At 62.8% G+C, this 56,663-nt stretch carries 58 protein-coding genes and 3 tRNA genes (1 of these 61 running past the window's edge); 34 read left to right on the top strand and 27 right to left on the bottom strand.

Annotated elements, in window-relative coordinates; translation table 11 throughout:
• The 3 genes in view from ASG84_RS15825 to ASG84_RS15815 are tightly spaced (at most 59 nt apart) and all read left to right on the top strand, a layout consistent with a single transcriptional unit that may run on beyond the window.
• Positions 1-362 carry the 3' end of an aromatic ring-hydroxylating oxygenase subunit alpha gene (locus ASG84_RS15825; protein ID WP_200936600.1) on the top strand. It extends 790 nt beyond the left edge of the window, so only the last 362 of its 1,152 coding nucleotides appear in the window; its start codon lies off the left edge, out of view; its stop codon occupies positions 360-362.
• A gap of 42 nt (positions 363-404) precedes the next feature.
• A complete protein-coding gene (locus ASG84_RS15820; RefSeq protein ID WP_082521023.1) occupies positions 405-1,097 on the top strand; it encodes a GntR family transcriptional regulator in 693 nt (230 codons plus the stop codon).
• 59 nt (positions 1,098-1,156) lie between these two features.
• Entirely contained in the window at positions 1,157-1,960 is an 804-nt protein-coding gene (locus ASG84_RS15815; protein ID WP_057477996.1) for an IclR family transcriptional regulator, read from the top strand.
• Here the strand turns inward: ASG84_RS15815 and ASG84_RS15810 are convergent.
• Both ASG84_RS15810 and ASG84_RS15805 read right to left on the bottom strand, forming a co-directional pair.
• Positions 1,930-2,805 (bottom strand): bifunctional methylenetetrahydrofolate dehydrogenase/methenyltetrahydrofolate cyclohydrolase, encoded by an 876-nt coding sequence (locus ASG84_RS15810; RefSeq protein ID WP_057477995.1) that lies wholly within the window; start codon positions 2,803-2,805, stop codon positions 1,930-1,932. The two genes, ASG84_RS15815 and ASG84_RS15810, sit on opposite strands and share 31 nt — an antisense overlap.
• A 167-nt stretch (positions 2,806-2,972) precedes the next feature.
• Entirely contained in the window at positions 2,973-4,013 is a 1,041-nt protein-coding gene (locus ASG84_RS15805) for an Lrp/AsnC family transcriptional regulator (protein ID WP_057477994.1), read from the bottom strand.
• 128 nt (positions 4,014-4,141) lie between these two features.
• Between ASG84_RS15805 and ASG84_RS15800 the strand changes: the two genes are divergently transcribed.
• The gene (locus ASG84_RS15800) at positions 4,142-5,368 is read left to right on the top strand and encodes a M20 metallopeptidase family protein (RefSeq protein WP_057477993.1); all 1,227 of its coding nucleotides are present in this window, start codon (positions 4,142-4,144) and stop codon (positions 5,366-5,368) included.
• Entirely contained in the window at positions 5,365-6,714 is a 1,350-nt protein-coding gene (locus tag ASG84_RS15795; protein ID WP_057477992.1) for an MFS transporter, read from the top strand. Before ASG84_RS15800 ends, ASG84_RS15795 begins: the two co-directional genes overlap by 4 nt.
• On the opposite strand, the gene ASG84_RS15790 is transcribed toward ASG84_RS15795, so the two are convergent.
• Entirely contained in the window at positions 6,693-8,069 is a 1,377-nt protein-coding gene (locus tag ASG84_RS15790; protein WP_057477991.1) for a cytochrome P450, read from the bottom strand. The genes ASG84_RS15795 and ASG84_RS15790 overlap by 22 nt on opposite strands.
• Before the next feature lie 117 nt (positions 8,070-8,186).
• On the opposite strand from ASG84_RS15790, the gene ASG84_RS15785 reads away from it, so the two are divergent.
• Positions 8,187-8,492: a hypothetical protein gene (locus tag ASG84_RS15785; RefSeq protein ID WP_057477990.1), complete on the top strand. Its 306-nt coding sequence runs from the start codon at positions 8,187-8,189 to the stop codon at positions 8,490-8,492.
• A gap of 30 nt (positions 8,493-8,522) precedes the next feature.
• Here ASG84_RS15785 and ASG84_RS15780 read toward each other — a convergent pair whose 3' ends face one another.
• Positions 8,523-9,320 carry an endonuclease/exonuclease/phosphatase family protein gene (locus ASG84_RS15780; RefSeq protein WP_057477989.1) on the bottom strand — a complete coding sequence of 266 codons (798 nt, stop codon included), beginning with the start codon at positions 9,318-9,320 and terminating at the stop codon, positions 8,523-8,525.
• A gap of 148 nt (positions 9,321-9,468) precedes the next feature.
• Here ASG84_RS15780 and ASG84_RS15775 point away from each other — a divergent pair, with 148 nt between their 5' ends.
• Complete coding sequence (locus tag ASG84_RS15775) at positions 9,469-9,888, top strand: nuclear transport factor 2 family protein (RefSeq protein ID WP_057477988.1); 420 nt, start codon at positions 9,469-9,471, stop codon at positions 9,886-9,888.
• A gap of 19 nt (positions 9,889-9,907) precedes the next feature.
• On the opposite strand, the gene ASG84_RS15770 is transcribed toward ASG84_RS15775, so the two are convergent.
• Positions 9,908-10,570 (bottom strand): IclR family transcriptional regulator, encoded by a 663-nt coding sequence (locus ASG84_RS15770; RefSeq protein ID WP_200936604.1) that lies wholly within the window; start codon positions 10,568-10,570, stop codon positions 9,908-9,910.
• A 217-nt stretch (positions 10,571-10,787) separates the two neighbouring features.
• Between ASG84_RS15770 and ASG84_RS15765 the strand changes: the two genes are divergently transcribed.
• From ASG84_RS15765 to ASG84_RS15740, 6 genes are all read left to right on the top strand, one after another.
• Positions 10,788-11,612 carry an SDR family NAD(P)-dependent oxidoreductase gene (locus ASG84_RS15765; protein WP_442970963.1) on the top strand — a complete coding sequence of 275 codons (825 nt, stop codon included), beginning with the start codon at positions 10,788-10,790 and terminating at the stop codon, positions 11,610-11,612.
• Entirely contained in the window at positions 11,605-13,041 is a 1,437-nt protein-coding gene (locus ASG84_RS15760; protein ID WP_057478006.1) for an FAD-dependent oxidoreductase, read from the top strand. Before ASG84_RS15765 ends, ASG84_RS15760 begins: the two co-directional genes overlap by 8 nt.
• 24 nt (positions 13,042-13,065) lie before the next feature.
• Positions 13,066-14,397 carry an MFS transporter gene (locus ASG84_RS15755; protein ID WP_057477986.1) on the top strand — a complete coding sequence of 444 codons (1,332 nt, stop codon included), beginning with the start codon at positions 13,066-13,068 and terminating at the stop codon, positions 14,395-14,397.
• Between the two features lie 11 nt (positions 14,398-14,408).
• Entirely contained in the window at positions 14,409-15,191 is a 783-nt protein-coding gene (locus ASG84_RS15750) for an SDR family NAD(P)-dependent oxidoreductase (protein WP_057477985.1), read from the top strand.
• Positions 15,191-15,697, top strand: a complete 507-nt coding sequence (locus tag ASG84_RS15745) for a nuclear transport factor 2 family protein (RefSeq protein WP_057477984.1) — start codon at positions 15,191-15,193, stop codon at positions 15,695-15,697. The genes ASG84_RS15750 and ASG84_RS15745 overlap by 1 nt, the downstream gene beginning before the upstream one ends.
• A 111-nt stretch (positions 15,698-15,808) precedes the next feature.
• Positions 15,809-16,087, top strand: a complete 279-nt coding sequence (locus ASG84_RS15740) for a hypothetical protein (protein WP_327213078.1) — start codon at positions 15,809-15,811, stop codon at positions 16,085-16,087.
• Positions 16,088-16,116: 29 nt separating this feature from the next.
• Here ASG84_RS15740 and ASG84_RS15735 read toward each other — a convergent pair whose 3' ends face one another.
• Positions 16,117-16,719 (bottom strand): hypothetical protein, encoded by a 603-nt coding sequence (locus ASG84_RS15735; RefSeq protein ID WP_156399550.1) that lies wholly within the window; start codon positions 16,717-16,719, stop codon positions 16,117-16,119.
• A gap of 186 nt (positions 16,720-16,905) precedes the next feature.
• Between ASG84_RS15735 and ASG84_RS15730 the strand changes: the two genes are divergently transcribed.
• Entirely contained in the window at positions 16,906-18,111 is a 1,206-nt protein-coding gene (locus tag ASG84_RS15730; protein ID WP_057477981.1) for an MFS transporter, read from the top strand.
• Here the strand turns inward: ASG84_RS15730 and ASG84_RS28225 are convergent.
• From ASG84_RS28225 to ASG84_RS15700, 5 genes are all read right to left on the bottom strand, one after another.
• The gene (locus ASG84_RS28225; protein ID WP_235581686.1) at positions 18,091-18,969 is read right to left on the bottom strand and encodes an AraC family transcriptional regulator; all 879 of its coding nucleotides are present in this window, start codon (positions 18,967-18,969) and stop codon (positions 18,091-18,093) included. The genes ASG84_RS15730 and ASG84_RS28225 overlap by 21 nt on opposite strands.
• Before the next feature lie 596 nt (positions 18,970-19,565).
• Positions 19,566-20,516 (bottom strand): hypothetical protein, encoded by a 951-nt coding sequence (locus tag ASG84_RS15720; RefSeq protein WP_057477980.1) that lies wholly within the window; start codon positions 20,514-20,516, stop codon positions 19,566-19,568.
• Between the two features lie 148 nt (positions 20,517-20,664).
• The gene (locus ASG84_RS15715; RefSeq protein ID WP_082521021.1) at positions 20,665-21,423 is read right to left on the bottom strand and encodes a DUF2510 domain-containing protein; all 759 of its coding nucleotides are present in this window, start codon (positions 21,421-21,423) and stop codon (positions 20,665-20,667) included.
• Positions 21,424-22,248: 825 nt separating this feature from the next.
• Positions 22,249-23,226 carry a hypothetical protein gene (locus ASG84_RS15705; RefSeq protein WP_057477977.1) on the bottom strand — a complete coding sequence of 326 codons (978 nt, stop codon included), beginning with the start codon at positions 23,224-23,226 and terminating at the stop codon, positions 22,249-22,251.
• A 716-nt stretch (positions 23,227-23,942) separates the two neighbouring features.
• Positions 23,943-24,692 (bottom strand): TIGR04255 family protein, encoded by a 750-nt coding sequence (locus ASG84_RS15700; RefSeq protein WP_162248345.1) that lies wholly within the window; start codon positions 24,690-24,692, stop codon positions 23,943-23,945.
• A 905-nt stretch (positions 24,693-25,597) separates the two neighbouring features.
• Between ASG84_RS15700 and ASG84_RS15695 the strand changes: the two genes are divergently transcribed.
• Positions 25,598-26,434 carry a hypothetical protein gene (locus ASG84_RS15695; protein ID WP_235581685.1) on the top strand — a complete coding sequence of 279 codons (837 nt, stop codon included), beginning with the start codon at positions 25,598-25,600 and terminating at the stop codon, positions 26,432-26,434.
• Here ASG84_RS15695 and ASG84_RS28770 read toward each other — a convergent pair.
• From ASG84_RS28770 to ASG84_RS15680, 4 genes are all read right to left on the bottom strand, one after another.
• Positions 26,410-26,613, bottom strand: a complete 204-nt coding sequence (locus tag ASG84_RS28770; protein WP_162248344.1) for a hypothetical protein — start codon at positions 26,611-26,613, stop codon at positions 26,410-26,412. The genes ASG84_RS15695 and ASG84_RS28770 overlap by 25 nt on opposite strands.
• Before the next feature lie 316 nt (positions 26,614-26,929).
• Positions 26,930-27,002 (bottom strand) — tRNA-Arg (locus ASG84_RS15690).
• 51 nt (positions 27,003-27,053) lie between these two features.
• A tRNA-Ser gene (locus ASG84_RS15685) sits at positions 27,054-27,143 on the bottom strand.
• 123 nt (positions 27,144-27,266) lie between these two features.
• Positions 27,267-28,031, bottom strand: a complete 765-nt coding sequence (locus ASG84_RS15680; protein WP_057477974.1) for a dienelactone hydrolase family protein — start codon at positions 28,029-28,031, stop codon at positions 27,267-27,269.
• 94 nt (positions 28,032-28,125) lie between these two features.
• Here ASG84_RS15680 and hisC point away from each other — a divergent pair, with 94 nt between their 5' ends.
• Positions 28,126-29,181, top strand: coding sequence for a histidinol-phosphate transaminase (hisC, locus tag ASG84_RS15675; RefSeq protein ID WP_057478004.1), 1,056 nt, complete (start codon positions 28,126-28,128; stop codon positions 29,179-29,181).
• Here the strand turns inward: hisC and ASG84_RS15670 are convergent.
• Both ASG84_RS15670 and ASG84_RS15665 read right to left on the bottom strand, forming a co-directional pair.
• Positions 29,170-30,216 carry an alpha/beta hydrolase gene (locus ASG84_RS15670; RefSeq protein WP_057478003.1) on the bottom strand — a complete coding sequence of 349 codons (1,047 nt, stop codon included), beginning with the start codon at positions 30,214-30,216 and terminating at the stop codon, positions 29,170-29,172. The two genes, hisC and ASG84_RS15670, sit on opposite strands and share 12 nt — an antisense overlap.
• A gap of 292 nt (positions 30,217-30,508) precedes the next feature.
• A complete protein-coding gene (locus ASG84_RS15665) occupies positions 30,509-30,712 on the bottom strand; it encodes a DUF3072 domain-containing protein (protein ID WP_057478002.1) in 204 nt (67 codons plus the stop codon).
• Positions 30,713-30,873: 161 nt separating this feature from the next.
• Here ASG84_RS15665 and ASG84_RS15660 point away from each other — a divergent pair, with 161 nt between their 5' ends.
• Positions 30,874-31,230: an excalibur calcium-binding domain-containing protein gene (locus ASG84_RS15660; RefSeq protein ID WP_057477973.1), complete on the top strand. Its 357-nt coding sequence runs from the start codon at positions 30,874-30,876 to the stop codon at positions 31,228-31,230.
• A 78-nt stretch (positions 31,231-31,308) separates the two neighbouring features.
• Positions 31,309-32,232, top strand: coding sequence for a pseudouridine synthase (locus tag ASG84_RS15655; protein WP_235581684.1), 924 nt, complete (start codon positions 31,309-31,311; stop codon positions 32,230-32,232).
• 17 nt (positions 32,233-32,249) lie between these two features.
• On the opposite strand, the gene ASG84_RS15650 is transcribed toward ASG84_RS15655, so the two are convergent.
• The 3 genes from ASG84_RS15650 to ASG84_RS15640 all read right to left on the bottom strand — a co-directional run bounded on the left by ASG84_RS15650 (position 32,250) and on the right by ASG84_RS15640 (position 33,929).
• Positions 32,250-33,062 (bottom strand): formate/nitrite transporter family protein, encoded by an 813-nt coding sequence (locus ASG84_RS15650; protein WP_057477971.1) that lies wholly within the window; start codon positions 33,060-33,062, stop codon positions 32,250-32,252.
• A gap of 219 nt (positions 33,063-33,281) precedes the next feature.
• A tRNA-Ser gene (locus ASG84_RS15645) sits at positions 33,282-33,371 on the bottom strand.
• A gap of 45 nt (positions 33,372-33,416) precedes the next feature.
• Positions 33,417-33,929, bottom strand: a complete 513-nt coding sequence (locus ASG84_RS15640; protein ID WP_082521020.1) for a MarR family transcriptional regulator — start codon at positions 33,927-33,929, stop codon at positions 33,417-33,419.
• 77 nt (positions 33,930-34,006) lie between these two features.
• On the opposite strand from ASG84_RS15640, the gene mgrA reads away from it, so the two are divergent.
• Positions 34,007-35,041, top strand: a complete 1,035-nt coding sequence (mgrA, locus tag ASG84_RS15635) for an L-glyceraldehyde 3-phosphate reductase (protein ID WP_057477969.1) — start codon at positions 34,007-34,009, stop codon at positions 35,039-35,041.
• A 114-nt stretch (positions 35,042-35,155) separates the two neighbouring features.
• Entirely contained in the window at positions 35,156-36,145 is a 990-nt protein-coding gene (locus tag ASG84_RS15630; protein WP_057477968.1) for an NAD(P)H-quinone oxidoreductase, read from the top strand.
• Positions 36,146-36,173: 28 nt separating this feature from the next.
• On the opposite strand, the gene ASG84_RS15625 is transcribed toward ASG84_RS15630, so the two are convergent.
• A complete protein-coding gene (locus tag ASG84_RS15625; protein ID WP_057477967.1) occupies positions 36,174-37,379 on the bottom strand; it encodes a cysteine desulfurase-like protein in 1,206 nt (401 codons plus the stop codon).
• A 216-nt stretch (positions 37,380-37,595) separates the two neighbouring features.
• Between ASG84_RS15625 and ASG84_RS15620 the strand changes: the two genes are divergently transcribed.
• The 5 genes from ASG84_RS15620 to ASG84_RS15600 all read left to right on the top strand — a co-directional run bounded on the left by ASG84_RS15620 (position 37,596) and on the right by ASG84_RS15600 (position 41,723).
• Positions 37,596-38,177, top strand: coding sequence for a bacterial proteasome activator family protein (locus tag ASG84_RS15620; RefSeq protein ID WP_057477966.1), 582 nt, complete (start codon positions 37,596-37,598; stop codon positions 38,175-38,177).
• A gap of 94 nt (positions 38,178-38,271) precedes the next feature.
• Entirely contained in the window at positions 38,272-39,108 is an 837-nt protein-coding gene (gene wzm / locus ASG84_RS15615; RefSeq protein ID WP_200936603.1) for a galactan export ABC transporter permease subunit Wzm/RfbD, read from the top strand.
• Positions 39,109-39,118: 10 nt separating this feature from the next.
• Positions 39,119-39,925 (top strand): galactan export ABC transporter ATP-binding subunit Wzt/RfbE, encoded by an 807-nt coding sequence (wzt, locus tag ASG84_RS15610; RefSeq protein ID WP_057477965.1) that lies wholly within the window; start codon positions 39,119-39,121, stop codon positions 39,923-39,925.
• Complete coding sequence (glfT1, locus tag ASG84_RS15605) at positions 39,918-40,820, top strand: galactofuranosyltransferase GlfT1 (protein ID WP_057477964.1); 903 nt, start codon at positions 39,918-39,920, stop codon at positions 40,818-40,820. The genes wzt and glfT1 overlap by 8 nt, the downstream gene beginning before the upstream one ends.
• A gap of 39 nt (positions 40,821-40,859) precedes the next feature.
• Positions 40,860-41,723 carry a TylF/MycF/NovP-related O-methyltransferase gene (locus ASG84_RS15600; protein ID WP_057477963.1) on the top strand — a complete coding sequence of 288 codons (864 nt, stop codon included), beginning with the start codon at positions 40,860-40,862 and terminating at the stop codon, positions 41,721-41,723.
• Between the two features lie 14 nt (positions 41,724-41,737).
• Here the strand turns inward: ASG84_RS15600 and ASG84_RS15595 are convergent, their stop codons facing one another.
• The 4 genes from ASG84_RS15595 to ASG84_RS15580 all read right to left on the bottom strand — a co-directional run bounded on the left by ASG84_RS15595 (position 41,738) and on the right by ASG84_RS15580 (position 46,639).
• Positions 41,738-43,255 carry a glycosyltransferase family 39 protein gene (locus ASG84_RS15595; protein ID WP_057478000.1) on the bottom strand — a complete coding sequence of 506 codons (1,518 nt, stop codon included), beginning with the start codon at positions 43,253-43,255 and terminating at the stop codon, positions 41,738-41,740.
• 164 nt (positions 43,256-43,419) lie between these two features.
• Positions 43,420-44,253 carry an alpha/beta fold hydrolase gene (locus ASG84_RS15590; RefSeq protein WP_057477962.1) on the bottom strand — a complete coding sequence of 278 codons (834 nt, stop codon included), beginning with the start codon at positions 44,251-44,253 and terminating at the stop codon, positions 43,420-43,422.
• Positions 44,250-44,855, bottom strand: coding sequence for a TetR/AcrR family transcriptional regulator (locus tag ASG84_RS15585; protein ID WP_057477961.1), 606 nt, complete (start codon positions 44,853-44,855; stop codon positions 44,250-44,252). Before ASG84_RS15585 ends, ASG84_RS15590 begins: the two co-directional genes overlap by 4 nt.
• Positions 44,852-46,639: an N-acyl-D-amino-acid deacylase family protein gene (locus ASG84_RS15580; protein WP_057477960.1), complete on the bottom strand. Its 1,788-nt coding sequence runs from the start codon at positions 46,637-46,639 to the stop codon at positions 44,852-44,854. The genes ASG84_RS15585 and ASG84_RS15580 overlap by 4 nt, the downstream gene beginning before the upstream one ends.
• Positions 46,640-46,803: 164 nt before the next feature.
• Between ASG84_RS15580 and ASG84_RS15575 the strand changes: the two genes are divergently transcribed.
• From ASG84_RS15575 to ASG84_RS15555, 5 genes are read left to right on the top strand one after another with little or no spacing between them, the layout of a single operon-like run.
• Entirely contained in the window at positions 46,804-49,056 is a 2,253-nt protein-coding gene (locus ASG84_RS15575; RefSeq protein ID WP_057477959.1) for a hypothetical protein, read from the top strand.
• Between the two features lie 14 nt (positions 49,057-49,070).
• Entirely contained in the window at positions 49,071-50,123 is a 1,053-nt protein-coding gene (locus ASG84_RS15570; protein WP_200936602.1) for a glycosyltransferase, read from the top strand.
• Entirely contained in the window at positions 50,120-51,061 is a 942-nt protein-coding gene (locus tag ASG84_RS15565; RefSeq protein WP_057477958.1) for an NAD-dependent epimerase/dehydratase family protein, read from the top strand. Before ASG84_RS15570 ends, ASG84_RS15565 begins: the two co-directional genes overlap by 4 nt.
• Positions 51,058-51,525: a GtrA family protein gene (locus tag ASG84_RS15560; RefSeq protein WP_057477957.1), complete on the top strand. Its 468-nt coding sequence runs from the start codon at positions 51,058-51,060 to the stop codon at positions 51,523-51,525. The genes ASG84_RS15565 and ASG84_RS15560 overlap by 4 nt, the downstream gene beginning before the upstream one ends.
• A complete protein-coding gene (locus tag ASG84_RS15555) occupies positions 51,522-52,358 on the top strand; it encodes a glycosyltransferase family 2 protein (RefSeq protein ID WP_057477956.1) in 837 nt (278 codons plus the stop codon). The genes ASG84_RS15560 and ASG84_RS15555 overlap by 4 nt, the downstream gene beginning before the upstream one ends.
• On the opposite strand, the gene rfbB is transcribed toward ASG84_RS15555, so the two are convergent.
• On the bottom strand, positions 52,355-53,359 hold the full coding sequence (rfbB, locus tag ASG84_RS15550; RefSeq protein WP_057477955.1) for a dTDP-glucose 4,6-dehydratase: 1,005 nt from the start codon (positions 53,357-53,359) through the stop codon (positions 52,355-52,357). The two genes, ASG84_RS15555 and rfbB, sit on opposite strands and share 4 nt — an antisense overlap.
• A 190-nt stretch (positions 53,360-53,549) precedes the next feature.
• Here rfbB and ASG84_RS28220 point away from each other — a divergent pair, with 190 nt between their 5' ends.
• From ASG84_RS28220 to ASG84_RS15535, 3 genes are read left to right on the top strand one after another with little or no spacing between them, the layout of a single operon-like run.
• Entirely contained in the window at positions 53,550-54,335 is a 786-nt protein-coding gene (locus ASG84_RS28220) for a hypothetical protein (RefSeq protein WP_235581683.1), read from the top strand.
• A complete protein-coding gene (locus ASG84_RS15540; protein ID WP_057477954.1) occupies positions 54,332-55,543 on the top strand; it encodes a WXG100 family type VII secretion target in 1,212 nt (403 codons plus the stop codon). Before ASG84_RS28220 ends, ASG84_RS15540 begins: the two co-directional genes overlap by 4 nt.
• Complete coding sequence (locus tag ASG84_RS15535; protein ID WP_156399545.1) at positions 55,540-55,914, top strand: hypothetical protein; 375 nt, start codon at positions 55,540-55,542, stop codon at positions 55,912-55,914. The genes ASG84_RS15540 and ASG84_RS15535 overlap by 4 nt, the downstream gene beginning before the upstream one ends.
• An 18-nt stretch (positions 55,915-55,932) precedes the next feature.
• Here ASG84_RS15535 and ASG84_RS15530 read toward each other — a convergent pair whose 3' ends face one another.
• Positions 55,933-56,451 (bottom strand): maleylpyruvate isomerase N-terminal domain-containing protein, encoded by a 519-nt coding sequence (locus ASG84_RS15530; RefSeq protein ID WP_057477952.1) that lies wholly within the window; start codon positions 56,449-56,451, stop codon positions 55,933-55,935.
• Positions 56,452-56,583: 132 nt separating this feature from the next.
• On the opposite strand from ASG84_RS15530, the gene ASG84_RS27470 reads away from it, so the two are divergent.
• On the top strand, positions 56,584-56,663 hold an 80-nt coding region (locus tag ASG84_RS27470; RefSeq protein WP_143546339.1), incomplete at its 3' end, for a sugar phosphate nucleotidyltransferase.

The raw sequence follows: 56,663 nt of genomic DNA, 5'->3' as shown, positions 1-56,663 counted from the left end.
ACGCGATTCCCGGCATCTCACCCGATCAGGACCGTCGCTACTACGCCATCACCGTCCGGCCGCAGGTGTTCGTCAACCTCGTCCCGGATCACGTGATCATCCACCGGATGTATCCGCTCGCCGCCGATCACACTCTGGTCGAATGCGATTGGCTGTATCTGCCCGGTGTCCTTGCTTCGGGACGGGATCTGCAGAAATCGGTCGAGCTGTTCCACCGCGTCAACCTGCAGGACTTCGAGGCGTGTGAGCGATGCCAACCTGCCATGAGTTCGCGCAAGTACCGCGACGGCGGAGTGTTGGTGGGCAGCGAACACCACATCGGCATCTTCCACGACTGGCTGAAAGACCGCATCGAGTCCTGACCGAAACTTGCCCCGCTCTCGGTGCCGATAGGATCGGTGACCATGAGTGTCGAGGTCGCGTCGTCCAGCACCCCCGGCTCGTCGGGGGTGCCGGGCGAACCGGGGGCGACCATGGCGGACGTCGCCTACTCGGCAATCCGCGACAAGCTCATCATGCTGGCCATCAAGCCGGGTGAAGCCGTCGTCGAATCGGCGTTGTCCGCCGAGCTGGGCGTCGGACGCACTCCGGTGCGGGAAGCGCTGAAGCGGCTCGAATACGAGCGTCTGGTCATCTCACACGCCCGCCGTGGCACCTTCGCAACCTCTATCGACGTCGCCGACCTGGGCGACATCTCCGAGATTCGTCAGCGCCTCGAACCGTTGGCCGCGTCCAAGGCCGCCACCGCGGCAACGGCGACCCAACGCCAAGTTCTGTTGGGCATGGCCGACCGCACCGAGGGGTTCGAGGCGACACCGCCGAGCCAGCACGACTTGATCAACTGGGACGCCGAGGTACACCGCACCGTATATCGGCTGGCGGCGAACCCGGTTCTCGAAGATGCCTTGATTCGCTACAACAATTTGGCCACACGGATCTTCTGGTTGTTCATGGATCGACTGCCCCCGCTCGCCGATCACGTGGGTACCCACACCGTGCTGCTCCGAGCGATCGCGGCCGGAGATGCCGAGGACGCAGCAGTGATTGCCCGCGCCCATGTGACCGAGTTCGACGACGCGGTTCGCGCCGTCATCTAGGCGTCCGTGCCCGAGGGGCGTCCCACCAGGTAGGTGTCCGGTTCCGTATAGTCCAGAGAGTGTCCAGCGACGATTCGACCCGTGCCTCGGAGGGTGGCGTCCAATCTGTCGACCGCGCTTTTCGGGTGCTCGAGGTCGTGGCCCGGCTCGGGGAAGCCGGCGTCAGCGCCATCGCCACCGAGATCGGTGTGCACAAGTCCACGGTATCGAGGCTGCTCGCGTCGCTCGAAGAACACGACATGGTGATGCAGACGCACAATCGCGGTAAATACCGGCTCAGCCTCGGAGTGCTGCGACTCGCCGCCGCCGTACCCGAACGCCTGGAGATCACCGAGTACGGCCATGCCGTCTGCGAACGCCTGGCCGGCAAGCTCGGTGAGACAGTGAATATCGCTGTGCTGCGGGCCAATACGGCCATCCATCTGGATCAGGCTCGCGGTCCCAGTTCGGTCGGCACTCACAACTGGATCGGGGAACAGACTCCCCTGCACGCCACCGCAAGCGGCAAGGTGTTGCTCGCCGCACTGGACACCGACACCCGTAGGGCGGTCGTCGATTCGCTCGACCTCAGCCGCTACACCGAGCACACCCTCACCACCAAGGCCGGTCTGACGGCCGAACTCGACGCCGCTGCATCTCTCGGGTATGCAGTGGTCGTCGAAGAGTACGAGACCGGACTCAATGCCATCGCAGCTCCGGTTCTCGACTACACCGGCAAAACGACGGCGGCGCTGAGCGTCTCCGGTCCGGTGTATCGCTTCGACGAAACTCGAATGCGAGCCATAGTCCCGGACGTGCTCGCCGCTACCGCCGAGATCAGCGAGAAGATGGGCTACCGCGAGTCCTTCATTCCCTCTGCCTGAGCGACTTCGGCACACTCCACCACGTTCGTCAGCAACATGGCCCGCGTCATCGGACCGACGCCACCTGTTGCACCACTGAGCCGCCCCGCGATCTGCTCGACGCCGGGGTGCACGTCACCGAGAATGCCCTCGACGGTGCGGGTGATTCCCACCGACAGCACCGTTGCCCCAGCACTGATCCAATCCGGTTGCACCAGATGCGCAACACCCGCGGCGGCGATGACAACATCGGCGGCCCGAGTATGCGCAGCGGTGTCCACGGTTGCTTCGTGACACATCGTGACCGTCGCGTGCTCACTGCGACGCGTCAGCATCAACCCGAGCGGACGCCCGACGGTGATGCCGCACCCGATGATGCAGAAGCGTGCGCCGGTGATCGGAACATCATGGTGGCGAAGCAGTTCCAATATCCCGCGCGGCGTACACGGTAACGGCCCGTCCATGCCGAGCACGAGCCGACCCAGATTGGTCGGGTGCAGCCCGTCGGCATCCTTGCGAGGATCGATCAGCTCGATCACCCGGTGGGTATCGATGTGCGGGGGAAGTGGCAACTGGACGATGAAACCGGTGCACTCGGGGTCGTCGTTGAGCGCGCGCACTGCATCTTCGATCTCGTGCTGGCTCGCGGTCGCAGGCAACCGCACCTGGATCGAATGCAGCCCTACTTCGGCGCAGTCGCGATGCTTGGCCGCGACGTAGGAACGGCTACCCGGATCGTCACCCACCAGAATCGTGCCGAGACCGGGTCGGATTCCCTGCTGTAAGAGCAGGTCGACTCGGTGTCGCAGATCGTCCTTGACGATCGCGCTGACGGCCGTTCCGTCGATCTTGAGCGCTGTGGTCATACTGTGGTTCCTCGGTTCGGCCGGCCGCTGCAGAGCTGATATATCAACTGCCGGTCAGGGTACGGCTTGGTTCGCTCATGGGTCAAGAGGCCGCGTGGGAGGGTCGGACCATGGAGCCACTGGAACCGATGCGGCCGGTCGACCGGGCGCGCACGAAGTCGGTGCGCTCAGCCCGGTAGCGTCCAGGACGACCCGCCGAGGGAGGTGACGAACCCCGTCGCCCGTCCGTCTGCCCGCAGTTCCCAGCCCATCCGCTTACGTGAGCGCAGGGTCACCGACGATTCGAGGACGTCGAGATCGGGCGCTCGTTGCTCGAGCCAGTCCTGCAATCGCAGAATGTCCGGCACAGACGACACCCACATGCTGACAAGGAAATTCGCCGGACCGGTGAGCGACATACACAGTCGCAATTCCGGACGCGCACGAAGGATCTCCACAACCTCGTGATGCGCCTGCACCGGCAGGCGACACCACCACGTGACGGTGATCGGCCATCGCGTCGCCTCCTGGGCAACCTCGCAGCGCAGCACCACCGCTCGCGATCGCAACAGCGCCGCCAGCTGACGACGGACGGACGACGCGGGCCGCCCCAGAGCCGACGCGATCTCGGGTGCCGACGCCCGACCGTTTCCGGTCAGCTCACCGACGAGAGAACGCGCTACGGCGTCGGTCAAGCTTTCCGGCCTGGTAGACCCGGGTTTGTCTCCCACACGACCGAGCGCAGCAATGGCGGACAACTGAGTGCTGTCAAGGGAATCGAGCCGCCAGCGACTCCCCTCCACATGCAGCGCGGTACAGGTGTGCGTCTGGGTCGACTGCACAGTGGCGAAACCGGGTAGCTCGTCCAACACCAGGCCCGACAACTCGTCGAGCGTCGACGTCTGCACCGTCAACACCAGATCTCGACCCCGCGCGGCATGCTCGATCGAGACCACCCGAGGGTCTCGAACCAACGCGTCGACGAGGTCGGCCGAATCCGCTCGACCACAGTTCACCTCGATGATCGCGGTGATCGACCCACTTCCGGTCAGCGGCGCGGGATACGCGGTGATCCATGCCAGTCCCCGCTCCGTGATCGACTGCCATCGACGAGCCAGCGTTGCCGCGGTGGTCCCGAGAATGGGCGCGAGATCGGACCACGAGGCTCGAGGTGTTACTTGAAGGGCATGGATGAGCGCAAGCTCGGATTCTGTCAGCACTTCGCGCACATAACACCTGCTTTCTCGTCGCAGATGATCGAATCCGACGAAAATTCTCGCGCGCCGATCAGCCGACTCCACACTATGACCACCGACACAGTCTGACCCGAACAAGACCGCTGACACAAAGGTGCGCAATGAACCTCCTCGACGACGCCAACGCCATGGCAGGCGATCTGGTGCAGCTCAGACGCTCCCTCCACCGCATTCCCGAGGTCGGCCTCGACCTGCCTCGCACGCAGGATATGGTGCTCGACGCCCTGGCCGGGCTTCCACTCGAAATTCACACCGGTAAGGCCACCACCTCGGTGACCGCCGTCCTGCGCGGCACGGGCGTTACCGGAACTGCGGCATCCACCGTGCTGCTCCGCGCAGACATGGATGCATTGCCGGTCGTCGAACAGACCGGCCTCGACTTCGCCGCACAGAACGGCGCGATGCACGGATGCGGTCACGACCTCCACACCGCCGCACTGGTCGGCGCGGCGCAGTTGCTGTCGCGGCATCGGGACCACCTCGCAGGAGACGTCGTGCTGATGTTCCAACCCGGCGAGGAAGGCTGGGACGGTGCCGCCAGGATGATCGACGAGGGCGTGCTCGACGCATCGGGCCGGCGAGCCGACGCCGCCTACGGACTGCACGTCTTTTCCTCGCAACAACGCAACGGAACGTTCTTCTCTCGCCCCGGAACACTGCTCGCCGCGTCCTACAAGCTCTCTGTCACCGTGCGAGGCGAAGGCGGCCACGGGTCGTCGCCCTCCACCGCACGTGACCCAGTAACCGCGATGGCCGAGATGATCACTTCGATGCAGACGATGGTGACCCGGACGTTCGATGTCTTCGACCCCGTGGTGGTCACGGTCGCACGCGTGCGGGCTGGTATGCGGCACAACATCATTCCCGACGATGCAACGTTCGAGGCCACGGTGCGGTGCTACTCGGCGCGCACCTACGACGCAGTGCCCACGGCGCTGCGGCGCGTTCTGGAAGGTGTCGCAGCCGCTCATCGCGTCGGTGTCGACATCGAGGTGACGGCCGAATTCCCGATGACCGTCAACGACATCGACGAGACGGGTTTCGGAGCGGCGACCGTCGCGAATCTACTCGGCGAGGACCGCTACGAGACTGCGGCACATCCCCTTTCGGGCTCGGAGGACTTCTCGTACGTGTTGCAGGAAGTGCCCGGGGCTTTCATCGGGCTCGGCGCGTGTATGCCTCACAACGATCCCGCAGCCGCTCCCATGAACCATTCCCCGCGAGCCGAATTCGACGACTCCGTGCTCGCCGACGCCGCGACCGTCTATGCCGGCCTGGCCATCGCTCGACTCGACCACACCCCTTCACCCGAAAGAGATGCCCGATGACCGACAGCACAACCACCTCGTTCACGTCCGATCCAACCCGACGACGCGAACGTCGGGAGAAGTTCAAAGCCATTGTGGGAGTCGGTGCCGGCAACGGTATCGAGTACTTCGACTGGACCGTGTACGCGATCTTTGCGGCCTTCTTCGCACCGCAGTTCTTTCACACCGGCTCCGCCGTGTCGGATCTGTTGGCATCCTTCGGCGTCTTTGCCGTCGGCTTCGTCGCGCGCCCCTTCGGCGGTCTGCTCTTCGGTTGGTTGTCCGATCGACGCGGCCGCAAACTGTCGATGACACTGGCTGTGGCATTGGCGTCCGTGGGTAGCCTCGTCATCGGCCTGACTCCGACACACCAGACGATCGGCGCTGCTGCTGCCGTCGTTCTGGTGGTGGCGCGGTTGGTACAAGGAGTGGCCCACGGCGGCGAGCTTCCCTCGGCTCAGACGTACATCATCGAATACGCACCTCCCTCCAGGCGAGGTCTGTGGTCGAGCGTGATCTACGTATCCAACACGTCCGGAGTCGTGGCGGGAACATTGATGGGGGCTTTGCTGACGACCACATTGAGCAGCGCGCAGATGACGAATTGGGGCTGGCGCCTGCCGTTCCTGCTGGGCGGAGTGCTCGGTTTGTTCGTCCTGTGGATGCGCTCGCGGATGGCCGAAACCGAGGTGTTCGAGAAGTCCGGCGACCCACAGGCCGAGGTTTCGATGCGCGAGCAGTTTTCGACCCATCGCCGGCAGATCCTGCAGGTGCTGTTCTTCAGTGTCGGCGGCACGGTCTTCTATTACGTCTGGGCCGTATCGGCACCGGCCTATGCGATTGCTGTCCGCGGAATCGATCCGTCGGGCGCTTTATGGGCAGGTGTGGGGGCCAACATCGTGTTGGTCGCGTCTCTACCCGTGTGGGGTGCGATCTCGGACCGAATCGGGCGAAAGCCGGTGCTCTACATCGGAACTATCGGTATCGCGGTGTTGTTGTTCCCGCTGGAAGCACTCGTCGGCTCGACCGCAGTGTCATTGTTCCTCGCCATGTCCATCGCCCTGTGCGCCATCGGAGCGATCCTCGCCGTTATGCCCGCAATGATGGCCGAGTTGTTTCCCACGGGTATGCGAGCAGCCGGCGTGGGTGTGCCGTACTCGATTGCCGTCGCAGCCTTCGGTGGGACCGCCGCATACGTGCAGACGTTCTTCGCCGATCGTGGTTCGCCGGAGCTGTTCCAGTGGTACACACTCGCGTTGCTGGCCGTGTCCATCACCGCCCTGATCACCATCCCCGAGACGGGAAAGCGGGACCTGACTGCGACCGAACCGACAGCGGCCACCGGTCAGCCGCCTAGTTCGACGTAGAGGCCGTGCTCGGACGCAGTATGAATCGGATAGCGATTGTCGTGCTGCGTCGGGTCGACGCGAGCGTTCGGGTACTTTCGCAGGAATTCGGTGACGAGCACGGCGATCATCGACAACGCGAAGGACTTCCCCGGGCACGATCTCGGCCCCTTGCCGAAAGGCATCACCTGTGCTGAATCCATCACCGCCCCATGCACGTTCAGTAGTCGTGCAGGGTCGAACATCAAGCCGCTGAGGGCATGAACGGCATGAATATTCGGCATTATCAACGTATTTCGATGTAGCCGTACCACGCGGTCACCGACCTTCAGATCGAAATCCTCGGTGACTCGGCCGTTGAACACCGATCCTGGGGTGTCCACCCGCAACGCTTCCATCACACACGCACGCACGACCGCCGACGCGCCCGCGAGTTCCGGGGAAATCGAACTGATCCGATTCTTCCAGGTCGAATTTGCTGGAGCCAAAACATGTTTCAGGGTCGCTAGCACCGCGGTCCGGGTGGTGTCCACGGCGGCCACGAACGAGGTGGCGGCATCGTCGCGGATGACGCCGGCAGAGAACCCGGAAACACTGTGCAGCCGCGCCAGGTGACCCGCGACGGTCGAATTCTTTGATTCAGAGGACATCTGCAGCATGTGATGCTGCAGCGCACGCGTATTCGCACGCATCAGGCGTTGCTCTCGCGTCAACGGCAGGTGTTGCAGCCTCGGCTCGACCCTCATCGCGTAGGTGTTCGCGAACTTCCGCAACCGCAGAAAGTTCTCGTACAGCGCCTCGGCGAACGGGAGGCTGCACTCGCGTCCCTCCCGGTCGAGGTACCGGACCGGCGCGAACGCCGCCTCGCCCCACACGGCCTCGGCCACTGCCTCGCGGACACAGACCGTCACGACCGGACGCAAGTCGAGACCGCTCTCTCCGAAGTCGACCGTTGAATGGCGATCCAGCGCACGCACGGTGACGCCGAGCGCGTTGCCCGAACCGGTCGCCACGACCAGGTTTCTCTTGCGTTCCTTGAAGTCTGCTCGCGTCGACGACGCGAACGTGATGGCCTCCGGACTCAGCTGTCCGAACGAATGGCGTGCGGCAGTGTCTCGATCGATGTGAACGCCCACGACCTTGGGGTTGACTATCGCATCGATTGCCCGACGGGAGACCGCATACAATTGCACGCGACTGCCCCGCCACGTGCCGATGAAATCCGAGGTGCCGTCGCCGATGAAAAGATGATCACGGGTCAATTTGTGTTCGATGGCACCGGAGACCCTGAACTCGGCCGATAGTGGCAGCACCCCACCCTCGAAGTCGATCCCCTGCCGAAGGTAACTGGAGCGCTGCGCGAACACCGAGCTCACGTCATCACGGCTCCTCGACAATCACTCCGGCCGCCACTCGGCTGCTCCAGCCAGCTTAATCGCGGGTCGAGCGACGCAAGGAGGATCGGAGAGAGTATTTCGTCGATACTGGAACCCATGATTCGCAACGTGGTTGTCGGACGCCTCCGTGCCTCGACCGATTCCGATCAGGCCGATGCAGATGCAGCACAACTTGGGGACGGTCTCGCCGGAATCGCGGCGTTGAACCTGCCCGGCCTGCTCATGCACCACAGCGGCATCGATCTCGCACTGCGTGAGGGCGGTTGGAGCTTCGCGATCACCAACGACTGGCTCGACGCCGACAGCTACCGCGTCTACGACCTCGATGCCGAACACAATGTTCACCGCGCCCGAATCGCCGAGGTCTGTGACCACATTGCTCGAGTGCAGTTCGAGATGTGAGCGCGCGGGCCTTCGGATCTGTATCTCCCGCTATGCGAGATCCAAGGCAAGTGCTCGGTGGTCGGACACCTCTGGTTTCACAACGATCTCGAAACTTCGAACTGCAGTCGGATCGGACACCAACAGATAGCTGGCGCTTCGAATTCGTTTCGTATAACTGGACCCTCGCGTGTCGGCTTCTCCCACCAGGTCGGTCATTCCGTGCTCGGCCAGCAGTGTGAATGTCGTGCTCGACGGCAGCAGGTTCAGGTCGCCGCAGAGCACGATGACGTCGCTCGACGGCCGAACATGGTCGACGATCTCCACCATCTTCTGAGCCTGCTCCAGCCGAATGGGACTGTCGTTCTTGCCGGCTGGATCACGCAGACCGTGTAGTTGGATGACGGAGACGAACCTGTCGCCGACGCGATCGCGAACGGTCACCGTCAACGCGGCTCGTGGACGGTCGTCCACGTTCCACTTCGTGTGATCGACGAACCGTGAATGCACGAACCGCGCGTCGAGTCCGACGACGGGACAGTCCTCACGCACCCAGGTCGCAATCCCGAAGTCCTGTCTCAGTTCGACGCCGTCGGCGTCGGTGACAGGTCCGGCGTCGTTGGCGACGAAATACGGCGTGTAGCCGGGCAGCGCGGCGGACACGTCGTCGAACAAATTGAGCCGCTGCGGCAGAGTGCGCTCACCGTCGGCGAAAGTCGCCCAACCCGATCGGTTTGGAGTTCGCGTGACTTCCTGAAGACAAATGACCTCGGCATCAACGGATTTCAGCCATCCCACGAGTTCGTCGTACATGGCACCGCCCCATGCATTGATCGAGATGATCTTCACCGCACGATAATGGCAGACGCGGCGTGACTCGCGCGCTTCATTTTCGGTTGCGACGAGTGGACCCCTGACTCGACTGCCGGACGGACCGGACGTAACGTCATCGGCAACGCGCACTATCCGTGCGAATAGCGCACCGAAGGAGACGTCGATGCCCGATCCAGACGCGACAACCGTTGCCGAGATTCAACTCCTGTACGGCAGGCAAAGCCACGCAATCGATTCCGGACGCGCGACGGACTGGGCAGAGACATTCACCGCAGACGGCATCTTCGATTCGCCCAGTTACCCCGAACCCGAGGTCGGTCGCGACCACCTGACCGCCTTTGCCCAACGCTTCGTCGACAGCGCGGCCGAAGCGAACGAGAGGCGTCGGCACGTCATCACGAATATTTCCGTCGATCTCGTGAGCGTCGACGAACTGACAGTCGACTGCTACCTCCAGATCATGGCAACACCGCGTGGCGGCGAGACCCGGCTCGTCCGATTCACGTCGGTCCGGGATCATGTTGTACGAGTAGATGATCGGTGGTGTATCCAGCACAGGACCGTGTCTCGCGACGACGCCTGACACGACCCCTGAGCACCGGCTATCGAAGCAAACGCCCCAACCGCGCCGCCGCAGCGACGACGGCCGCACCGAGTTCGCCTTCGTCGTCGATCTCGAACACCGACGCACCCACACTCGCCATGGCGTCTCCGCGGCGACCCGGCACCACGGCGGACACTCCGCCGACCGATGGAATGACTTCACCGTGGGTGACCGCGTATCCGACGCGTCGTGCCCTCGTCACTTCTGCACGTTCGCCATCCGCCGGGGGCAAGGATGCAAGCATTGCCAGGCCGGCAGATCCTCGGTCGATCGGATCGACCTGCCCCCCACGGAACGCAACGTGCACCTTCGCGCCTCGGGGCTCCACAACCATCAAAGCCCTGACCTCCGTTGAATTTTCGCGAACGACGAGATGGACGGTCGCTCCCAGCTGATCCGCTAGTTCTTCGAGAACGGGGCGCGCCACGGTTCGCAGATCTTGCTCGACGGGTTCGGCGAGCGCCACCAGCCCGGCCCCCAGCGAAATGCGCTTGAAGTCGTCTCGCCGGCACAGATGATGAGCCTCGAGCGTGCGAACCAGCCGGTGTGCAACGGTGCGGTGCACACCGATTCCGTCGGCGATTTCGGTGATCGACAAGCCGTTCGGATGTTCGGCCAATAGCTCGAGCACGGCGAGGCCGTGGTGCAGCGTTTTGGACATCCCAGAATCGATGACCACGGAGTGACTGCCATCCATGCGGCGTGGATCCGTGTCGGTCATGAAGCGCCCCCTATTGACGAGTGTGAGGTGGACCACCTACAGTTCGACGTGAATCGCACACTGCGTGCGATTATCGCACACTGGCTCAATCGCCGCAAGCTGTCCCCTCGGACCGCTTCGCAGGCCCGATCACGATCTTTCGCACGAGGAGAACGCCATGAACAACCCCAATCACGGACGCGTCGTCGATCGCACGATGACTGCGGTCTACCCCGAACTGCCGGGCAAGGTTGCTGTTGTCACCGGGGCCGCACAGGGAATGGGAGCGGTGTTCGCGAAGGGACTTGCGGCGCGCGGCGTACATGTCGTCGGTGCCGATATCAACGACGCTCGAATGAAGGAAACAGCGGAGCAACTCAACACGGAGCTGACGACAGACTCGCTGGTCGAGCAACCCGGAACGATCATCGGCGCTCGAGCCGACGTCACCGTCGCCGATGATCACGAGGCACTCGCCCGAACTGCGCTGGCCGAATTCGGGCGGATCGACTTCTGGATCAACAACGCGGGGATCTTCCCGTTCGCATACGCCGCGGACATCACCCCCGAGCAGATAGGTGCCACGCTCAGCGTGAATGTCGAAGGCGTTCTGTTCGGTTCGCAAGCAGCAGGTCGCCATATGCGCGAAGGCGGCGTGATCGTCAATATGTCCTCGGTATCCGCTCTTCGCGTCCGCAAGGGCCGCGGTGCCTACTGCACCTCCAAAGCGGCCGTTGCCCACCTGACGGAATCCCTTGCCGTCGAGTTCGGAGATGTGGGCATTCGGGTCAACTCCATTGCACCTGGCTACATCGACACCGAGATGACCCGGTGGGTGCAGGAAGATCCCGAAGCGCTGGCCAAGGCACTCGATTCCGTTCCCCTGCATCGACTCGGCGCACCGGAGGAAGTCTTCGGGCCGCTCCTCTTCCTACTGTCGGACAGTGCTCGCTACGTGACCGGGCACAGTATTGCAGTGGACGGCGGGTCGCGACATGTCTGACGACTACGACGTCATCGTCATCGGCGGCGGCGGCGCGGGGCTTGCCGCGGCAGTCACTGCAGCCGAGAACGGTGCGTCCGTCATTCTTTTCGAGGCGCGCAAGGAACTGGGTGGATCGACGGCGCTGTCGGCCGGATTGTTCACCGCTGCAGCGACAAGTGTGCAACGCGCCCTCGGAATAGACGACAGCGCAGAGAAGTACTTCCAGCACTACATGGATCTCAATCAGTGGATGCTCAAACCCGGCCTGATCAGAACTTTCTGTGAGCAGGCAGGACCCACTCTGGAGTGGCTGATCGAACTCGGATTGGACATCCCAGCAAGGACTTCCGGCAACGCACACCAGCCAGGCCTGAGTCAGGCGGGCGTCGAGGACGTCTGGAGGGGTCACGTTCCGAAGGACCAGGGGTACGGCCTCGTTCAGGTTTTGGACGCCGCCCGCCGCAGGCACGGAATCGAGGTCGTTTTCGACACCCGAGTGCAAGCACTACTCACCGAGAACGATCGGGTCATGGGAGTCGTCGCCGATGATGTCGAACTCCGTTCTGCGGCAGTCGTGGTGGCCTCGGGTGGTTTCGCTCGGGATCCCGAGCTGGTCGATATTCATTTTCCAGCTGCCAACCGGGCCGGATCCGCTCTCTTCGTCGTTGCTGCCGAGGGCAGCCGCGGCGACCACCTTCGCTTCGCGCCGTCGGTGGACGCGTCCTTGGCAGGTCACGGGTGGGGGCTCATGCTGCCCACCGTCTACTTTCAGCGCTACCACCACTGGCAATCGGGATTTCCCCCGAAATCACGTATTCACGTGAATGCCGCGGGACGTCGATTCATGGACGAGGACGCCTCGTACGCGGTCTCGACCGGAATCATCGACGGTCAGGGTGGCTCCGCCTGGATGATCTTCGACGACAACGCTCGACAGAATCTGCCTGCGGGATATGCCGATTGGGCACCCGATCGTATCGAGGACGAAGCAGACGCCGGCCGGACACTTCGCGCATCCTCTATCGCGGAGTTGGCCGAACTCATGGCAGTGCCCGCCGCGGCCCTCGATTCCACGGTCGAGCGATGGAATGCGCACATGCCCCACGGCGAGGATCCCGACTTTCTGCGCCATCGGACACTCGCCAACAAGGGCAGTACGTCGAATCCCGAACCCATGGAGACCGCCCCCTTCTATGCCGCACGAATCCTTCCTGCCGAATTGGTTTGCACGCATGCAGGTTTGGAGATCGATTCTGACTCCGCCGTGCTGACAACACGCGGCACCCGCGTGCCTGGCCTGTTCGCTGCAGGCGAGGCAGGCGCGGGAGTTCTCGGACAGCGATACGTCGGTGGCGGTAACGCTGTCGCCAATGCTCTCACCATGGGCCGAATTGCCGGTCGAAACGCCGCCCTTCACACCGTCGATGCACAACCACTAACGGCCTGACCACCCCCGACCTCGAGGACACCGATGACTACCAACGATCGCGCCGTGCAGCCCGAGTCGGATGCACGAGCCCCCAGCACCAACCCGAAACAATCTCCTCTGACAGTAATCCGGGCTGCTGTCGTCGGAACCGTCGTCGAGTACTACGACTTCGGCATCTACGGCTACATGGCCACCACCATCGCCGCACTCTTCTTCGTCTCCGACGATCCGACGGCAGCCCTTCTCGGCACATTCGCGGCGTTCGCCGTTGCCTTTTTCCTTCGCGTTCCGGGCGGAATCTTCTTCGGACACATAGGCGACAAGTACGGCCGCAAGAATGCCCTGTCTTGGACCATCCTGCTGATGGTGGTTGCCACCGCCGGAATCGGATTACTCCCGACATACGTCACTCTGGGAGTGTGGGCCACCTCGGTTCTCGTGCTGTGCAGATGCCTACAGGGATTCGCTGCGGGTGGTGAGCTCGGAGGCGCGAACGCGTTTGTCTCCGAGTCCGCACCGACGCGGTGGCGTGCGACCCAGACGTCGATGGTCAACACCGGAACCTACATCGGATCGTTGCTTGCCTCGCTGTGCGCACTGGCGCTGAACTCCGTGTTCACCGACGAGCAGATTCTCTCCTGGGCATGGCGAATCCCGTTCCTGCTCAGCCTCGTAATCGGCGGCGTCGGCATCTGGATCCGAAGCCGACTCGATGACACCCCCGAATTCAAGGAACTCGAGGACAAGGGTGAAACGAAGAAGCTCCCCATCTCCGAACTACTCAGCACCTCGGGTGGAAGCGTCGTCAAGATCATCATGCTCGGCGCACTGATTACGGGCGGGTACTACATCGCGTCGGTTTATGCGGCCACGTATCTCAAGACCGAGGGCGGCCAAACCTCGCAAGCTGCATTTCTGTCGACCTCGCTCGCGTTGGTTCTGGGAGTGATCACCCTGCCTGTTTCGGGCTACATGGCCGACAGGTACGGCCGGAAGCCCGTCCTGTTCGCGGGCAGCTTCGCTGCCATCGTTCTCGGTGTCCCGATGTTCATGATGATGGCCGGCGGCACGCTGTGGCAGGCCGTCGTCGGGCAGTCGGTGTTGTTCATCGCGGTGTCCGTCGTCAACGGTGCCTCGTACGTGACCTACGTGGAAATGCTCAAGACCTCGGTGCGGTACACAGGGCTGGCTCTGGGCAACAACACCACGAACATGTTGCTCGGCGGCACAGCACCTTTCATTGCCACGTACCTGATCTCCCTCACCGGAAATCCGCTCGCACCCGCTGGCTACTTCGTCTTCTGCGCCGTCATCACCTTCGCCACGGTCTTCTTCGTGACCGAGACGAAGGGGACCGAACTGAAGACAGAGTGAGAGGCCCTCGCATGAACTTCGAGAACAAGACGATCGTGGTCACCGGCGCAGGCAGCGGCATGGGCCGAGTCGAATCGGAAATGCTGGCGGCCCAGGGAGCCAAGGTGTGGGTCACCGATATCTCGGAGGCCACAGGCGAAGCGGTGGTGAAGAACATCCTCGATTCGGGCGGTCGAGCAGAGTTCTACCAGCTCGATGTCACCGCACCGGACTCGTGGACGGCACTGGCGAGATCCATCGAGTCATCGGATGGTGACCTCGACGGACTGGTCAACAACGCCGGTGTCAGTCACCGAGCGGGCATCGAGGACACGACCGTCGCGGACTGGCACCGCGTCATGAACATCAATCTGAGCTCAGTGTTCTTTGGAATGAAAGCTTGTGCGCCACTTCTCAAACGGGGTGGTGGTGGTTCGATCGTCAACGTGTCGTCCATCGCCGGAATGCTCGGCTACTTCGCGGCAGGATACGGCGCCAGTAAATGGGGAGTGCGTGGACTGTCGAAGGTAGGAGCACTCGAATTTGCCGAGTACGGAGTTCGAGTCAATTCGATCCACCCCGGCCTGGTCGACACACCGTTACTGCATTCCGGCTCAACGGCTTTCGTGGAAAAAAGCCTACAGTCGGTACCCGCGGGACGTGTCGCCGACGCCGAGGAAATCGCAGAATCGGTCGCGTTCCTACTGTCGGATTCATCGCGGTACATCACCGGCACAGAGATCGTCGTCGACGGTGGCCTGACCTCCGGCGGGATCTACCACCGCATCACCAACGAGTTGAAAGCTGGTTGCTGATGTCGGGTGAAGACCGAGCGGCGATCACCGAGGTGCTGTATCGATACGCCCGGGCGGTGGACCGCAAGGACTTCGAGAGCCTGAGAAGATGCTATTTCCCTGACGCCGTCGACAACCACGGGGGCTATGTCGGCACGATCGACGGTTTGATCGAGGACATCGAGCTTCGTCATCGAACCATCGACAGCTCGATGCACTTCATAACCAACGTCATCATCGATCTGGAACCTTCCGAACAGGTGGCCGAGGTCGAGTCCTATTGCCTGTGCTTCTTGCGGCAAGAACCCGAGATCGCATCGTCGACGCACGTCTTGACGACCGTGAAATGCCGATACGTGGACCGCTTCGAAAGACGGGACAACGAGTGGCGGATAGCGGATCGAGTAGTCGTGTTCGACGAGTCCCTGTGCACCACTGTCGAAAACGTGCTGGACCCGTCTTGGATCACCTCCCGCCGTTCCCAGGCCGACCCGGTATTCGCTCGTAGGGCCCGAAACAGCATGTGACACGTTGCCGACGCTAAAATCCGTTGAGTATCTACTATGGAGGCGGCGTCATCTTCGACCTGCACTCGAGGCTCGAGTGGCGCGTTCACGCTGCACTCGATTGGAGACTCGGTGAAACGTAAGTCCCCATCTCAGTCGATGTTCCGCGACGGTGCCGGAAGCCTGGCGTTGGTGGCGGGCATCGTGGCGGTGGTCTGCGCATTCGTGCCCTTCGTCGGAGACTTCGTCACCATCCCGGCCGGACTGGTCGCGGTGATCAGTGGCTGGATCGGTCTCGGCCGCGCGGTCGAGGGCGACGCGTCCAACGGCCGGGAGGCGGTGATCGGTGCGGCGCTCGGTGGTATCGGACTGTTCATCGTGTTTCTGACATTCGCGGCATCGTCCATGTGATCTCAGGACATTCGCGGCCGGCGGTTGATTCAGTTGTTCTCGCGGAGCCCAGGAGTCATCGCAATGTCGGTCACTTGCTGGACCGTCAACACGGGGTCGGCGGATACATCGACATGGCTGCCGTCGGTCGCGTATACCTCTACGCGACTTCCTTTTTCGGATGACCTGACATCGACGACGGTGCCGTCATTCAGTGTGCGACGCTCATCGACGGACCCCGCGAAACACGGCCCTGCGGGCTGGTCCGATGTCGACAGCATCACGTCCAGGTCGCCCACGGCCCCGCCCAGCGCGATTCGCCCGTACGCAGTGGCGCCGGTGTCGAAGGTGTCGAAGGTCAGCGGTGGGAACATCGCATCGGGCACGACCGTGGTTCCAGCGGGCAGTGCCTGAATCAAGGCGGCGGATTTGGCCGCTGCGTCGAACCCCACGGGGACAGAATCAGGTCCGACAATTGCGTAATTGATTCTCTGCATGTCCTCGGGCTGGACGACCTCCTCACAGCCGGGTATCGACACGGCGGCGGGTTGGGGATCGTGGAGTAGACCGGCGACTACGACGCCGGCTGCCACGGTGCCGACGATCACCGCCACTGTGGACCACACCGACTTCGGGTCACCTGGATTTGCCACCCTGCCAGTGTCCACTGCCGACGACGACCCTCACCGTCCGGGACCGCGCGTACGGCTGGCTGATCGCAGCACGGATTGCCTCCGGCCTCAGGCAGGGCATCGGCTTCGGTCTCGATGTAGACGGACGATCAGGTGCGGTGGACGCACGGTCATGCGCCGACTGCATCGGGCCGTCAAGCTGGTCACATGACGACACAGGCCGACGCGGCCCCACCACTGCGAACCCGCACTGCCTGGTGGGCAGTGATAGCGATGATGGCGACGAGCTTCGTGCTGGTGACCGCCGAGTTCCTCCCCCCGAGCCTGCTGCCGTCCATGGCCGCATCCCTTGGCGTCACCGAAGGTCAGGCGGGGCAAGCCGTAACCGTGACCGCGTTCGTCGGGCTGCTCACCGCACCGACGGTCGCCGTCATCTTCCCGCGTCTCGACCGGCGCTCTCTCCTGGTCTGGCTGGTGGTCGGTGCCACGGTCTCGAACGTTGCCGTCGCCCTGGCACCCAACCTGCTGACCCTTCTCCTGGCACGCCTACTCCTCGGGGCCGCGATAGGCGGATTCTGGGCGATGTCGCTGGCTGTCGCCGCCCGTCTGAGCGCACCGGAGCACCTGGGTCGCGCCGTCATGGCCGTCAACACCGGTACCACCCTCGCAACCGTCGCGGGAGTGCCCTTGGGCCTCTATCTCGGGTCGGTCCTGGACTGGCGCAGCGTCTTTCTGGGTGCCGCGGCGCTCACCGCCATCGTGGCGGTCGCGGTGCGACTCGTCCTCCCTCCCGTCACACCCGGTGCGGCGGCCGGTCTCCGTGGCCTCGGCCTGGCCCTCGCCATTCCCGGTGTCGCCTGGGGACTGGTCGGACACGTCCTGGTGGTGCTGGGTCACTTCGCCGCCTTCACCTACATTCGCTCCGCACTGGATCTGTCACCGTCGCTCGGCTCGACCGGCGCGGCCGTTCTGCTGATCGTGTTCGGGATAGGAGGCTTCGTCGGCAATCTCGTCGTGGGAGTGCTGATCGACCGTCACCTCGCTGTCCTGCGACTGGCGGTGCCTCTTTTGATGTCCGGCGGCATCGCGGGCCTGGGAATCTTTCCTGGTCAGGTCGCGGTTGTCGCCGTAGCGGTCGCCGCCTGGGGATTCGCCTTCGGTGCATGGCTGACGGTCGTGTCCACCTGGATGGCCCGGGGCGCGGGAGACCGCCTGGAGGCTGGCGGCGGGCTGGTCGTTGCCGGGTTCCAGCTCGCAATCACCATGGGTGCCGGTGCCGGCGGCCTGCTCGTGGACAGTGCGGGCATCCGGGTAGCGGTCCTCATAGCCGCGACTACTGCCTTGGCCGGCGCGATCATCTTCAGCACAGCCCGCCTGTCGGCTACAAAGCTGTCAGACGAGGTGGTCGCGTGATTGTCGGCGTGCCGCCCGCCACCGCGCAGGCGAAGCTCCCTCGTGGCGCTGGAATGCGCGGCTGAATCCTGCGTCGGAGCCGTAACCCAGCCGGCGCGAAATCTCGGTGACGGTGACATGATCGTGCGCCAGCATCTGCTTGGCCAACTCGATGCGTGCTGCGGCCAGATAGGCGACAGGGGGCCGTCCGAGTAGGTCACGGAACCGCACCGCGAAAGCCGACCGTGACATCGCAGCCACGCGAGCAAGGTCGTCTACCGTCCAGGCCCGACCCAGGTCACGATGGAGTTCGTCGACCGCCCTGCTTATATGGGGGTCCTGGACCTGCCGGAGCCAGCCGGCTTCCGCGCAGCCGAGCTCGAACCACCGCCGGACGGCCACCGAGGCGACCATCGTGCCGATCCGACTGCAAATGACCGAATCCCCCAGTCTCGCCGAATCACTCGACGCCCAACCAGCACGCATGCCCTCGATCAGGGCGATCACCTGCGGCTCGTGATGGGAGAACCGGTGCACGACCATGGCCGCGGGCAGCGTGTCCACCGTGGTGCGTCCGCTCACCGCCGGCACCATGCTCACTCGTACCGCTGATGACCGCGCCTGCGCACGGATCCGGTAGCGGTGAACTCGCGGGAAGAACACCAGATCCCCCGCGGCTACCTCGATCCCGTCGCGATCGCCGACCCAGAGCGTCGCCACCCCAGTCGTGACGAAGATGAATCCGGCGGGACCGTCCGACCGCTCGATCGCGTTTCCTGCATCGAGCTCGACGCGATCCGACTCGACCAGGGTCCACTCCAACGCCGAGAGCGCGCGATTGACCGCCTGCCGCCGAGGGGTGTCGTTGACGACTGTCATGCCGCAATCAGCACCGCGGCGACGCCTGGTATTCCGCCCCCTGAAACCCGTGTGGTCGGACCCAGAGGACAACGTCCGATCGCAGCGAAGTGGCCGCCTCATTCGAAAATTGTCCGACTTACCACGTTGTTCGTCCGTTCGGCACTGCGCCTGAGTGGGATCTGGTTCTCAGCCGGGAACTCGGCCAAAGTGGTTGGCGCAGATGACCGTTGCGGTGGTGGGTACTGGGCATGTCGGCACGCACTGTCTCGCCCCTGTTCGGGACGCATGACTCAACGCTTCGCCCCGAAATCCGGCCAATGTGCTGAGTAAGTGTTGAGCCTGCCGCACTTCGAACGGGTAACGAAAAAGCCCCGGAACCGCATCGCTGCAGTTCGGGGCTTCATTCTTTTGTGCGCCCGAAGGGATTCGAACCCCTAACCTCCTGTTAGCGGGCAGCGCTTGCCGTTGTTGTCCACCATTTGATGGAAACAACCGATGAGATGCGCGGACGCAACATCTCAGGGTTCACGAGTTGCAATCTGTATTCATCCTTATCCGTCGTTTCCGTGTCGTAAACGTGTCGCGGGTCGAATGCCATCGAAGCAAACCCCTTCTCAGTGCCACACCCGTTGAAAACGGCGTTGCGGGGGCTGAGCAATATCCATCGAGCCAAGCGGCCTCTCCACAACTGGACGGACACTGTCCGGCCCGATCACGTCCGAGCGGTGTGCACGTACGATCTCGCTCACACGGTCATTGGAAGGATCTGCAGCCTTGAGCTGCTCGGTCGCTTCTACCAGAAGTAAATCGAGCCGGCGTACCTCCGCCTCAGCTGCAATAAGACGCTCTTGGACACTGGCCGCTCTGTGCCCACACCACTGCCGCAGCAGCTCGTACCTTGGCTTGTCATACCTCAAATAGAGGTCGTAGGCCTCGTCGGCCGAACGCGCGCCTCTGCCGCGGCCGGAGACAAACTCAGGCTCGCCGTGTAACGATTCATGCTGGGCCTTGCGTTCGTTAGCGAGGACGTAGTCGAGCACGGGCACCGGATTGTGCGAGCAAGCAGCCTTGCAGAGTTGCATCGCTCCGAGAGGTGACAACATCAACTTGCCGTAGACCTCGGCCCAATCGGCCTGTTGCAAAAACTCTGAACCCGGCACACCAACTACGTCGCTTAACGCGTTGACATCGTGGACCTGCGCGACCGGATGGAGTTGCGAACCGAAGGGATGCCCAGCACCAATAACGAGCCCAGCGATATGCGACGGAATGAACGTGTCGAAGAAGGTGTGTACCAAACCCTCCTCGCACTCTGTGAGGTCGACCTGGCGGAACCGATCCCACACGCGCTCCGCAGCCTCGAAGTCTGACTTCTCTGTCCATGGCACCTTGAGTCGTTTGCCTGGAACAGCCTCTGTCACAACAGAAGTCTTTCGACCGATTCTCTCGATTACAGCCCGGAACGAGGTCATCTGAAGCTCGATCGAAACGACCCTCACCCGTTCAATGGGCGCGTCGGCGCTTGCCTTGTAGACGTACTCGCTACCGATCTCTGGCATCTCCATTGAATCTCCATCCTTCGTTCGTGGCGACACTTGAAGCGCGCAACTAGCGAGACAGTTCACCTTCCTTGCAACGCCGCAGCTCACGAGGGCCGTACTGCCAAGCCGCAGTGAGTGTTCGAGCTGAACCGGTATATGTAGCGCCGGCGCGCTACCCGCCAAACGCGGCCGCGAAATCGCCCGTCCAGAGGCGACGACCCGGCCACTGCGGGGTGATCGTGGCCGGCGACAACTGAGCGACCGAAACCTCGTACGCTGAGTTCACCGTCACCACTCCCCCAGGCGGAATCAGGCCCGACCCCTTCACACCGTCTGACTTGATGCCATTTACGGTCCCCGAAAGCCACGCATCCTCCGCGGATGAGCCGCCAGGTCCGTAGTTGAGGTAGGGCGTCCACCAGTCGGCCGCGTCGAACGTATCGGTGCCAGTGTTCCGTAGCTCGATCGAGATGATCGTGAATGGCCCGTCACCATCGAACGAGTTGGTCGATTGACCTCCGGTTAGGGCTGTGACTGTGACGGCGAGGCCATCGGGGTAGTTGATTGTTTCCCTTGGATCTGCCGCGTCAGGTGGCTTCGGCAAGGCCGCTGCCTCGGTAGAGAACGTCGTCCGAACCTCGTCAGGCACGCGGCTCTGCGACGCAGAACTTCGCGGAGAATCGTCCATCGCAGCCGACACGACATTACCGACGATGAACACAGCTAGAACGACGCCGCATACCTTCCAGATCGTCCTGTTCGTCTTCTTCGATGGGGACTCTTGCGGCGTGGATTGGGGCGGATTGAGAACGTAGTCAGGTTGGTGCTGGGGTAACGGACGCGACTTGGTTTCGGGAGTCCATTGAGTCCCATCCCAGTAGCGGATCAGTTGTGGGTTCGCGGGATCCGGATACCAGCCAGCAGGTGTCATCGGTAAGGAGTACCAGACAAGTCCGACACGCTCAAACGAGGATATTTTCGTGTGGCCACAGAGTCGTTCGATTGAATGACGTTGCGCTCCAAAGACTCGCCTCATGGATGAAGCAGCCGACCGACGTTGGACAGCGTCGGGTCAGTTCCCGGCAATGTCGCCACGGCATGGAGCGGCGGCTCACTACCAGGCTGATACCGAGACGGAAAAACCGGTCAACCGATTCGAAACCCGACCCGCTGCGTGAGTGCCTGGTCTCGGGTGAAAGTGATCGTGGGGCTCGTTCCTATGCGCGCCGTATAGAACTGTGCGATCCCGACCTGGGCTGAGTAGGGGAAGACGCAAGTGCCGTCCGGTGTCCACGACCCCGGCCCTAGTGTGCCCGTTCCGACCGTGACGCTCGCTTCGTTCACAATGGTTACTTGTGCTCCCTCGCTCGCGTAACGCGCACCTAGGCCTCCCTCACATCGCCCGGCCGAGAGATCCACAATCGGAGCGATCCCTTGCAGTGTGACGTCACCCTGCACAGTCGAAATTGATGCGTCTCGGGTCGGCGGTGCCGAGGTAGTGAGCCGGTCCCGGTCGCCAGGGGTCGGCGAATCCGCCTCTGTCGAGCAGGCCGCACAGCAGACCGCCGTGAAGAGTAACGCTACAGCGAGATTCGACGAGCTTTGCATGGCCGAATCATATGCGATGACAACACAATTAGGCCGCACTCTGGCGACCAAAGACGACTGCCACAGCCTCCGAAAACTTGTCCAATCCGGTTCACCAAATCTTGCGAACGCCGCCTTGAGTTGGGGATCAGCGGCCGGGCAAGCGGCGTTAGTCACCTCGCGTCGTTAGGTACGTTAGGTCGACCTCGGGGGCATTCCGAGAACGTTCGAAACTGAACTGTCGCCCGCTCACGACCTCGTAATCCAGGCTGTCAACGTCATCTGCTGCCGCGGCAAGGAGTACGCTTTCTTGTGTCCATAGTGCGGCACAGGCGAGCCAACCTTCGTGGCACAATTTCACATTCTCTGTGTCGAGCGCCATGGCTGCAGCCCGGTCCACCGCCTTGCTCTCCACGAGGGTGTCGACGAGGTTCATATCGAGTTCGTCTACGCCCTCGTAGTCTGGGAAGTCGCCTGACTCCAGCACAAAAATCACGGTCAGTCGCGGCGAGGCGCTGGAGAAGTTGGGTGTCCCCTCTAGGCGTATCGACGCAATTCGTCCGAGACACGATCCCTCGTTGGATTGCTTGCCGGCCTTCTTCTTCATCCGATCGAGCAGGGGATAGAGGAGAGGGGTGAACGCGTCAGGTAAGGCGACCCGAGCGAAGTGGCGGGCAATGGCCTCCGCGAATATGGCTCGGTCCAAATCAGATTGGATGGTTCCTGCAACCTCTACGTCAACCAGCAAGCTCCGTTCGAGCGTGGTGATTTTCGACAAATCTGCAACATGGAACGGTTGAAACCACGGCAACGACGCGTAACCAGGACGGTGTCCACGGTAAATCTCACCGTACAGCTTCTCGTCCACGGCGAGGACAGGAGCTACTTGGAAATTGGGCAGTCGATCACTTGAGCGGCGCAAGTCGCACGTCTGCGACAGGACTACGACATGCTCCTCTGCATCGGTGATGGCGAGAATCAATTCTTTGCCTTCAGCTTCTGCAACTTCAACGGCAGCATCCGTCAATGGGTAGGTTGAGTCCACTACTCGGACATTGGCTTCCTGGAGCGGTAACACATCACCCTGAAAGACCTTGCTGGAGGCGTTGTCGGCGCGCGCGTGAGCGCTGGAAGAGTCTTCGGTCACTCCCCAGCAGCTCCACGTTTACGAAGTCGTCGGACCTTGACTGAAGTGGTGCGGGTAGGGCGGTTGATCGAGGGATCTGCTCCTGGGGCGTCTGAGGCCAGGAACTCACGCATCGGAAAGTAGGACAGCTTCCGAGTTGTGTCGGCAGCACCGTCTATACGAAAGCGCGAAAGTAACGACGATCCACCCCCGGTCCCAGGCGCAATAAGCCGCTCACGGGTAAGTCTTGCGGTCTGCCTCTCGTTGGTACTGACAAGCTCCGATAGCGATGTGAGGCGCTTAGCGTTAGCCGCAGAAATTGGAGCGCCATTGACCCAAAGGTGTACAGATCTGGTCGACACTCCAATTGCAGAGGCCAGTTCGCCCCAAGTCAGACCTGACCGCGCCTTCAAGGCGCGAACCGAAGCAGCGATATCCCCGCTGTCTGAAATCAACTGCCCGGACGAATCTGAGGAATCCAGCAATAGTCGACCGGTTGTGGTTCGAGCAATGTCTCTATTGGCCGCCCGCACTGCCGAAACCACTTCAGACGCAGCCGCGACAGGTGCGCCAGAGGTAGCTGTCCCGAGCGGCGCAGTCAAAAGCACGCCAGAAACTGCCCACGGGATCACGATTGCACGCAGGCGTTGTCCGCGACCGGGTTGATCGACGCTGACCCCCGATGTTGTTCCTACCGCTTGCATATCTTGAGCGAGAAGGCTGTTTGTCATATTGACCTAACCCTCTCTTCGATACCTGTCGTGCAAAGCCTGGCTCGTTGCCCACCTGAAGAAAGAGTATGCGTGCTCAGAATACTGCCTGAGCAGCGAAACTAACCCTTCTGCATCAAAGTAGATGTGACCAGTACCGTTGAACACGTCCATGTCGAGTGTCCAAGACTCGCGACTGGATGCCTCCACCCCTGGGCTGAATGTAACGCCAGCAGGCAGTAATCCAGTTCTGATCTGAAGCTGATCATCTGGTTCGATGACAATCAGCGAGTCACTGATGGTGTGGCCTAAGGCCATTCCCGACCCGAGCGCACCAGCAAGCAGCATCAGTCGGGGGTTGACGAAGTCCTCCAAGTTCTGGATGTCCTCGCCTTCGATGCGGTTTATGTAACGCAAACCCACCCTGTCAACTACGGGTGGGGGAGCGACGCGGCCGACCGCCGCGAAGATCGCCCCCGCACGGCTACAGAAGTCATCACGCGACGCATAGTCGGTGGTTTGCAGGCTGATGGAGTTCTCAGTGAGTGTCACGACCCACTCACCGGCAACGTCGCTAAGCGTACGGGCGACTTGTTCCGACGCCTGACCTGCCGGGCTGATGGTGCCGCTGACTATGCGTCGACGAACAGGATACTCGGGGAGTTCGGCAGCGATCCCGGCCTCTCCTTCGTCGGACACCAATGCAGGTGTCTGACTATGCTGTATTTGAGTCACAACTTGCTTGAGCGGTCCACCCTTTAGGGGAACTTCGCTCACCAGACCCAGACTGAAGGCGTTCGTATCTATCCTCATCACTTCACACTCTACTTCACATCAGTCGTCTCAGGTAACTATTAGGTTCGTGTCAAACTTGACTACTTGCGCAACCCAAGCCCTACTGAAGCTTTGAACCCGTCGCGCCAAGGACGGCCCAGGGTCAGGGCTCCCGCGCGGATGGCCATACGGCGGCGGGAGTGCCCTCGACTGCTTCCGGGGATGGCTACGCAGAATCTGGTTGTCGGCGTCACCATCGACCAGGAACGAGACTGCATGACGCACCTGTCGGTGAAACGGTCGACGTCACCGGTTCCACACCAATATCCGTGACATTTACCCGTGAACTGTCACAGAACCTGTCATGCTGTCTCGATGCTTTGGTGGATAGTCGGCATCGTTGCCGCGTGGGTCGTAATCTGCGCGCTCGCGGCCGTGTGGATCGGCCGCGCCATCAGCCACGCCGACCTCGAAGAACAAGCCGCTGAGCTGCGCCGCGCGGAGAAGCACGAGACAAGTGTCATCAGCATCGAACCCGCGTGCCCCTCAACCAGGCCTCTGAAACAGTGCGAGCGAGCGCGACGGTGAGCGCAGGGCCAGCAGGGTCGTAGCCCCCGTCGACGACCGCGGCCCACTCGATCCCGTCCATACCTACTCAGACGCAGGGTGCGCGGGGGCGGTTCCCTTGGCGATGAATACATCGTCAGAGCCCTCGTATCGGTAGCCGCGTCGTCCGTCCGGAAGCATCACCCACCCGGCCTGTCCCTCGTCGGCGGGCGGTGAAGGTCGGGTGGTCGGTCGTGTGAACAACATTCCATAATTTCGTCAGACTCGATGAACGGCTGTGGCAAACTCTTGCGATGCCTCAGGAAACGAACACTTCGCCACCGAAGCGCCACCAGGTTTTCGTGATCTCGCCAATCGGTGCCGTTGGCTCCGACACTCACACCAAGGCTCTGCTCGCGCTGGAGTACATCATCAAGAAAGCCTTGCCGGAGGAAGAGTTCGAGATCCGTCGGGCGGACTTCGAGCATGCTCCAGACTCGATAACTCAGCTGGTGGTGAAGCGGATTATCGAAGCCGATTTGATCGTCGCCGATCTCACCGGTCACAACCCCAACGTGTTCTACGAACTGGCGATTGCCCACAGCTTCAAGCGGCCCGTAGTGATCATCACGACCGAGGGAACACCGGCCCCGTTCGACATCACCGACCAGCGATACATCTCGTACAACCTGGCGAACCCCGCTTCGATCTATGCATCCCAGGAGCGCCTACTGGATTCGGCGAGATACGCACTCGCACACCCCGAAGAACTGCACACTCCGGTCTCTGAGTACGCGAAAGCGTTGGACCGTACCAGCAGGGCGGTTAGCGGTGATCAGGACGCTCTAGTCGAGTTGTTCGAGGGGCTCCAGGAGAGGTTGAGCGGCATCGAGGGGTCAGTCAGGTCCATGCGGGTTGAGTCGCGGAATCGCCGCCTGGTGTACACGCCGACGGGTGACTCTAGCGGGGGCACCACCCAGGAAGTCGTTCGGCGACTCGCGAATGGGTCGATCATTCCGAGCGGAATGACTGCCCGTGAATGGAAGGCAGCACAAGAGGCGGTCTACAGAGATCAACACCTCTCCCGGTTGGCAGAGGAACGCGACAATCCTGATCAGCATGCTGCTGACCGTGCGACCATCGAGCGAGAGAAGGAAGAAGCAATGATGAATCGTCAGGGAGACGAAAACGACGTATAAAGTGCGTCGGCTTCCGCTTTCGACGGTGCATCCCACGGCAGTGTAGACCAGGCAATGACACCATCACCCGTCTTGTAACGCTTCAACGTCGTATCGCGGCCAGGCTCCCCCACCGCCAACACCGTGTTCGCTGTCGCCCACTGCGCAGTAGTGCCGCGCCTCACCTGAATCTTCGCCATCAGGGTGTACCTCCATCAAAAACTGTTGCTTCGCTTATGATTTGGTCGACTTTTTGTCGTACTTCGTTGTCAGGGTCTCGGGGTCGAAGGCTGCGGCGGCTCAGCTCGGACATTCTGGTACCGCGATTACCGAGAAGCATTACATCGAGAAGGCGTCCGAAGCACCGGATCTCACCCACATTTTGGATCAACTCGGAGGCCTGGGATCGCGGACAACTCGGTAGTTCCGTCATCGTTTCCGTGTCGTAGAGCCAAACGCCGACAATGAAAAAGAGTCCCCCTCCTGCATATTCGCAGTTGGGGGACTCTTTTCTTGTGCGCCCGAAGGGATTCGAACCCCTAACCTCTTGATCCGTAGTCAAGTGCTCTATCCGTTGAGCTACGGGCGCATGTTCAGTTGTCGTGCTGGTCTAGCTGAACGGTAAAAACTCTACCGTTCGTGGCGGAGGCGAGAGGATTTGAACCTCCGGTCCCGGTGAAAGGACAAGTCATTAGCAGTGACTCCCATTCGGCCGCTCTGGCACGCCTCCTAGGCTGCCGGCCCTCTCGGACCGCCGAGGAAAGAGATTACACACGGCAAAGGCCAGAAGGCAAAACGGCTGGTCGACGCCTCAGGTTCGCACGGCGTTCGCGTAAAAGATGCTTGTTGCTCGTCAACGCAAGAAGCTGTCGAACCAATCGAAGATTCGAGTCTGCGCGTCGACGAGAGCTGCCTCGGCCGGGTCCGTGTGGTCGCTGCTGCCCGGCTGCTCCCTGGGATGGTCGGCTCGATGCTGCACACCTGAATAGCTGACGATGTTCGTGGCCACTGAGGCGCGCGTGGCAGCGTCGCGAAGGGCTTCGATGTGATCGGGTGGGGTGTGCGGGTCGTCCTCGCCGTAGAGACCGAGCCAGGGCGCCTGCAGCTTGGGTGCAGCCTCCACCAACGCGACCGCGTCGGAGTTGAGCGGTTCGACGATGCCCGCCGCGGCAACACTGACCGCCGCTCCGACCGGACGGCTGGTGGCCACGATCAACGCCGCCGTTCCTGCGTCGTCGAATCCGATGACCCCGACACAATCGGGATAGACCCCGCGCTGAACCAGCCAGTCGGAGGTGGCATCGAAGTCCGCGAAGAGGTCGTCGCCGAAGACTTCCTTGTCGTCGCCGTGACCTCGATGAAAGAGGTTCGGGGCGACGGCGAGCCAGCCTTCCATCGCCAGTGCGCGCAGCAGGTCGAGTAGAGACTGCGGAATTTCACGCGCCTCGTGCAGCACGACGATTCCGCCGCGCGGTGTGCCCTCCGGCTCGACGGCTGTCAGAGGCACCTTCTCCCGCGGCGGAGATTCGTGTGCGGACGTATCCACCTCGTCGTCCGCGCCGACTGTGGGCGCGGTGGCGGACCGAAGGACTGCGACGTCGCTGAAGATTCCCGACATACTTATCGAAGATAGGACGATCGGTCCGGTCGCGCATAGCAATAACACGGACACGTAGAAGTCAACCCCCGAACCTGGGCGCATAATGGCAGCCGTGACCGCGCACATCCGCCCCGACCTCGACGCCATCCCCGCTTACATTCCCGGCCGTAGCTTTCCGGGGGCAATCAAGCTGGCGAGCAACGAAACAACGCAGGGCCCGCTGCCCAGCGTGCATGCCGCTATCGCCGAGGCAGTCGGCGGCGTCAACCGCTACCCCGACATCCGGGCGACGGCACTCGTCGAATCCCTGGCGAAGAAGCTCGGAGTTGCGACCGACAATGTAGCCGCGGGTAACGGTTCGGTTGCACTGTGCCAAGAGGTCGTTCAGATCACGTGTGGACCCGGGGACGAGGTGCTCTTTGCATGGCGCTCGTTCGAGGCGTACCCGATCATCACGCGCGTTGCCGGTGCGACGCCCGTGCTGGTTCCACTGACCGCAGACCACGTACACGATCTCGACGCGATGCTCGCGGCCATCACCGACCGCACCCGCCTGATCTTCGTGTGCAACCCCAACAATCCGACCGGAAGCGTCGTCCGGCGCGCCGAGCTCGAGGCCTTCCTCGACGCGGTGCCGTCGAACATCCTTGTCGTACTGGACGAGGCCTACTTCGAGTACACCCGTCCCACCGCTGACGGGGATCACGTCGATGGCGTCGAACTCGCGCGTGGACGGCGCAACGTGATCGTGCTGCGCACCTTCTCTAAGGCGTACGGACTCGCCGGCTTGCGCGTGGGCTATGCCGTGGCCGACCCGGACGTGATCACAGCGCTGTCCAAGGTGCGCATCGCGTTCGCTGTCAGCACGATCGCGCAGCAGGCAGCGTTGGCGTCGCTCGAGGCCTCGGCAGAGCTACTGGCCCGCACCGACGCACTCATCGTCGAACGCGATCGCGTGCGCGACGCCCTGGTGGCAGGCGGCTTCGACGTCAACGCATCGCAGTCCAACTTCGTCTGGCTGCCGTTGGCCGAGAAGTCGGGAGAATTCGCGTCCGGTGCAGCCGAGCACGGTGTGCTGCTGCGCGCCTACGGAAACGACGGCGTGCGGGTCACCATCGGCGACCCGCACGAGAACGACGCATTTCTGAAGTTCGCCCTACAGTCCTAGCGCGCGCTGCAGGGTAGGCCAGGATTCACGCAGGTCGTCCTGCCAATACGGCCAGCCGTGAATTCCGTAGGGCCGGTAGACGGTGGTAGCGGGAATGTCGAGTGCACGCAGTCTCGTATCGAACACGGTCATGCAGTACAGCGCCGCGGCCTCGAGCGGCCCACCCATCAGGGCGCTCTCGACTCCGCTGCCGCCGGGGCCCAGTTCGTACGGGCCGGGCAACCCGGTGCCGACGGAGATGTAGACGTCCTTGCCGCGGAGTGCCTCAGCGTTGGCGGAGGGATCGTGCTGCATCCACAGCGGGTTGGAGTTCTCGCCCCACATGTTGGACGCGTTTCCGCCGTTGGTCGCGACGGTAGCGCGTACTGCATCCTTGAAGTTGGTCTGCGAATTGTCGTAGCACCCACTCAGACCGGCGACGCCTGTGTAGAGCGTGGGGTGACGGGTGATCAGATCCATCGCGGCCTGCGCGCCCATCGAGACACCCGCGATTGCGTTGGTGCCGTTACCGGAAAAGCGCGCATCGATCAGCGGCGGCAATTCCGACGTCAGGAACGTCTCCCACTTGTTGACGCCGAGCACGGGATCCGGAACGTTCCAGTCGGTGTAGTAGCTGCTCGATCCACCGACGGGGAGCACGACGTTGACCTGCTTGTCCGCGAAGAAATCGACAATGTCGGTCTTCTGCGTCCAGGTGCTTTCCTTGTAATCGGATTCCTTGCCCGCACTCACTCCGTCGAGCATGTAAAGGGTCGGACGGGACGCGGCCTGCGCGGCCGGAAGAAGAACCTGGACCTGAATCTCGCGGCCCATGGCGGGCGATTCGACCCAGACCGCGGCGCGGCGGTCGGTGAGCATGTCGACACGATCGATTCGTGCCGTCGCCAGCGGAAGGGTTTGAGCTTCGATACCGGGCACTGCGCCACCACCATCGGAGCTGCCGGTACCGGGCAGCGGCTGCGCCCCGGCGAGACCCGACCCCAGCAGGGAAACTGCCAGAGCAGTTCCCGCTACTGCCAACACACGACGGTGCATCTGATTGCCCATCCTCCCCCTGCGCACCTCATCGGGCGCAACACAAACAACATCCGTTACACAACGTACCCACCATTGCGCAGACACGCCGAAGCCTGTGGGTCCGCTCACAGTAGCCGCGAAACGATGTGTACAAAAGTCTGCGTAATCCTTTGTTACATCTACCGAAGATAGAACGGTCTACCTGGTCCGATGTACCGAATCTTGCCGTGGTTCGGAGGGCACTCGATGTGACATTCGGTGGACTTTTCGGGGGTCGATGTCACATCGAGTGGACTTCCCTGTCGTCGATTCAGCCGCGGCCGGTCTCGCCCTGCAACTTGTCGATCATTTCCGACGCCTGAGCCTTGTTCAGATCGTCGGGAACTTCTTCGCCCGCTTCCTGAGCGAGGGTGCTCAGGTAGCTCTTCTGCGGACCGGTCATCGGCTCGTCGCCGGTCACCCAATCTTCTGGATCCTTCTCGGGGTTCTGATTGACCTGCTCGTTTTCGCTCATACGTTCGTACATACGCCCTGGCGCGGATTTCCAAACGCATCGGCGCTACCTATCCACTCTCAGGCCTGCTCACAGCGGCCGTCGGTCGAGCGAATGAACTTGATTGACAGTTCAAGGACTAGCCAAGGATGCTCCAACACACCCCCTCGAATTGGAGTCGCATGAAGACGAAGAACCTGCTGGTCAAGATCGGCATTTCCAGCGCAATTGCAGCGGCAGCCCTGGTCACTACCCCCGCCGTGGCCGCCGCCGACCCGATCACCGATTTCCTGTGCGGAGCAGGTTCGGCTCAGTTCTGCATCCTGCCGCCGCCGCCCGCCTTCGCTCCCCCGCCCCCGCCGCAGGCCGCACCCGCGCCGCAGCAGCAGGGCGCGCCCGCACCCGCACCTCGGCCCAGCGGCTTTCAGTACAAGAACTGCGACGCCGCGCGCGACGCCGGTGCCGCGCCCGTCTACCGGGACGAGTACGGCTACGGCCCCCACCTCGACCGCGACAACGACGGCATCGGCTGCGAATAGCGAACTCGCACTTGTGCGGGCGAATGGCCCTGATTCGTCTGCACAAGTGCGATCTCGACACGCCGATACGCTCACTCGGTGAGACGACGCCAGCAACCTCCCCTGGCGAAGCGACACGGCCTCGATCCTGCACGAATCCGAATGCCCGAGGACGGCGCCTGGCTCACTGTCCGTGACTTCCTGATTGCGACCGAGCAGCGGATTCCTCCAGACCGGATCGACGCCATGTTCGACGCACGCGAGATCGTCGACATGGCCGGTCCCATCTCCTCCGACGCGCCGTACGTGCCCGGCGAGGCAGTCTGGTTCCATCGAGACCTTCCGACGGAAACCGTTGTGCCGTTCGATATCTCGATCGTGCACCGCGACGATGCGCTACTGGTGATCGACAAGCCGCACTTTCTGCCGACCATCCCCCGCGGCGGACACATCCTGCAGACCGCGTTGGTGCGACTGCGTCTCGAACTCGATCTGCCGCAACTGGTGCCAGCGCACCGACTCGATCGCGTCACCGCGGGTCTGGTCTTGTTCGTCGTCGATCCGACACTCCGTGGCAAATATCAGACGTTATTCCAGGATCGAAAAGTTCACAAGGAGTACGAGGCGATCGCTCCGCACGATTCCACCCTGACCCTGCCCACTGTCGTCCGCAGTCGAATCGTCTCGGAGAGAGGACAATTCACTGCCCACGAGGTGGCTGGAGAACCCAACGCACACACCACCGTCGAACTCCTGGACCATCGCGACGGACTCGGCCGCTATCGACTGACACCGCTGACCGGTCGCACCCACCAGCTACGTCTGCACATGAATTCGCTCGGCGTGCCGATCCTCGGTGACGACCTCTACCCGACGGCCACCAACCGAGCCGTCGACGATTTCACCAATCCGCTCCAATTGCTTGCCAGTGCAATTGAATTCATCGATCCGATCTCGAAATCCATGCGACGGTTCGAGACCGGGTTGAGCTTGCAGCGTTGGGTGTCGACTGTCGGGCCGTGACTTCCGACGCCGTTTCGCTACTCGGGATCGGTCTGTCGTTCGGACTTCACGAGCTCCTTCGTGCGCACCAGGCGCAGCGCGGTGACCAATACGACGCCGCCGATGATGTTGAACATCAACGTATATCCGAACCATTCGATCCAGGCGACGTAGCTCACGTCGGCACCCGCGTGGATGGCCCCGAAGATCAGCAGGGAATCGAGTATCGAGTGGAACAACTGCAGTCCGGCCAGCAGAAAACCTGCTGCCATGGCGGCGATGATCCGCGCGACGTCGGATGTTGTTCCCTGCTGCATCCGAGTCAACAGCGTCATCGTGCTACCACCGAGAACAGCCAGGCAGATCGACTGAAGGTTCAGCGGTGCGTCGACGAAATGATGCGCCGCTTCGGACAACACCTCGAGCCACTGCGGGAACGCGTGCGCAATCAACCACATCACGAACCAACCGCCCAGCAGATTGGCCAGCAGCGTCCCGACCCACAGCCTCACCAGCTGCAACGGAGTTCCGTCGCGAGCCACCACCGCGGCGATAGGCATCAGGAAGTCCTCGGTGAACAACTCACCATGGGCGAGGTAGATGGCCACCAGACCGATGCCGAACGCCAGGCCTGCCAGTAGGTGACTGTCGGTCTCGTCCAGTGCCGCCAGATACGCCATCACACCCAGAGCAACTTCGAGCCCACCGAAGAATCCGGTGATCAGGACTGTGCGCACGGTGCGGTGCAATCGCTCGGCACCCTCCGATACGACAGCGTCGAAACTCTCCTCGAGTTCCTCTTCCAGAGGTCCCTCGTTGTCGCCGTCGTTGCGCCGTGCTTCTTCGCTCATTCGCAGTTAGTACCCACTGAGCCAGGATCGATACCAACCCGTCGGGAATCCTGTACTCGAACTTTACCTGCCCGACGAGTGCTTGCGGACGATCGGCGCTGATGAAGACTGCGCGGGCCAGATCTCGATCCAATAGGCCTCGACAGAGATCAAGTAGGCCTCGCCAGATACGACAACACCCGGCTCACCTCGCGGGTGAACCGGGCGTGAGCGAACATGTGGCGGAAGCGGAGGGATTTGAACCCCCGGACGCTTTTACACGTCTCTCGCTTTCAAGGCGAGTGCATTGGGCCGCTCTGCCACGCTTCCGTGTGCGATCTTAAACGGCTGGGCCGCCCGCGTCCCAATCGCCCCTCATCGTCGCGATGCCGCGGCAGAGGTGTCCACTGCTGCGTCGACTTTCTCGAAGATGTCGCCGAGCACTTCGAGTTCCTGTGGAGACAGCAGATCGACGAGATGGCGGCGCACACTGCGCACATGAGTGGGTGCCGCCTCCGCCAACCGTCGACGGCCTTCCTCGGTGATCACCGCGAGCACACCTCGGCCGTCGTCGACGCAGGTGCTGCGAGACACCATGTCCTGAATTTCCATCCTCCTGATCTGATGCGTCAGGCGACTTCTCGACGACAGGACGCCGTCGGCCAGCTCGCTCATTCTGAGCGAGCCGTCTTCCGACTCCGACAGCAGCACCAGAACTCGGTACTCCGCCATCGACAGATCATGGCCGTCCTGCAGATCCTTGTTCAATACCCCCATCAATCGTTGCCCGCCGTCCATATAGGCGCGCCATGCTTTCATTTCCGCAGTGTCGAGCCACTGCGGATCCCCCCCGGAGCCAATGGCTAGTTCGGCCGTCACGCGTGACATCTTAGGCAAGAAATCTACCGGCGAGTAGCTTGCGCTGGTTGAATGTTCGATTCGAGTCCGAGACCTAGGGTCGAGTTATGACAGATCCCAACATCGACCCGCCCTACGTTGCCGCAGCCGACAGATACGAGTCCATGCACTTCCGGCAAGTGGGGTCACGCGGACCGAAGCTCCCGGCGATCTCGCTGGGACTGTGGCACAACTTCGGCGACGACGTTCCACTGATGAACCAGCGGGCGATTTTGCGTCGCGCCTTCGATCTGGGAATCACACACTTCGATCTGGCCAACAACTACGGTCCGCCCTACGGCAGTGCGGAGAAGAACTTCGGACGCATCTACTCGGAAGATTTCGCCGGTTACCGCGACGAGCTGATCATTTCGAGCAAAGCCGGCTGGGACATGTGGCCCGGCCCGTACGGGTTCGGTGGTTCCCGGAAATATCTGCTCTCGTCGCTGGACCAATCGTTGACGCGCATGCGCCTGGACCACGTCGACATCTTCTACAGCCACCGTCCCGACCACGACACCCCGATCGAGGAAACCGCAGGCGCGCTGATCAGCGCAGTTCAACAGGGCAAGGCGCTGTACGCGGGCATCAGTTCCTACAAGCCCGAGGGGACGCAGAAGATGGCGGATCTGCTCGCCGACGCGGGTGTTCCCCTGCTGATTCATCAGCCGAGCTATTCGATGGTCAATCGCTGGATCGAGCCCGAGTTGCTCGGCACACTCGACGAGATCGGCGCAGGCGTCATTGCGTTCTCGCCCTTGGCCCAGGGCATGCTCACCGACAGATATCTCGACGGTATTCCTGCGGATTCGCGAGCAGCACAGGGTAAGTCGTTGAACCCGGACTGGCTCACCGACGACCACATCGGACACCTTCGGGCATTGAACGACATCGCCGCCGCCCGCGGGCAATCCCTCGCACAGCTCGCGCTGAGCTGGGCCCTGCGCGACTCGCGGGTGACGTCGGTGCTGATAGGCGCATCGAGCGTCGAACAGCTCGAGAACAACGTGGCTGCGCTGGACAAGCTGGACTTCACCGACGACGAGCTGGCGCAGATCGACCAGCACGCCGAGGACTTCGGAATCAACCTCTGGGACCTCTAGGAGTGCCTGCGGCAGTGGTGCGACTCTGCCTGCGGGTCGTTCCGCAGGCTCCACTCCGGGGTGCCTCCCGGGGCACTCGACCGCACCACTGCGCCGGAGGCGCACTATGGAGACATGCGTGCCATCACACTGAAAGAATTCGGCGATCCCGACGTCATGGAATGGACCGAGGTTCCCGACCCACGTCCGAGCCGCGGGCAGGTGATCGTCGACGTCTCGGCCACCGCCATCAACCGTGCCGATCTGATGCAGCGTCAAGGCAACTATCCGCCGCCCCCGGGTGCCAGCGACATTCTCGGCCTCGAATGCTCGGGCATCATCTCCGAACTCGGCGAAGGCGTCAGCGGTTGGAACGTGGGCGACAGGGTCTGTGCACTCCTGGCCGGCGGTGGCTACGCGGAGCAGGTCGCCGTGCCCGCCACTCAGCTGTTTCCGATTCCGCAGGGGCTCGATCTGCATGTGGCAGCGGCACTTCCGGAAGTCGCATCCACGGTGTGGTCCAACCTGGTGATGGATGGACACATGCGTTCGGGCCAGGTGCTGCTCATTCACGGCGGTGGTAGCGGAATCGGCACGCACGCAATTCAAGTGGCCAAGCAGATGGGCGTCACTATCGCGGTCACCGCCGGCTCGAAGTACAAGCTGGACATGTGCGCCGATCTCGGTGCGGACATCCTCATCGACTACAAGAATCAGGATTTCGTCGACGAGATTCGTTCACAGACACAGGATCACGGAGCCGACCTGATCCTGGACAACATGGGAGCGAAGTACCTCGATCGCAATCTCGATGCCCTGGCCATGGACGGCACCGTCGTCACCATCGGAATGCAGGGCGGAGTGAAGGGCGAGCTGAACTTCGGCAAACTCCTCGCCAAGCGCGGATCTGTTCACGCGGCCGGGTTGCGTGGGCGACCCGAGACGGGGCCGTCGAGCAAAGCGAACATCGTCGCAGACATGACCGAGCACCTGTGGCCGATGATCTCCGAGGGACGCGTCACCGCCGTCGTACACGCCGAGATCCCGATAACCGAAGCAGCACAGGGACATCGGATGCTCGACGAGGCCGAGACGATCGGCAAGGTCATCCTTCGCGTGCAGTGATGTGCGCCTTAGGTCGGCGCAGCCGCTCTCAAAGAGCGAGTGCGGTGAGCGCTTTCACGAGCTGATCGATTTCGTAGCGCGTGGTGTACGGGGCCAGGCCGATGGAGACGGCACCACCCTCGTCGTTGACGCCGAGGGCGTCGAGCAGACGGCTACCGCCGTGGACTCCGCTGACACTCCCGATTTCCGCCTGCGCGAGTTGCTCGGACACCTTCACCGCAGGCACACCCTCGACCGTGAAACTCACCGTGGGGACCCGCGTGGGGGCATTGCCCAGCACCATGACGTGATCCAGCGAATTCAGCGCCTTCATCAAGTAATCGAAGAGCCCGTCGTGGTAGTACTGCAGCGATCCGATCGAAAGCTCGAGACGCTCACGACGGGTTCCCGTTGCGGCGTCGTCGAGATTGGCCAGGTAGTCGATGGAGGCGACGACACCGGCCAACAGCGCGTACTGGTGACTGCTGACCTCGAGCCGTTCGGGCCCCTTGGCCGACGGGTTGAGCGACATCGACGGTAGTTGTTCCAGCAGCGTCGGGTCGCGGAAGATCAGCGCGCCGACGGACGGGCCACCCCACGCAGCAGCGTCGATCGCAACGACGTCGGCTCCGAGTTCCTTGATGTCGACGTGAGCGTACGGAGCGGCTCCGGCGGCATCGACGACGATCAGTCCGCCCACCTCGTGCACCAGATCTGCGGCAACCCTGACATCGGGTGCGCTGCCGACGATCGGCGACGCCGCAGTGACCGCGACGAGCCTGGTGGTGGAGGTGATGAGTTCGGCGAACTGCCACGTGGGCAGCTCACAGGTGTCGATTTCGACTTCGGCCCATTTGACGTGCGCACCGGTTCGGCTGGCTACCCGTAGCCACGGCGCAACATTCGCTTCCTCGTCGAGACGCGAGAGCACCAGCCCGGTTCCCAGACCGAGCCGTGAGCTCATGGACTCGGCGAGCCACGACAACAGCGTCGCGCGGTCCGGTCCGATGACGACGCCCGACGGATACGCGCCCACCAGATCGGCGATCGCGACACGAGCGGAGTCGAGCAGAGACGCACTCCGCTTGGCCGCGGTGTTACCCGCCGAATGGTTGGACGCGCTGTGCCGGAACGCCGTGGACACCGCCGTCGACACCCGATCTGGAATCAACATCCCCAGCTGAGGGTCCAGATGAATCCACCGGTCGCCGAGGGAGGGAATGGACCCTCTTACTCGCGCGACGTCGTACCCCATGCCGGACACTCTAAGCGCCGACCGGTGAAGCATGTGTTCCACGTCCCGTTTCGCCAGGGAACGGTTGCCCACTTCGCACGCTCGGTCCCTCCCTGATTCCACAATTTTTTCGCCGAGCCGCTTTGTTTTCTCGACGAACTACTGTTCCCGACGACCGAACCAGGATAATCGTCCCGGACGATCGCGCAACGGCGAGCGACGCGTAAAGATGGACACATGACCCAATCCGAGTCGAACAGTGCCCCCGATGACCACGTCGTAGTGATCGGCCCCAATGGAGAACCGCTGGCCCTGAGCCGCGAGGAAGCGACGGCAGCAGCAGCCCGCGCCGCCGGATCCTCGACGAACGAGGATTCCGACGACGGGTCGGGCCTGTCGGAGATGGTCGAGCAGCCCGCCAAGGTCATGCGCATCGGGACGATGATCAAGCAATTGCTCGAGGAAGTGCGCGCCGCTCCGCTCGACGACGCCAGCCGGACGCGTCTCAAGGAAATCCACAAGTCGTCGATCCACGAACTCGAGCAGGGACTCGCGCCGGAACTGCGCGACGAGCTCGAGCGTCTGGTGTTGCCCTTCGGCGACGACGTGGTCCCCACCGACGCGGAACTGCGGATCGCGCAGGCGCAGCTCGTCGGCTGGCTCGAAGGACTGTTCCACGGCATCCAGACGGCACTGTTCGCGCAGCAGATGGCCGCCCGCGCCCAACTCGAACAGATGCGTCAGGGCGCGTTGCCTCCCGGTGTGATGGGCGCACCAGCTGGCGGCCAGGGTGGCAGCGGTACCGGCCAGTACTTGTAGAAACCGTGCGGGGTGAGCCAGGTTGTCGCGACGGGTAGTGTCGACCGTCGTGTCGGCACCAGCGAAGGACCCCGAGAGCGAGGCAGCAGAACAGATGCCTGCTCCGGTCTCGGACTCACAGACTTATCGGCGCGCGTTCGGCGATCTGCGAACCGGTTTCAATCAGCGCGAGCTGTGGCTTCATCTCGGCTGGCAGGACATCAAGCAACGTTATCGGCGGTCGGTGATCGGTCCGTTCTGGATCACCATCGCCACTGGTGTGCAAGCCATCGCCATGGGTCTGTTGTATTCGGTTCTGCTCAACATCGATCTGCGCGAGTTCCTACCGCACGTCACCGTCGGGCTCATCATCTGGAACCTCATCAGTGCCGCGATCCTCGAAGGCGGAGACGTCTTCGTTGCCAACGAGGGCTTGATCAAGCAGCTGCCCAGTCCACTGAGCGTGCACGTCTATCGACTCGTGTGGCGTCAGCTGCTACTACTCGGCCACAACCTGCTGATCTACGTGATCATCATCGCGATCTTCTGGCCGCCCGGCGGCCTGCACTGGACCGTGGTCTTCGCGATCCCGGCATTGGCGTTGATTCTGCTCAACGCCGTGTGGGTGTCGATTCTGTTCGGCATCATCGCCACCCGCTACCGGGACATCGCCCCGATCCTCGGCAGCTTCGTCACCCTGATGTTCTTCATGACGCCGATCGTGTGGACCACCTCGGGCCTGCAGCAGATGGGCGGCGAGGCCGCGAATCGCGCCAAGCTAGTCGAGATCAACCCGCTGTTCCATTACCTCGACATCATCCGCGCCCCGCTGATCGGCGAAGATCAGCAGGCGTATCACTGGTACATCGTGCTCGGCTTCACCGTCGTCGGCTGGGCGCTGGCCATTCTCGCTCTCAAGAAGTACCGGGCCCGCGTGCCCTACTGGGTTTAGGGGTCAGCAGTTGTCCATCAGCATCAGTACCCATGACGCATGCGTCGACTTCCCGATCTTCGACGCCAAGACGCGGTCACTGAAGAAGGCATTCCTCGGTAAAGCCGGCGGTGCCATCGACCGCAACTCGTCCGACGTCGTCGTCGTCGAAGCCCTCAAGAACATCACGATGAACCTGAAGGACGGCGATCGCGTCGGCCTGGTGGGTCACAACGGCGCGGGCAAATCGACTCTGCTGCGGCTGCTCTCGGGCATCTACGAGCCGACGCGGGGCAGCGCTACCATCCGGGGCCGCGTCGCGCCGGTGTTCGATCTGGGCGTCGGTATGGACCCGGAGATCTCCGGTTACGAGAACATCATCATTCGTGGCCTGTTCCTCGGCCAGACGCGCAAGCAGATGCTCGCGAAGATGGACGAAATTGCCGACTTCACCGAACTCGGCGATTACCTCGACATGCCGCTGCGTACCTACTCCACGGGTATGCGAGTGCGCGTCGCGATGGGCGTCGTCACCAGCATCGACCCGGAGATCCTGCTGCTCGACGAGGGCATCGGTGCCGTCGACGCGGAGTTCATGAAGAAGGCGCGCCACCGACTGCAGGAATTGGTGAAGCGCTCGGGAATTCTGGTGTTCGCCAGCCACTCCAACGAATTCCTGGCTCAGCTGTGCGATACCGCGATGTGGATCGATCACGGCCAGATTCGACAGCAGGGCGGCATCGAGGACGTGGTGCGGGCCTACGAGGGAAACGACGCGGGAGACCACGTCGCCCAGATCTTGAAAGAGATCGAGCGCGAGGACAACGCCGGTGGCTGACAAGATTGTCGGGGTCATCGTCACGCACAAGCGGCGTGAGTTGCTGGCTCTCTCCCTCGACGTGATCGGTGCGCAGACTCGTCCCCTCGATCATCTGGTCGTCGTCGACAACGCCGACGAGCCTGCCGTCCGAGAATTGGTCGAGTCCATCGATCTGCCGACGACGTACCTCGGCTCGCAGCACAACCTGGGCGGTGCGGGCGGGTTTGCCCTCGGCATTCTGTACGCACTCTCGCTCGGTGCCGATTGGGTGTTTCTCGCCGACGACGACGGCCGCCCCGAGGGCCCGAAGGTGCTCGAGACCCTGTACGACTGCGCGCTCGCGCACGGACTCGACGAGGTCTCCCCCGTTGTGTGCGACATCGACGATCCGGATCGACTGGCATTTCCGCTGCGGCGCGGCGTCGAGTGGCGTCGGCTGCGGTCGGAATTGATAGACCCCGAGAATCCCGACGACGACCTACTCGAAGGCATCGCGTCCCTGTTCAACGGAGCGCTGTTCAAGGCCTCGACGATCGACGCGGTGGGCGTGCCCGATCTGCGGCTGTTCGTCCGCGGCGACGAGGTGGAAGTACATCGACGATTGCAGCGTTCCGGCCTGAAGTTCGGTACGTGCCTCACCACTGCCTACGTCCACCCCAACGGGGCCGAGGAGTTCAAGCCGATCCTCGGTGGCCGGATGCATACGCAGTACCCCGAGGATGCGACCAAGCGCTACTTCACCTACCGCAACCGCGGCTACCTGATGTCGCAGCCCGGCATGCGAAAGCTGTTGCCGCAGGAGTGGATTCGGTTCACCTGGTTCTTCTTGATCACCACCAGAAACCCTCGCGGTCTGGCGGAGTGGTTTCGGCTGCGCGGGCTCGGCCGTCGAGAGCACTTTCGTAAGCCCTGAAGTGTTTGCGAACGCCGCCCCACCGGCTACCGTGTGCCCATGACGGAACCTCGGAAGCTCGCGGATCGCATCAAGTCGTCGGCACGGGAGAAGCTTCAACGGGCCATCGGCGAGGTTCTGGCGCAGCAGACTGCACAGTTGACCGAGCAGACGACTGATCAGCAAGCAACACTGCTCGACGTCCTCGAACGTCAGCGCCGTGAGATCGAGGAATTGCGGGGATTCGTGCGCGGGCTCGAGCTACGCATGCGACGCGATCTCTTTTTCGCTTCCGAGGTCGAGGCCGCCGCTCAAAGCGCCGAGTTCGCCGAAGAAATGATGTCGACTGCGCCCACCTTTCCGTTGCCGCACGCAACGTTGAGATTCGCGCTCGGCGAGGTGACCATCCGCGGCATGGCACTCGAATTCGGTGTCGCCAGCGGCACGACGCTGGAGATCATCGCCGAGGAACTGGCGTCGCGAAAGGACATCACCGTCGTCGCCGGATTCGACGTGTTCTCCGGCCTACCCGAGACCTGGCGTACGGGCTTCCCGAAGGGCCTGTTCGAGCAAGAAGACATTCCCGAAGTGCCGGGCGCGCAGATAGTCCCCGGATTGTTCGAAGATTCCCTGCCGGGCTTCCTGAAGGGCCACCACGAGAAGCTGGCCTTCCTGCACCTCGACGCCGACCTGTACTCCTCGACGGTCACCGTGCTCGATCTGGTGGCCGATCGACTCGCAGTGGGCACGGTCATCGTGTTCGACGAGTACTTCAATTTCCCCGGCTGGCGCAACCACGAGTATCGGGCGTGGACGGAATTCGTCGCACGCACCGGCACCGAATTCGACTACCTCGGATACACGGTCGACAACGAACAGGTCGTCGTGCGGATTCGCAAGGCTCCCAGAACTCGGACGAACTAGTGCGCGCCCAAGACCTACCGCACCAGCCGCACTATCTGGCTGACGTGAATTGTGTGTTGTTCTTCCACGTGGAATCCCGCTTTCCGGAGTTCCGAGTAGTCGGATGAAGTCTCGAAATCAAAGGGCGGCAACACCCAGGTGTCGTTCGAGGTCAACCGCACAGTTTCGGCCTGGCTGCGGTCCCGATCGGTGAAGTACCAGATGACCTGGCATCCGGCGAGTTCCGGCGCGAGTTCCGACAGCGGGCGTTCCTCGTCCCACAGTTGCCCCGACTCGGCCGCGTCCTTCGCGAGGCCGATGCTGCGTGTTCCGGCAAACGAGGACGGATCGACATCCTCGATCAGCCGCTGCGAGGACGGGTTCCACGCGGAACGCCCGAAGAGAACGCAGTCTCCCGGAGCGACATTGGCTGCAGCGAACTCGTTGGCATAACTGAAATCCATCTGTAGCGGCTTGGCCCACGCCGATCTCTGCTGCAGATACGCCGGCAACGCGGCCAGAGCCAACACTCCGATGAGCAGCACAGGCAACCATCGCGGCCGACTCACACGATCGAGGGCCACCCCGATCAACAAGGCCACAGCAGGTGTGCTGAACGTGAAGTAACGGTCGAGGTAAATCGGCGACCGAACGATCGAATAGATCACCATCACGGCCATCGGTACGAGAATCCACGGGATCGCGACCGGCACGGGTCCACGACGCCAGTCCCCTCCACCGATTCCGCGGGTCCTCCGAACAACCAGTGCAGCAAGGAAAATGACGCCGACAACTACTCCGAACAGAGACGCGCCGACAAACCACTGGTCGAGCACAACCCTTGGAAAGTTGCTGTCGATAGGCGGTATCCATCCCACCTGGGTCGCCTGCCTGAGCACAATCTTCAAGAAGACGGCGGTGACCACCAGTGCCGTGGCAACAGCAATCGCCCACGGTAGGAAGGACGCGCGAAGCCGACGGCGCGCCAGCATGACCAGCAGATGTACTGCCACCAACGTCGCGAGATACACGAACAGCACAATCGACAGTGCAAGCATCGCGCTGTAGAGAACCCACCACCACCTCGAACGAGCATGCAGTGCAACGAGAAATACCACGGTCAACCACACTGCTGCGGTTGCCGTCAACGCGTAGCTGCGCGCTTCGACTGCAGCCCACAACACTCTGGGCAGCAGCGCGAACGCAACACCGGAGAACAGAGCGACTCGCGGTGTGGACAGCCGCGCTGCAAGCACCACCACTCCCGCTGCAGCCAACCCCACAGCCACAGCACTCGGAATACGCATCGAGAACTCGGAGAAGCCGAATACTTGCCCCCACACATGCATTCCGACGTAATAGGCACCGTGGACGATATCGACACCCCGCAACAGCTCCAGCAACTCGCTGAACGAGCGACGACTCGAGTACACCGTGGCGGCCTCGTCGTACCAGTACGACGGAACCCACGACGCGGCGACGCCGATCACGAATGCGAAGACTGCTACTGCGGGCGCAAGCACTCCAGGGGTGCGTTCACCCCTCACTGTCATCGTCCCGCACCGGAGACGATCGAGAGCAGTGCTGTCCATACCCAGAGAGACCCAATCCAGTTCGAGTAGTGACGGTTTCAGCGGTCAGCTGTGCGGCTTCTTCGTGAAGAAGACCACTGACCATGGTCGCACAGCCGACGACCGAACTGTCCGACGCTCGCCGTCTACTTCGCGTCCCGAACTTTCTCCATCAGCACGCGAGCGGCATCGGCCGGGTGCGTGTGGGGCCACCAGTGGCCTGCGTCGACGTGCACGACACACAGTTCGGGGATCCATCGGTCGAGTCCGCCGGTGAGGTTCGGCGACAGCATGCGGTCGTGTGTCGGAACCACCACGGTGGTCGGGACGGCGCACCGTGGATCGGGTCCACGGAGCACACGCCGCAGCACGTTTGCCCGGTACAGCGCGATGCCGCGCTGCTGATCCGCGGTCGACGGGGTCGGCGCGCCATTACCACTCAGTCGAGCCAACAACCCCGGCACTCGCCTGCCCAGGACGGGCAGATGGAACCCGAAGACGTACCAGGACCTCGCCAGCTGACCGACCAGCGACGGCCACCGACGCGGACGCACCAGACGCGCCTGCGCCACCTGCCGCAGATGATCGAGACTCGGCCCCGACACCGACGTGTACGACGCGAACGCGGTGGCAGCCCGAGGCGAGGCCATCGCCTCCCACATCTGAACCGACCCCCAGTCATGGGCGAAGACATGCACCTTGCCGGTGAGCCCGGGAATCGACTCGACCACCGCGAAAGCGTCCCGCGCCAGCTGCTCGATGGCAACGTCCGCCGCGGGCTCGAGCACGGATGCTCCACTGCCGCGCGTGTCGTAGGCGATCGTCCGAACCGTGTCGCCGAGCTCGGCGATCAGCCGATCGAACACGTGATGATTGTCGGGATAGCCGTGCACCAGCAGCACCGTCGAGCGCGCGGACGGGTTGCCGTACTCGAATACGGGAAGCTCGGCTCCGGACGTGCGTACCGTCCAGCCGGTCATCCCGCGTCCGTCAGAGCCTGCAGAGTGCCACCACGCAACAGGTGAGCAATCATCCTAAGCCGCATGGCCTCTTGCTCGGGCTGCGGATGCACCACCGCCGCCAGCGCCTCTCCGTCGAGCAGGTGCACCACGGTGAAGATCACCGTCTCCAGCTGCCGTGGCTCTATCACTCCCGCGATCGGTAACGTACGAGCAAGTTCGGCGATCTGCTCGTGATATCGAACAGTGAACGGCTGCAGTCTTTCTCGCAGTTCCTCGTCACTGCGCGCGGCGGTCAACAGCTCGTACCAGGCCCCGTTGATCGGCGCGCGGCACGCAGACCGCAGTAAATCGAGGCAGTGCTCGATCGATGCGCTCCCGAAACCGGACAGGCCATGACGAAACTCCACGAACTGACGCCTGCGAACCTCGTCGGCTGCAGCGACGATCAGATCGAGCCTGGTGTCGAAATGGCGAAACATGGCCCCGGACGACACCCCCGCGCGGCTGACGATCTCACTGACACTGGTTGCGGCGTAGCCCTTCTCGCACAACGATGCGATGGTCGCGTCGAGCAGTTTTCCGATGGTTTCGGTTCGGCGCTGCTGTTGACTCGGGCTCACACACGCTCCCGGCGACGAGGAGCCGTAGGAGTGCCTGCGCGCAGGAAGCTACCCGCACGCTCCGACACACCGAACCACGGAGCAAAGGTGCCGCCGGAGAACACCACTCGGCCCGCGATCAGAGTGGCGGTGACAGCGCGGTCGTTGCGATTGACCATCCGACTCAGGCCACCGAACTCCGGCATGGTCTCCTCTCGGTAGGCCAGCACCTCGTCGTCCAGACCCTTCGGGTCGATGACGACGATGTCGGCACGATCACCCACCCGAATGTGTCCGGCGTCGACTCCGTAGAAGTCCGCCAACTCGCCACTGAGCTTGTGCACGGCCTTCTCGACGGTCATGAACGGCTTTCGATCGTGCTGCGCGTCGTGCACGCGGTGCAGCAGCCGGATGCCGAAGTTGTAGAACGCCATGTTGCGCAGATGAGCACCGGCATCGGAGAATCCCACGGTCACCCCGGGCTGGTTGATCAGTTTGTCCATCTGCCGCTTGCGATGATTGGCAACCGTGGTGTGCCAGCGCAGCTTTCGCCCGTGCTCGACCACCAGATCGAGGAAGGCGTCGACCACGTGCACACCACGCTCGGCCGCGACCTCAGCAATGTTCTTTCCGACGACCGACGCGTCGGGGCACTCGGTGATCTCGGCGTCGGCGAAATCTCGATGCCAGACGCGCGAGCTGAACTTCTTCTCGAAATCGGCGCGGAACCAACGACGGTAGGCCTCGTCCGAGAGCAACTCGTTGCGGCCCAATTCTTCTCGTAGATGAAGAGCAGCGCGACCCGAGCCGAACTCCTCGAACACCACGAGATCGATACCGTCGGAGTAGACGTCGAACGTCGTCGGCAAGTGCTGCCAGCGGAACTGGCCCTTTCCCGGTCCGTTGACGATGCGCGCGAGCGGACCGAAGGCCCGGTGAATCCAGGGCGACGCCTTGGCATCCGCCGCGGCCAGCAGCGAGATCTTGAGTGGAGTGCGGCCGATGCCGGTGGCCGAGGCGAGGAAGAACAGCATGTCGTACTTGGTGTTCAGGTTCGGAATGCTCTGCAGCAACCGCCCGCGTCGACGCAGAATCTTGTGCAGAGAACGGAACTCGCTCCACCGCGCGTACGAGGACGGCAACGATCGAGACCGGTACCGATCGCCGTCCAGCTTGTCCCACGGATTCGTCATGGTCGACATTCCGAGCAGCCCGGCATCGAGCGCCTTCTCGAGCGCGTCGGACATGGCGCGCCACTCCTCACGGGTGGGCTTCTGACTGCGATCGGTGGAGCGGTCCAAACCCATGACGTGCGCACGCAGATCCGAATGCCCCACCATTGCTGCGATATTGGGACCGAGAGGCAGGCGCTCGAGCGTTGCTATGTACTCGTCGGGGCTCGTCCACGTCTTGTGCGTGTCGACAGCTTTAAGCACATGATCGCGCGGCAGCGCCTCGACCCGACTGAACAGGTCCGCGATGTCCACCGGGGTGGAGTAGAGCGTCGACAACGAACAATTCCCCAGCAGAACCGTCGTGACCCCGTGCCGGACGGATTCCTCGAGACCGGGCCCGACGAGCACTTCCGCGTCGTAATGGGTGTGCACGTCGACGAAGCCCGGGGTGACCCACTTGCCGGTGGCGTCGACCACTTCGGTCGTTGCGCCCACCTCGAGCGGCGTGGAGGACACAGCCCGTACGACGCCGTCGACGATGCCCACATCGGCTCGCACCCCCGGGCCGCCGGATCCGTCGTAGACGGTGCCGCCGGTGACGACAACGTCGAAAGGAATGTTCGGGTTCATGTGACCTCCGTCATAGGATGACGAAACTCTAACTTAGAGAGCGATCACTCGCAATAGCCGATGTGTTGCCGACATCTGCGTCATGCACGCGTCGACGTTTCGGTTCCCGGACACCTCGAGAGCTACAGTCGAGTGTCTTTGCCCGAACTCACGGAGTTGACCCCTTGCCCACCACGGATACCCAGACGACGAGCAGCTCGCTGCCCGACGGCAGAGGAGAGCGCCTCGTATGGGGCGCGGCGGTCGCCGCAGTCGTCGTGTTGGGCTACCTCCTGATACTCAGCGTCGACCCGCGCTTCTTCTACATCGACGACACCGAATCCGGTGCCGTTCCCAACTGGCTCCAGCTCGGGCGCATCATGCGCGACGGCCACTTTCCGTCCCTGGTGCTCGATCAATGGATGGCGGGCAACTATCCCGTCGAAGGCCAAGGCGGTCTGTGGAACCCGGTGCAGATGGCGATCAACTACATCTCGCCGTCCATCGACAACCTGGTACTGCTCGCCACCACGGTCAAACTCGGCTTCTCGATCCTGCTGGCCTGGGGCGTCTATCGCGTCGCACTCACCTACGGAGCGCGCGCCGACTGGGCTGCCGTCGCAGGCGCGAGTGCACCGTTCGTCGGCTTCACCCTGTTCTTCGAGAACACCTCGTGGGTGACCGCACTCATCGGCACCGCGTACATCACCAACGCGTGGGCGAGCTCGGTGAAGTACGCCCGCGGCCGCAGCGGACCCGTCGTACCGTTCGTGTTCCTCTACCTGGCCATCAGCGTGGGCTACGTGCACGCTGCGGTCATGGCCGGCGTCATGATCGGCTCCGTTGCGATCGGCGAACGGTTGTTCCAACGCCTGTGGCGTCCAGCGCTGAAGGTGTGCAGTGTCGGCATCGCCGCGGCCGCGTGCGGGGCTGTCACCTTCCTCCCGGGAGTCATGACCTCGGCGGTCACCTGGCGCAGCGGTGACGAGGGAACCTTCAACGACAACTTCCTGACGGCACCATGGTCGGAATCACTGACCGCGAGCGTGCCGACGGCTGTGACGAGCATCGAATCGTGGTCGGGTGAGACCACCCTGGCACCGGTCACCTACATCGCCTGGTTCGTCGTGCCCGCGCTCGCGTTCATTGCGTGGCGTCGGGTGCCCGCGGCCTTGCGTGAGCTGGCCGCACCGCTGATCCTGTTGGTATTCGCACTGGTCTTCACAGCCGGGCCGAGCGATATCGGCCCCATCCGCTGGCCCGCGCGCATCCTTCCCTTCGTCGCCATCGTCGCGCTGATTCTTGCGGTCACCCTGCTCAGTCGTTACGGCACTCTGGACAAGCTGCGGCCCCGGTTGCTCGCTGCCGGTCTACTGACAGTGGTGTTGCTGCTGCGCGCCGGCTCCTCGGGACCGGAGTTCTTCGGCCGCCACGTCCTCGCTGCGCTGGCCATCCTGCTCGTCGGCGCACTCGCGCTACTGCTGACCCACCGCTTCTCCACCAGGGCGACGGCAGCACTGCTGCTCGCGACGATCGCACCGGTCGCGATGTATCAGGTGGCCACCTACGATCCGCCGTTCACCAAATGGTGGCTACCCGCGTCGCAATCCGAGGCCAAGGCCGAGTTCCCGCAGTGGCAGGGCGCTACCCTGCAACTCGGCAACCGCGCACTGACCGAGACCGCAGCACAGGGACCCGACGACCCGCAGCTGCCCTGGCACTCCCAGGTGTACGGCAACTCCGCCAAAATCATGGGCCTGGACTACGTCAACGCGTACACCCCCGTCGGATATCTCGACTTCGCCAACCTGCTGTGCTTCGAGCACGAAGGATCGACCTGCAAGGACGCCTTTCGGCGCGTCTTCGAGATCGAGCCGTACACCGGCAAAACCTACGCCGACCTGATGCAACTCGATCGAATCGTGCTGCAGAAGAACCAGTATCCGCTCGCGAACTCCCGGCCCGCACCCGCAGGCTGGCAGTGGGTGACCGCTCCCACGCCCGAGTCCGCTCGCCAGATCTATGTCCTCGAACGTGTCGACGGTCTGATTCCCACGACGTCGGGACGCGTCGTGGCGACGGTGAACGGCACAGCCGAAACCCGCAGCTTCGACGCCGACTCCGAGCACGTCGACGTCAGTGCACCCGACGGCGGAAGCGTTGTTTTTTCGCGACTGGCCTGGCCCGGGTACACCGCGACGCTCAACGGTGAGAAGCTGCAGACGAAGGGCTTGGCAGACATCTTCCTGTACGTCGACCTGCCGCCCGGCACCGAGAACGCCGACCTGCAGATCACCTTCCGACCGCCCGGCGAACGACTCGGACTGGCCGCGATGGCAGGCGGAGTGCTGGTGCTGATCGGCCTGATGGTGCTCGATGTGCGACGACGTAGAAGCTCCTCCGCGGCGAAGTTCGATGGTAATGCCGAGAGCAGATAGGGTCAGACCTCGTGATGTCCGACGACGCTGCTACTGATCCGCACCGCATTTCCATCGTGGTTCCGGTGTATCAGGGCGAACGGACGCTCAGCGCGTTGATGGACGAGATCATTCCGTTGACCCAGGTGGTACACACTCCCCTCGGCCGACCGATGATCGTCGAAGAGGTTCTGCTCGTCTTCGATCACGGGCCCGACAACTCCGCTGCAGTCATTCGGCAGCTCACCGAAGCGCACACGTTCGTTCGTGGTGTCTGGCTCAGTCGCAATTTCGGCCAACACCCGGCCACGCTGGCCGGTATGGCATCGAGTGGTGGTGAGTGGATCGTCACGATGGACGAGGACGGTCAACACGACCCGGCTGCCATCGGCGGCATGCTCGACACTGCCCTCGACCGGCAGTCCACCGTGGTCTACGCCAAGCCCACCAATGTCGCGCCGCACGGATTGTGGCGCAATGCCGCCTCCCGGGGATCGAAGTGGCTGATCGCCAAAGCTCTGGCCGGGGACAACACCGTCGATTACCAGAGTTACCGCCTGGTGCTCGGCGAAGTCGGCCGTTCCGTCGCCGCGTACGCCGGTTCCGAGGCGTACCTGGACATCGCCCTCGGGTGGATCGCAGGTGACGTTTCGACGAGCCCGGTGGCGTTGCGGGAAGAGGTGGACCGTCGATCGGGCTACCGACTTCGGACACTGCTCTCGCACTTCTGGCGGATGGTGCTCTCGAGCGGCACCAAGGGACTGCGGTTGGTCAGCTTCATCGGAATCGCCTTCGCACTGCTCGGCCTGATTCTCGTCGCCTACGTACTGATTTCGTACTTCGTGTTCGATTCCGGTGCCGAGGTGCGCGGCTGGGCATCGACGATGGTCATCCTGCTGTTCGGGTTCGGCGCAACCCTGTTCTCACTCGGAGTGGTGGCCGAATACGTGGGCGTCAACGTCAAGACCGCCATGGGTAAGCCGCCTTACCTCATCGTCACCGATCCCGGAAACGGCCCGCTCGGGCGCACCGCGCCGGCTGCATCAGTCGAAAATTCACAGCCGACCGACAACACACAGTCGACGTGACCGCGACGCACACCTGGATCGTCGGCAGCGGCGGGCTACTCGGCGCTGCAGCGACCCGGGAAGTGCAACGCCGCGGGCATCGCGTGCACACCAGCACGATCCCCTGGACGAACCGAGTGTTGGCCGAAGAGGCCCTGCTGCAACGCTGTTCAGAATTTTTCGACTCTTTCGTCGACGGTCCGTGGAACGTGATCTGGGCCGCCGGTGCGGGCGTGAACGGCACCAGCGCAGCGCAATTCGCTCAGGAGAACGAGCTCATTCACGCAGTCCTCTCGCGTATCGAAGCAGTCGCCGCCGATCGCGCCGACACCGGAACGGTCTTCCTCGCCTCATCCGCAGGGGGCGTGTACGCCGGCGCACTCGGAGCGCCGCATCACGAGGGCACGCAGCCGGTTCCGTTGGGCGACTACGGTTTCGCGAAGCTCGAGTCCGAGTCGATCGCGACCGACTTCGGGGTGCGCACCGGTATCAATGTGGCGATCGGCCGTTTCGCGAACCTCTACGGCCCGGGGCAGAATCTCGCAAAACCGCAAGGCCTGATCTCACACCTGTGCCGTGGATACCTGATGGCTTCGCCCGTGTCCATCTTCGTACCGATGGATACGCTGCGCGACTATCTCTACGTGTCCGATGCGGCCGAGATGGTGGCCGACACCCTCGAGATGTCTGCCGGGCAACGAATGCCGCCCACGATCAAGATCTTCGCCTCGGGCGAGGCCGTCACGATCGGTTCGATCCTCGGAGCATGCCGCACCGTCTTTCGCCGACGGCCGAACGTGGTGCTCGCCGCATCGCCACTCGCGGCGTTCCAAGGCCGTGATCTGCGACTGCGGTCGACTGTCTGGCCGGAAATCGATCGCCGCACCCATCGCACGTTGCCCGCAGGCATCGCGTCGACCTTGTTCGCGACGCGTCAAGCACTGGGGGTCGGCCGATGACCGAGCCGCAGACTCCCGCTCCCCCGGCCGGCATGAGCGGTGCGCCCGGGCCTCTGATGCGCATCGTCAAGAATCAGAAGATCGCGTTCCTGCTCGTCGGTGGTGTCAACACCGCGTTGGGTACCGCGTGGTTCATCCTGTGGCAGTTGCTGATCGGTGAGCGGTACGGCTACCACGCTGCCATCGTGCTCGGCTACCTGTGCAACGTGCTGTGCGCGTTCGCGATGTACCGCTACCTGGTGTTCCGCGTACGCGGGCACTTCTTCCGAGATCTGTTGCGATTCTTCGTCGTCAACTTCGGGGCGTTCCTCGCGAACATCTCGTTGATGACCATCGCCGTATCGGTACTCCACTTTCCGCCCATCCCTTCACAATTGGTCGTCACAGCAGTGATGGCAGTCGTCAGCTTCTTCGGCTACCGCGACTTCTCGTTTCGCAGAAAGAGTCAGGCCCCCACACCATGACACCCCGAGTTTCCGTCGTCGTCCCGGCATACAACAACGCCGAATACCTGGCCGAGACCATCGATTCGATTCTTGCCCAGACGTACACGGACTTCGAACTGGTCATCGCCGATCATTCGTCGACCGACGGAACCCTGGCCGTCGCGCAGAAGTTCGACGACCCTCGGATTCGCCTCCTGACCACCCCGGCCGGTGGCGGTGCGCAGGCCAACTGGAATCGCGTGACGGCCGAGGCCACTGGCGAATTGATCAAACTCGTCTGCGGCGACGACACCATCGCTCCTACCGCGTTGGCCACCCAGGTGAAGGCCTTCGACGACACCCCGTCCGCCGTCCTGGTTGCCTCGCAGCGCACCCTCATCGACGCCTACGGCAAAACCGTCATCGCCGCGCGCGGACTCGGCGGACTGCAGGGACGGGTCTCCGGCCGCGTCGCAGCCAGAACGGCAGTTCGCGCCGGTGCCAACATCTTCGGTGAACCGGGCGGCGTCATGATGAAGCTGTCGGAGTTGCGCGAGATCGGACTGTGGGACAACAGCCACCCCTACCTCATCGACCAGGCCACCTTCATCGCGGTCGCGCTACGCGGCGACATCGTCGCCATCCCGCAGCCGTTGGCGTCGTTCCGTATCAACTCGGGACAGTGGAGCGTCGAGTTGGCCACGCAGCAGGCGCGTCAAGCTGCAGACTTCCACCGCTCACTCCGGGCAAGCGATCCGACGTTGCTGTCCAGCAGCGACGTTCGCATCGGAAACGCCAAGGCTCTGATGACGTCCTTCATGCGTCGTGCGGTGTATGTGCTGCTGCGACATCGGATGTCGCGCAGCAGTTAAGGCAGAACGGATTCCTTGGTCGCATAGACGGCCTCGGTGGCGTCCTTCTGCGGTCGCCACCACTGCTCGTTGTCTCGGTACCAGTCGACGGTGGCTTTCAATCCGGCACGGAAGTCGACATAGGTTGGCGTCCAGCCCAATTCGGTACGCAGCTTGGTGGAGTCGATGGCGTAGCGCAGATCGTGGCCGGGGCGGTCGGTGACGAAATCGAAGGCGTCGGGCTCATGGCCGGTCTCTTCGAGGATCGCTTCGAGGACGGTGCGGTTGTTCGCTTCGCCGTCGGCTCCGATGAGGTAGGTCTCGCCGATACGGCCACCGTCGATGATGGCCCAGACCGCACTGTTGTGATCGTCGACGTGGATCCAGTCGCGCACGTTCTGGCCTCCGCCGTAGAGCTTGGGGCGTGATCCGCTGAGGATGTTGGTGATCTGACGCGGGATGAACTTCTCCACGTGCTGGTACGGGCCGTAGTTGTTGGAGCAGTTGGAGATGGTGGAGCGGACCCCGAATGATCGGGTCCAGGCGCGCACCAGCAGATCGCTCGAGGCTTTGGTCGAGGAGTACGGGCTCGACGGGTTGTACGGGGTCGACTCGGTGAACCTGGCCGGATCGTCGAGTTCGAGATCGCCGTAGACCTCGTCGGTGGAGATGTGGTGGTAGCGCACGTCGTGTTCGCGGACCGCATTGAGCAACGTGGTGGTTCCGATGACGTTGGTGTGCACGAAAGGCCACGGGTCGGTCAACGAGTTGTCGTTGTGGGATTCGGCGGCGAAGTGGACGACGAGATCGGTCTCGCGGACGAGCCCGTCGACGAGGTCGGCGTCGGCGATGTCGCCGTGCACGAAGTCGATGCGATCGGCCACCGGCTCGAGGGAGGCCTTGTTGCCGGCGTAGGTGAGCTTGTCGAGCACGGTGACCTGCGAGTCGGGGCGCTGCGCGAGGGTCTGATGTACGAAGTTCGCGCCGATGAACCCGGCCCCACCCGTGACAAGAATTCTCATGAACAGGCACTTTACCGGTGGAGACTCGTGCGGGCATGTCGCTGCACGGGATGCTCCACTCGAGGCCCCAACGGGGAGGATGCCGGCGATAAGTCCTTCGAGTGGAGCACTAGTTGCACCGCTCAGGCGGTCGGCCATTGTTGTCGGGCGCGCGTGCTAGCTTCTGTTCGACTTCGGGGGGAGTACGTCAATGGGTCTGGGCAAAATTTTGATTCGTCTCGCCGCATTGGTAGCGCTGCTGTTCGGGACCATGTGGGCAATCCCGCAGTTGGCACCGCCGGTGCCGGAGCCGTACGAGGGTGTACAGGTTCTGCCGCCGGTGTCGCCGAAACCCACGGGCTCGACGACGGCCCCGCCGCCACTGCCACCGGGCTTTCCGTCGATGAACCGTCCGCCACCGAAAATCGTGGTGCCCGACGGGCAACCGCAGCCCATCGCCACCAAATTCGGTTGGACTTACGAGATACCGGCAGAGTGGCGAAACTTCTCGACCGGAATCGCGGGCTGGTCGAACGATGGTAAGTCGGTCGTCTACGGCGCCAGTGCCGATTACGGCTACGGCTACTGCCCAGAAGTGGACGGGTCGTCGCTCGCCGAGTCCGGTATGACTGGCCGCAACGGGATGGACTTACACGCCGCAGCACTGGACGCTGCCCGCGGTGCGGAAGTCGTCTTCGGCGATGACTCCGCTGCCCCACCACGCATCGAATACTCGGAGCCTCAGGACATCGAGGTCGATGGAGAGCCTGCCGTGCGATACACCGTTCGTGGCTCGGGCATCCACGCCAGCGTGGAATGCAGCCCAACCGAGGCCACATTCGACGTCGTGGCGATACCGGGATTCGCCACGGCAACCGTCGCGGTATTCATGGTTCAGCTCGACCAGAGCAACGAGGGCTCGCTGGACTACTCGACTGTGGACACCCTGATCTCGACACTCCGCAAGCCTGGTTCGACGACGGGGCAGCCACGATGACCGAGGAGACCTTCGAGGGCGATCCCTCGGAAATCGCCGGCCTCGGAAATCTTCTCGATCGCATCGGCGTCGATACTCTGGCCAGTCATCGTTATCTGATCGACAATGCGGGTCTGAGCGAGAACGTGGTCGGGCAGATTCTGCAGCGACTCCAGCCGTATCTCGCCGGCTTCCAGGAGATGACACGCACTCGGCAGGTTCACCTGTCCGCCAATTGCGGAGAGATGGGTGCCGAGCTCAACAAGGCTGCCTGGTTGTATGCCGATCAAGATCAAAAAAACTACGAACTGCTCAACGCCCACACATCTCTGCCACCGCTACCGGGCATCGACCGCGGCAGCTCAGGTCACGCCGCGGTCGGGCATGTAGACGAATTCGACGGCGCCGCTGATTACGGCCGTCCCCATGGGATCGACTATCCTGCACCGAATCCCGTTATCGACGACATCCGAGACCTACTCGACGAAGCTGCGAGCTGGCTCGGAGAGATCGACAGAACGATCTTCGAGCTCTCCGGATGGAGCCCTCTGAACGAGGCGACGATTCCGATCACCGGCAACTGGAACGAGATCAGGAGAGTCGGCCAGGCGTATCAGATTGCGGGCGACGCGATGGAAGCCGCCTGTGAATCGTTCGCCGCGGGAGTACGCCGTATCGACAGCCACTGGAACGGCGCTGCCGCACAGGCATTCACCGACTATGCCGACCGACAACTGGCCGCGATGCGATGGGAAGGTCCGGCCGGCCGAACGATCGCCGCAATCTGTACAGCCATCGCCGAGCAACTTCGTGGCGCAGCGCTGGCCGTGGTTCAGAAAGTCGTCGAATTGCTCGAGTCCGAAGTGGCCGTCGACAATGCCCGCGGGGCATTGAAGGTCATGCTCAAGAAAGTGCCGGTGGTCGGCACTGCATGGCAGGCGGAAAGCATCGTCGAAATATGCTGGACAGCAATGGATCTGACGAAGGACCTCATTGTGAAGATCGAGCAGGTGGTCGACGACTTCGGCGGGTTCCTCGACGCGCTGGGCGACCCCGAAGGCCAGGTGGGCCAGAAGATCGACGACACCTTACGGCCGCTTAACGACTTCCTCGACTACGGCAAGCAAGCCGTCGAAGCGGGCAAGAGCGCGGATATCAGACCGGTACTCGACACACCGGACGAGGACTTCTCGGTCGGCACCGGCGACGAACCATGGCGGGACGCATGATCGAGTCCCTGCCTCCGCACGCCCGAGTTGCCTACGACCGTCTGATGGCATCCTGCGGCGAGCTCGAGTCCGCGCGCACGCGAGCTCTCGACACCGACGTAAAACCTCCGGCGGGAACCCGACACGTCACCGCGGAACTGTTGGCCCGCCTGGCGTCGTCACCACGGGCGTCAGCCGCGTTGGCTCGATTCGCCGATCTCGTCGCGTCGGGTGAATGCAGCTGGGAGCGCATCGAGTTGGAGGCGTCTCCGCTCCCTCCTGAGGTCGACGAACTGAAGGGAGATCCGCAGATCGACTGGCCGGCCGAATGGCCGACACCGAACACTGAGGACGAGGTCGAATCTCAGCCGTATCGAATCCCGTGGGAATGAACCGCCTGCAGCGACGTCTCAGGAACGCGAGACAGTGCGTCCGGCGAAGGCCGCGAGGCGCTCATAGGCATTGGCCCCGTCCGGTGCGGGCTGCTCCGGGTCGAAAGCACCGGCGCGGCGTTCCTCGGTCAGATTCTCGGACATGAAGGCCATTCCCTCCTCCGCCACGGTCGGGTCGAAATCATCGGTGCCGCGACCGAGCGCGGTCGCGAGATCCCACGCGTGGACCGAGAATTCCGCAGCCACCATGCCGAGCGGCAGCGGCGAACCCGCATCGATCACTGCCAGCAACTCACCGGTCCGCTCGGTCCACAGCGGAATCGGTTCGGAGACGGACTGCGGCGAGATCGACCAATCGATGTCTTCGCCGCGGGCCATCGTCACCAACTGACCCGCGGTGTGCACCAGGTGGTCGGTCAGGTCGGCGACGGTCCAGTCGGTGCAGGGCGTGGCCGACGCTCTGGCATCGCCCTCAGCTGCCGCAAGAAGGGTGGTGACCTGGCTGATACCGGTTTCGATCTGGGTGCGGCTCGTCACGATCGTTGTCCTCGGTCTTCTCTCGGCGGGCTGGTTATGCCGCGAGCGTAGGTGCACCTCGTAGCTCACGCAGCGGAAACGGGGCAGGCACAACCGCGCGGTCGGCCGGAGGGTCTGGAAGACTGCGGGTTCATGCGGGGAATCATTCTGGCGGGCGGCACGGGCTCGCGACTTCATCCGATCACGATGGGCGTCAGCAAACAGCTGGTCCC

It is taken from the genome of Rhodococcus sp. Leaf278 (genome assembly GCF_001426085.1).
Lineage (GTDB): Bacteria > Actinomycetota > Actinomycetes > Mycobacteriales > Mycobacteriaceae > Rhodococcoides.
The sequence above is the reverse complement of the archived record's forward strand: the minus strand, read 5'-3'. Positions and strand labels throughout refer to the sequence as shown.

Coding starts and splice junctions, on each gene's coding strand:
- ASG84_RS15570 (WP_200936602.1), top strand. CDS start 49,071: ATGTCCGACGACGCTGCTACTGATCCGCACCGCATTTCCATCGTGGTT.
- ASG84_RS15755 (WP_057477986.1), top strand. CDS start 13,066: ATGACTACCAACGATCGCGCCGTGCAGCCCGAGTCGGATGCACGAGCC.
- ASG84_RS15630 (WP_057477968.1), top strand. CDS start 35,156: ATGCGTGCCATCACACTGAAAGAATTCGGCGATCCCGACGTCATGGAA.
- ASG84_RS15720 (WP_057477980.1), bottom strand. CDS start 20,516: ATGGAGATGCCAGAGATCGGTAGCGAGTACGTCTACAAGGCAAGCGCC.
- ASG84_RS15665 (WP_057478002.1), bottom strand. CDS start 30,712: ATGAGCGAAAACGAGCAGGTCAATCAGAACCCCGAGAAGGATCCAGAA.
- ASG84_RS15800 (WP_057477993.1), top strand. CDS start 4,142: ATGAACCTCCTCGACGACGCCAACGCCATGGCAGGCGATCTGGTGCAG.
- ASG84_RS15620 (WP_057477966.1), top strand. CDS start 37,596: ATGACCCAATCCGAGTCGAACAGTGCCCCCGATGACCACGTCGTAGTG.
- ASG84_RS15560 (WP_057477957.1), top strand. CDS start 51,058: ATGACCGAGCCGCAGACTCCCGCTCCCCCGGCCGGCATGAGCGGTGCG.
- ASG84_RS15745 (WP_057477984.1), top strand. CDS start 15,191: ATGTCGGGTGAAGACCGAGCGGCGATCACCGAGGTGCTGTATCGATAC.
- ASG84_RS15775 (WP_057477988.1), top strand. CDS start 9,469: ATGCCCGATCCAGACGCGACAACCGTTGCCGAGATTCAACTCCTGTAC.
- ASG84_RS15750 (WP_057477985.1), top strand. CDS start 14,409: ATGAACTTCGAGAACAAGACGATCGTGGTCACCGGCGCAGGCAGCGGC.
- ASG84_RS15680 (WP_057477974.1), bottom strand. CDS start 28,031: ATGTCGGGAATCTTCAGCGACGTCGCAGTCCTTCGGTCCGCCACCGCG.
- ASG84_RS15820 (WP_082521023.1), top strand. CDS start 405: ATGAGTGTCGAGGTCGCGTCGTCCAGCACCCCCGGCTCGTCGGGGGTG.
- ASG84_RS15760 (WP_057478006.1), top strand. CDS start 11,605: ATGTCTGACGACTACGACGTCATCGTCATCGGCGGCGGCGGCGCGGGG.
- ASG84_RS15715 (WP_082521021.1), bottom strand. CDS start 21,423: ATGACACCTGCTGGCTGGTATCCGGATCCCGCGAACCCACAACTGATC.
- mgrA (WP_057477969.1), top strand. CDS start 34,007: ATGACAGATCCCAACATCGACCCGCCCTACGTTGCCGCAGCCGACAGA.
- ASG84_RS15650 (WP_057477971.1), bottom strand. CDS start 33,062: ATGAGCGAAGAAGCACGGCGCAACGACGGCGACAACGAGGGACCTCTG.
- ASG84_RS28225 (WP_235581686.1), bottom strand. CDS start 18,969: ATGACAGTCGTCAACGACACCCCTCGGCGGCAGGCGGTCAATCGCGCG.
- ASG84_RS15810 (WP_057477995.1), bottom strand. CDS start 2,805: ATGACCACAGCGCTCAAGATCGACGGAACGGCCGTCAGCGCGATCGTC.
- ASG84_RS15540 (WP_057477954.1), top strand. CDS start 54,332: ATGACCGAGGAGACCTTCGAGGGCGATCCCTCGGAAATCGCCGGCCTC.
- ASG84_RS15670 (WP_057478003.1), bottom strand. CDS start 30,216: ATGCACCGTCGTGTGTTGGCAGTAGCGGGAACTGCTCTGGCAGTTTCC.
- ASG84_RS15600 (WP_057477963.1), top strand. CDS start 40,860: ATGACGGAACCTCGGAAGCTCGCGGATCGCATCAAGTCGTCGGCACGG.
- ASG84_RS28220 (WP_235581683.1), top strand. CDS start 53,550: ATGGGTCTGGGCAAAATTTTGATTCGTCTCGCCGCATTGGTAGCGCTG.
- ASG84_RS15770 (WP_200936604.1), bottom strand. CDS start 10,570: ATGTCCAAAACGCTGCACCACGGCCTCGCCGTGCTCGAGCTATTGGCC.
- ASG84_RS15590 (WP_057477962.1), bottom strand. CDS start 44,253: ATGACCGGCTGGACGGTACGCACGTCCGGAGCCGAGCTTCCCGTATTC.
- ASG84_RS15535 (WP_156399545.1), top strand. CDS start 55,540: ATGATCGAGTCCCTGCCTCCGCACGCCCGAGTTGCCTACGACCGTCTG.
- ASG84_RS15795 (WP_057477992.1), top strand. CDS start 5,365: ATGACCGACAGCACAACCACCTCGTTCACGTCCGATCCAACCCGACGA.
- ASG84_RS15625 (WP_057477967.1), bottom strand. CDS start 37,379: ATGGGGTACGACGTCGCGCGAGTAAGAGGGTCCATTCCCTCCCTCGGC.
- ASG84_RS15595 (WP_057478000.1), bottom strand. CDS start 43,255: ATGACAGTGAGGGGTGAACGCACCCCTGGAGTGCTTGCGCCCGCAGTA.
- ASG84_RS15580 (WP_057477960.1), bottom strand. CDS start 46,639: ATGAACCCGAACATTCCTTTCGACGTTGTCGTCACCGGCGGCACCGTC.
- wzm (WP_200936603.1), top strand. CDS start 38,272: ATGCCTGCTCCGGTCTCGGACTCACAGACTTATCGGCGCGCGTTCGGC.
- ASG84_RS28770 (WP_162248344.1), bottom strand. CDS start 26,613: ATGGCGAAGATTCAGGTGAGGCGCGGCACTACTGCGCAGTGGGCGACA.
- ASG84_RS15765 (WP_442970963.1), top strand. CDS start 10,788: ATGAACAACCCCAATCACGGACGCGTCGTCGATCGCACGATGACTGCG.
- rfbB (WP_057477955.1), bottom strand. CDS start 53,359: ATGAGAATTCTTGTCACGGGTGGGGCCGGGTTCATCGGCGCGAACTTC.
- ASG84_RS15660 (WP_057477973.1), top strand. CDS start 30,874: ATGAAGACGAAGAACCTGCTGGTCAAGATCGGCATTTCCAGCGCAATT.
- ASG84_RS15785 (WP_057477990.1), top strand. CDS start 8,187: ATGATTCGCAACGTGGTTGTCGGACGCCTCCGTGCCTCGACCGATTCC.
- ASG84_RS15555 (WP_057477956.1), top strand. CDS start 51,522: ATGACACCCCGAGTTTCCGTCGTCGTCCCGGCATACAACAACGCCGAA.
- ASG84_RS15640 (WP_082521020.1), bottom strand. CDS start 33,929: ATGTCACGCGTGACGGCCGAACTAGCCATTGGCTCCGGGGGGGATCCG.
- ASG84_RS15730 (WP_057477981.1), top strand. CDS start 16,906: ATGACGACACAGGCCGACGCGGCCCCACCACTGCGAACCCGCACTGCC.